Source organism: Micromonospora sp. WMMC273 (assembly GCF_027460285.1).
GTDB classification, from domain to species: domain Bacteria; phylum Actinomycetota; class Actinomycetes; order Mycobacteriales; family Micromonosporaceae; genus Micromonospora; species Micromonospora aurantiaca.
Map to the genome: position 1 here is coordinate 3926600 of NZ_JAPZBE010000001.1, position 56578 is coordinate 3983177.

The 56578-nt window shown below is 73.0% G+C and carries 51 protein-coding genes (2 of these 51 cut by a window edge); 24 read left to right on the top strand and 27 right to left on the bottom strand.

Features of this window, described 5'->3' with window-relative positions:
• On the bottom strand, nucleotides 1-400 hold the 5' portion of the coding sequence (locus O7611_RS18035; RefSeq protein WP_269697278.1) for a sensor histidine kinase. The gene continues 2171 nt to the left of window position 1, outside the view; only the first 400 of its 2571 coding nucleotides appear in the window; it begins with the start codon at nucleotides 398-400; its stop codon lies beyond the left edge, outside the window.
• A gap of 121 nt (nucleotides 401-521) precedes the next feature.
• A complete protein-coding gene (locus O7611_RS18040) occupies nucleotides 522-1892 on the bottom strand; it encodes an FGGY family carbohydrate kinase (RefSeq protein ID WP_194803106.1) in 1371 nt (456 codons plus the stop codon).
• A 259-nt stretch (nucleotides 1893-2151) separates the two neighbouring features.
• Between O7611_RS18040 and O7611_RS18045 the strand changes: the two genes are divergently transcribed.
• The gene (locus O7611_RS18045; protein WP_269697279.1) at nucleotides 2152-4071 is read left to right on the top strand and encodes a chorismate-binding protein; all 1920 of its coding nucleotides are present in this window, start codon (nucleotides 2152-2154) and stop codon (nucleotides 4069-4071) included.
• Between the two features lie 66 nt (nucleotides 4072-4137).
• Here the strand turns inward: O7611_RS18045 and wrbA are convergent, their stop codons facing one another.
• Nucleotides 4138-4755: an NAD(P)H:quinone oxidoreductase gene (gene wrbA / locus O7611_RS18050; RefSeq protein WP_120569050.1), complete on the bottom strand. Its 618-nt coding sequence runs from the start codon at nucleotides 4753-4755 to the stop codon at nucleotides 4138-4140.
• Between the two features lie 85 nt (nucleotides 4756-4840).
• Here wrbA and O7611_RS18055 point away from each other — a divergent pair, with 85 nt between their 5' ends.
• Nucleotides 4841-5332: a GNAT family N-acetyltransferase gene (locus O7611_RS18055; RefSeq protein ID WP_194803104.1), complete on the top strand. Its 492-nt coding sequence runs from the start codon at nucleotides 4841-4843 to the stop codon at nucleotides 5330-5332.
• A 203-nt stretch (nucleotides 5333-5535) separates the two neighbouring features.
• Nucleotides 5536-6639, top strand: coding sequence for a winged helix DNA-binding domain-containing protein (locus O7611_RS18060; RefSeq protein ID WP_269697280.1), 1104 nt, complete (start codon nucleotides 5536-5538; stop codon nucleotides 6637-6639).
• An 80-nt stretch (nucleotides 6640-6719) separates the two neighbouring features.
• Here O7611_RS18060 and O7611_RS18065 read toward each other — a convergent pair whose 3' ends face one another.
• Genes O7611_RS18065 through O7611_RS18080 form a run of 4 tightly spaced genes read right to left on the bottom strand, consistent with a single transcriptional unit; the run spans nucleotide 6720 to nucleotide 11057 of the window.
• Complete coding sequence (locus tag O7611_RS18065) at nucleotides 6720-7928, bottom strand: ABC transporter ATP-binding protein (RefSeq protein ID WP_194803102.1); 1209 nt, start codon at nucleotides 7926-7928, stop codon at nucleotides 6720-6722.
• A gap of 9 nt (nucleotides 7929-7937) precedes the next feature.
• A complete protein-coding gene (locus O7611_RS18070) occupies nucleotides 7938-8774 on the bottom strand; it encodes a carbohydrate ABC transporter permease (protein WP_135241062.1) in 837 nt (278 codons plus the stop codon).
• 1 nt (nucleotide 8775) lies between these two features.
• Nucleotides 8776-9777, bottom strand: coding sequence for a carbohydrate ABC transporter permease (locus tag O7611_RS18075; RefSeq protein WP_269697281.1), 1002 nt, complete (start codon nucleotides 9775-9777; stop codon nucleotides 8776-8778).
• Complete coding sequence (locus O7611_RS18080; RefSeq protein ID WP_194803101.1) at nucleotides 9774-11057, bottom strand: ABC transporter substrate-binding protein; 1284 nt, start codon at nucleotides 11055-11057, stop codon at nucleotides 9774-9776. The genes O7611_RS18075 and O7611_RS18080 overlap by 4 nt, the downstream gene beginning before the upstream one ends.
• Before the next feature lie 396 nt (nucleotides 11058-11453).
• Here O7611_RS18080 and O7611_RS18085 point away from each other — a divergent pair, with 396 nt between their 5' ends.
• From O7611_RS18085 to O7611_RS18095, 3 genes are all read left to right on the top strand, one after another.
• Nucleotides 11454-11885, top strand: coding sequence for a hypothetical protein (locus tag O7611_RS18085; protein WP_135241065.1), 432 nt, complete (start codon nucleotides 11454-11456; stop codon nucleotides 11883-11885).
• A 47-nt stretch (nucleotides 11886-11932) separates the two neighbouring features.
• Entirely contained in the window at nucleotides 11933-12208 is a 276-nt protein-coding gene (locus tag O7611_RS18090) for a hypothetical protein (RefSeq protein WP_013287312.1), read from the top strand.
• Nucleotides 12209-12279: 71 nt separating this feature from the next.
• Nucleotides 12280-12561, top strand: coding sequence for an SCO0607 family lipoprotein (locus O7611_RS18095; RefSeq protein WP_269697282.1), 282 nt, complete (start codon nucleotides 12280-12282; stop codon nucleotides 12559-12561).
• 12 nt (nucleotides 12562-12573) lie between these two features.
• Here O7611_RS18095 and O7611_RS18100 read toward each other — a convergent pair whose 3' ends face one another.
• From O7611_RS18100 to O7611_RS18110, 3 genes are all read right to left on the bottom strand, one after another.
• Entirely contained in the window at nucleotides 12574-13275 is a 702-nt protein-coding gene (locus tag O7611_RS18100) for an AMIN-like domain-containing (lipo)protein (protein ID WP_194803099.1), read from the bottom strand.
• A gap of 388 nt (nucleotides 13276-13663) precedes the next feature.
• Nucleotides 13664-14449 (bottom strand): DUF4184 family protein, encoded by a 786-nt coding sequence (locus tag O7611_RS18105; protein WP_194803098.1) that lies wholly within the window; start codon nucleotides 14447-14449, stop codon nucleotides 13664-13666.
• Nucleotides 14450-14471: 22 nt separating this feature from the next.
• Nucleotides 14472-15170 (bottom strand): HAD family hydrolase, encoded by a 699-nt coding sequence (locus O7611_RS18110; protein ID WP_194803097.1) that lies wholly within the window; start codon nucleotides 15168-15170, stop codon nucleotides 14472-14474.
• Between the two features lie 138 nt (nucleotides 15171-15308).
• Between O7611_RS18110 and O7611_RS18115 the strand changes: the two genes are divergently transcribed.
• A complete protein-coding gene (locus O7611_RS18115) occupies nucleotides 15309-16634 on the top strand; it encodes a hypothetical protein (protein ID WP_228532929.1) in 1326 nt (441 codons plus the stop codon).
• 69 nt (nucleotides 16635-16703) lie between these two features.
• Here O7611_RS18115 and O7611_RS18120 read toward each other — a convergent pair whose 3' ends face one another.
• Entirely contained in the window at nucleotides 16704-19424 is a 2721-nt protein-coding gene (locus O7611_RS18120) for an MGH1-like glycoside hydrolase domain-containing protein (RefSeq protein ID WP_269697283.1), read from the bottom strand.
• 42 nt (nucleotides 19425-19466) lie between these two features.
• On the opposite strand from O7611_RS18120, the gene O7611_RS18125 reads away from it, so the two are divergent.
• The 4 genes from O7611_RS18125 (at nucleotide 19467) to O7611_RS18140 (ending at nucleotide 26383) form a co-directional block, all read left to right on the top strand.
• Nucleotides 19467-21410, top strand: a complete 1944-nt coding sequence (locus tag O7611_RS18125; protein WP_269697284.1) for an amylo-alpha-1,6-glucosidase — start codon at nucleotides 19467-19469, stop codon at nucleotides 21408-21410.
• A gap of 127 nt (nucleotides 21411-21537) precedes the next feature.
• On the top strand, nucleotides 21538-22863 hold the full coding sequence (locus O7611_RS18130; protein WP_269697285.1) for a glycosyltransferase family 4 protein: 1326 nt from the start codon (nucleotides 21538-21540) through the stop codon (nucleotides 22861-22863).
• An 80-nt stretch (nucleotides 22864-22943) separates the two neighbouring features.
• Nucleotides 22944-25454 (top strand): serine/threonine-protein kinase, encoded by a 2511-nt coding sequence (locus O7611_RS31915; RefSeq protein WP_332367423.1) that lies wholly within the window; start codon nucleotides 22944-22946, stop codon nucleotides 25452-25454.
• A 119-nt stretch (nucleotides 25455-25573) separates the two neighbouring features.
• Nucleotides 25574-26383 (top strand): metal-dependent hydrolase, encoded by an 810-nt coding sequence (locus tag O7611_RS18140; RefSeq protein ID WP_091427497.1) that lies wholly within the window; start codon nucleotides 25574-25576, stop codon nucleotides 26381-26383.
• A gap of 1 nt (nucleotide 26384) precedes the next feature.
• On the opposite strand, the gene O7611_RS18145 is transcribed toward O7611_RS18140, so the two are convergent.
• Nucleotides 26385-26870: a hypothetical protein gene (locus O7611_RS18145; protein WP_269697286.1), complete on the bottom strand. Its 486-nt coding sequence runs from the start codon at nucleotides 26868-26870 to the stop codon at nucleotides 26385-26387.
• 384 nt (nucleotides 26871-27254) lie between these two features.
• Between O7611_RS18145 and O7611_RS18150 the strand changes: the two genes are divergently transcribed.
• The 8 genes from O7611_RS18150 to O7611_RS18185 are packed head-to-tail and all read left to right on the top strand — an operon-like array spanning nucleotide 27255 to nucleotide 36300.
• Complete coding sequence (locus O7611_RS18150; RefSeq protein ID WP_194803091.1) at nucleotides 27255-28301, top strand: LacI family DNA-binding transcriptional regulator; 1047 nt, start codon at nucleotides 27255-27257, stop codon at nucleotides 28299-28301.
• Between the two features lie 40 nt (nucleotides 28302-28341).
• Complete coding sequence (locus O7611_RS18155) at nucleotides 28342-29937, top strand: FAD-dependent oxidoreductase (RefSeq protein WP_194803090.1); 1596 nt, start codon at nucleotides 28342-28344, stop codon at nucleotides 29935-29937.
• A gap of 21 nt (nucleotides 29938-29958) precedes the next feature.
• Nucleotides 29959-31242, top strand: a complete 1284-nt coding sequence (locus tag O7611_RS18160; protein WP_269697287.1) for an ABC transporter substrate-binding protein — start codon at nucleotides 29959-29961, stop codon at nucleotides 31240-31242.
• A gap of 11 nt (nucleotides 31243-31253) precedes the next feature.
• On the top strand, nucleotides 31254-32201 hold the full coding sequence (locus O7611_RS18165; RefSeq protein ID WP_194803089.1) for a carbohydrate ABC transporter permease: 948 nt from the start codon (nucleotides 31254-31256) through the stop codon (nucleotides 32199-32201).
• Nucleotides 32191-33033 carry a carbohydrate ABC transporter permease gene (locus O7611_RS18170; protein WP_013475968.1) on the top strand — a complete coding sequence of 281 codons (843 nt, stop codon included), beginning with the start codon at nucleotides 32191-32193 and terminating at the stop codon, nucleotides 33031-33033. The genes O7611_RS18165 and O7611_RS18170 overlap by 11 nt, the downstream gene beginning before the upstream one ends.
• The gene (locus O7611_RS18175; RefSeq protein ID WP_269697288.1) at nucleotides 33030-33950 is read left to right on the top strand and encodes an ROK family protein; all 921 of its coding nucleotides are present in this window, start codon (nucleotides 33030-33032) and stop codon (nucleotides 33948-33950) included. Before O7611_RS18170 ends, O7611_RS18175 begins: the two co-directional genes overlap by 4 nt.
• Nucleotides 33947-34660 (top strand): N-acetylmannosamine-6-phosphate 2-epimerase, encoded by a 714-nt coding sequence (locus O7611_RS18180; RefSeq protein ID WP_194803087.1) that lies wholly within the window; start codon nucleotides 33947-33949, stop codon nucleotides 34658-34660. The genes O7611_RS18175 and O7611_RS18180 overlap by 4 nt, the downstream gene beginning before the upstream one ends.
• On the top strand, nucleotides 34657-36300 hold the full coding sequence (locus O7611_RS18185; protein WP_269697289.1) for a DUF4127 family protein: 1644 nt from the start codon (nucleotides 34657-34659) through the stop codon (nucleotides 36298-36300). The genes O7611_RS18180 and O7611_RS18185 overlap by 4 nt, the downstream gene beginning before the upstream one ends.
• 39 nt (nucleotides 36301-36339) lie before the next feature.
• Here O7611_RS18185 and O7611_RS18190 read toward each other — a convergent pair whose 3' ends face one another.
• The 9 genes from O7611_RS18190 to O7611_RS18230 all read right to left on the bottom strand — a co-directional run bounded on the left by O7611_RS18190 (nucleotide 36340) and on the right by O7611_RS18230 (nucleotide 45078).
• Nucleotides 36340-37056, bottom strand: a complete 717-nt coding sequence (locus tag O7611_RS18190; RefSeq protein WP_269697290.1) for a VOC family protein — start codon at nucleotides 37054-37056, stop codon at nucleotides 36340-36342.
• 92 nt (nucleotides 37057-37148) lie between these two features.
• Nucleotides 37149-37481, bottom strand: coding sequence for a TfoX/Sxy family protein (locus O7611_RS18195; protein WP_194803084.1), 333 nt, complete (start codon nucleotides 37479-37481; stop codon nucleotides 37149-37151).
• Between the two features lie 40 nt (nucleotides 37482-37521).
• Nucleotides 37522-38115: a nucleotidyltransferase family protein gene (locus O7611_RS18200; RefSeq protein WP_030500339.1), complete on the bottom strand. Its 594-nt coding sequence runs from the start codon at nucleotides 38113-38115 to the stop codon at nucleotides 37522-37524.
• A 140-nt stretch (nucleotides 38116-38255) separates the two neighbouring features.
• Nucleotides 38256-39959, bottom strand: coding sequence for a bifunctional 3'-5' exonuclease/DNA polymerase (locus tag O7611_RS18205; protein ID WP_269698119.1), 1704 nt, complete (start codon nucleotides 39957-39959; stop codon nucleotides 38256-38258).
• 61 nt (nucleotides 39960-40020) lie between these two features.
• Nucleotides 40021-40971: a carbohydrate ABC transporter permease gene (locus O7611_RS18210; protein WP_194803083.1), complete on the bottom strand. Its 951-nt coding sequence runs from the start codon at nucleotides 40969-40971 to the stop codon at nucleotides 40021-40023.
• A 13-nt stretch (nucleotides 40972-40984) separates the two neighbouring features.
• Entirely contained in the window at nucleotides 40985-41926 is a 942-nt protein-coding gene (locus O7611_RS18215) for a carbohydrate ABC transporter permease (protein WP_120569017.1), read from the bottom strand.
• A 22-nt stretch (nucleotides 41927-41948) separates the two neighbouring features.
• On the bottom strand, nucleotides 41949-43361 hold the full coding sequence (gene ngcE / locus O7611_RS18220; RefSeq protein ID WP_091427483.1) for an N-acetylglucosamine/diacetylchitobiose ABC transporter substrate-binding protein: 1413 nt from the start codon (nucleotides 43359-43361) through the stop codon (nucleotides 41949-41951).
• Nucleotides 43362-43384: 23 nt separating this feature from the next.
• Nucleotides 43385-44134: an SIS domain-containing protein gene (locus O7611_RS18225; protein ID WP_269697291.1), complete on the bottom strand. Its 750-nt coding sequence runs from the start codon at nucleotides 44132-44134 to the stop codon at nucleotides 43385-43387.
• A complete protein-coding gene (locus O7611_RS18230) occupies nucleotides 44131-45078 on the bottom strand; it encodes a MurR/RpiR family transcriptional regulator (RefSeq protein WP_120569014.1) in 948 nt (315 codons plus the stop codon). Before O7611_RS18230 ends, O7611_RS18225 begins: the two co-directional genes overlap by 4 nt.
• A 157-nt stretch (nucleotides 45079-45235) precedes the next feature.
• On the opposite strand from O7611_RS18230, the gene O7611_RS18235 reads away from it, so the two are divergent.
• Complete coding sequence (locus O7611_RS18235) at nucleotides 45236-46225, top strand: N-acetylglucosamine kinase (protein ID WP_269697292.1); 990 nt, start codon at nucleotides 45236-45238, stop codon at nucleotides 46223-46225.
• Nucleotides 46226-46373: 148 nt separating this feature from the next.
• On the opposite strand, the gene O7611_RS18240 is transcribed toward O7611_RS18235, so the two are convergent.
• The 4 genes from O7611_RS18240 to ngcE (O7611_RS18255) form a co-directional block, all read right to left on the bottom strand.
• Nucleotides 46374-46988 carry a hypothetical protein gene (locus O7611_RS18240; RefSeq protein ID WP_269697293.1) on the bottom strand — a complete coding sequence of 205 codons (615 nt, stop codon included), beginning with the start codon at nucleotides 46986-46988 and terminating at the stop codon, nucleotides 46374-46376.
• A gap of 85 nt (nucleotides 46989-47073) precedes the next feature.
• Nucleotides 47074-47979 (bottom strand): carbohydrate ABC transporter permease, encoded by a 906-nt coding sequence (locus O7611_RS18245; RefSeq protein ID WP_194803079.1) that lies wholly within the window; start codon nucleotides 47977-47979, stop codon nucleotides 47074-47076.
• Complete coding sequence (locus tag O7611_RS18250; RefSeq protein ID WP_013287344.1) at nucleotides 47976-48884, bottom strand: carbohydrate ABC transporter permease; 909 nt, start codon at nucleotides 48882-48884, stop codon at nucleotides 47976-47978. The genes O7611_RS18245 and O7611_RS18250 overlap by 4 nt, the downstream gene beginning before the upstream one ends.
• Nucleotides 48884-50299: an N-acetylglucosamine/diacetylchitobiose ABC transporter substrate-binding protein gene (ngcE, locus tag O7611_RS18255; RefSeq protein ID WP_194803078.1), complete on the bottom strand. Its 1416-nt coding sequence runs from the start codon at nucleotides 50297-50299 to the stop codon at nucleotides 48884-48886. Before ngcE (O7611_RS18255) ends, O7611_RS18250 begins: the two co-directional genes overlap by 1 nt.
• A gap of 163 nt (nucleotides 50300-50462) precedes the next feature.
• Between ngcE (O7611_RS18255) and O7611_RS18260 the strand changes: the two genes are divergently transcribed.
• Nucleotides 50463-51881, top strand: a complete 1419-nt coding sequence (locus O7611_RS18260; protein ID WP_269697294.1) for an acyltransferase family protein — start codon at nucleotides 50463-50465, stop codon at nucleotides 51879-51881.
• 3 nt (nucleotides 51882-51884) lie between these two features.
• Here O7611_RS18260 and O7611_RS18265 read toward each other — a convergent pair whose 3' ends face one another.
• Nucleotides 51885-53180: an aspartate aminotransferase family protein gene (locus O7611_RS18265; RefSeq protein WP_194803076.1), complete on the bottom strand. Its 1296-nt coding sequence runs from the start codon at nucleotides 53178-53180 to the stop codon at nucleotides 51885-51887.
• 117 nt (nucleotides 53181-53297) lie between these two features.
• Here O7611_RS18265 and O7611_RS18270 point away from each other — a divergent pair, with 117 nt between their 5' ends.
• Nucleotides 53298-54260: a hypothetical protein gene (locus O7611_RS18270; protein WP_194803119.1), complete on the top strand. Its 963-nt coding sequence runs from the start codon at nucleotides 53298-53300 to the stop codon at nucleotides 54258-54260.
• 57 nt (nucleotides 54261-54317) lie between these two features.
• Here the strand turns inward: O7611_RS18270 and O7611_RS18275 are convergent, their stop codons facing one another.
• A complete protein-coding gene (locus O7611_RS18275; protein ID WP_194803075.1) occupies nucleotides 54318-55004 on the bottom strand; it encodes a Tat pathway signal sequence domain protein in 687 nt (228 codons plus the stop codon).
• Between the two features lie 349 nt (nucleotides 55005-55353).
• On the opposite strand from O7611_RS18275, the gene O7611_RS18280 reads away from it, so the two are divergent.
• Together O7611_RS18280 and O7611_RS18285 are read left to right on the top strand one after the other, a co-directional pair.
• A complete protein-coding gene (locus tag O7611_RS18280) occupies nucleotides 55354-56109 on the top strand; it encodes a TetR/AcrR family transcriptional regulator (RefSeq protein WP_269697296.1) in 756 nt (251 codons plus the stop codon).
• A 183-nt stretch (nucleotides 56110-56292) separates the two neighbouring features.
• Nucleotides 56293-56578 carry the start of a DUF6230 family protein gene (locus tag O7611_RS18285; RefSeq protein ID WP_135241096.1) on the top strand. Its footprint extends 344 nt past the window's final position, so 286 of the gene's 630 nt are visible here — the first part of the coding sequence; its start codon is at nucleotides 56293-56295; its stop codon lies off the right edge, out of view.

The window sequence follows — 56578 nt, forward strand, 5'->3', positions numbered from 1 at the left end:
CCAGCGGCGCGGCCGCGTCCCGCAGCTCGGCCACCGCGCGGTCGGTGGCCTCCTGCAGCGGTTTGAGCGCGGCCACAGCGGCGTCCCGGTCGGCGCCGGTGCCGGCCCGGCGCAACGCGGCCAGTTCACCGGCGGTTCGGTCCCGCTCGTGCTGGAGCCGGTCCACCGCGGCGGAGATCTGCCGGCCGATCCCGACCTGTTCGGCGAAGGCGCTCAGCGTGGTGGTCTGCCCGACCAGGCCCCGGGTCTGGATGCCGGCCAGGACCAGGAACGCCAGCGAGGGGATCACCAGCACCGTGGCGAGCTTGGTGCCCATCCGCCAGTCCCGCAGCCGGAACCCGGAACGCCGCCGGTGCGGCTGAGGGGCCGCGCCGCGAACCGGGTCGGGACCTGCGCCCACGGTTGCCTCCTCGTCCCGCCCCACCACGTCGGGGAGCGGAGTCCATCCAATCAGGCCGTCGGTCGGTGTCAACGGCCGCCCGGACGGCATGACCAGGACGGTCAGCGCCTCGGATGGACGGTCACGCGTGCGAGGCGGCCTCGTCCGTCCGGCCGATCCCGGCGATCTCGTCCGCCTCCGCGACCCGGCCCAGGGCGATGAGCGCGGCGCCGGTCGCGCCGATCTCCGGGTTGCGTTGCCAGCACACCCGGCGGGGCGCGAGCACGTCGAGGAACGCACCGCGCCACCACGGCGAGGCGGTCAGCGCCCCGCCGCCGAGGACCACCTCCATCGGCTCGCCGATACCGGCCTCCAGCAGCGTCAGGTCGTCGGCGACCAGCCGGCACAGGCCGCTCATCAGCCCGGCCAGGATGTCGACAGCTGTGGTGCCGAAGCTCAGGCCGTGCAGCTCCCCCGAGCCCGCCGGGGCGGTGCCCGGTGGCCGGTCGCCGCCGAAGCGGGGATTGGCGCGCACCGAGGCGGCGGACCGGTCGAGCGCCATCTCGAGCTCCCGGCCCTCCGGCAGCCGCAGCTCGCGCGCCGCCCAGGCGAACAGGTTGCCGCCGCTGGAGTACGCCGCGCCGGTGACCACGTGGTGGTGGTCGACCCGGTACCGCCAGAGCTGCTCCGGCAGCGGCGGCGGCGCCGCGTCCGCCGGCACCGCCTGGATCATGCGGACCGCCGCCGAGGTGCCGACCGTCACCGCCGCGCGGGTCGGGTCGACGCAGCCCGAGCCGACGTTCGCGGCCGCGCCGTCGCCGACCGGCGGCGCCCACCGCGCGCCGGCCAGCTGCGGCCAGCGCCGCGCGTACGCCGCGTTCAGCCGGCCGTGCCAGCCGTCCGGGGCCAGCCGCAGCATCTGATCCGGACGTACGCCGGCCAGCTCGCACGCCTCCGGATCCCAGTCCAGGCGCCGCAGGTCGAGCAGCCCGGTGCCGGAGGCCAGCGAGATGGACATCGGCGCCTCGTCGAGCAGCGTGCCGAGCGCGTACTCGGTGAGCCCGGTGAAGCGGGCGGCCCCGTCGGCGCGCTCGCGCAGCCAGGGCAGCCGCACCGACCAGTAGCAGCGGTGCCACCACGTGCCGGTACGCCGGTGGAAGTCGTCCGGGTCGGCCGGCCCGGTCGCACCGGGAAGCGGCTCCGGCCGGGTGTCCAGCCAGGTCAGCACCGGCCCCGACGGTGTGCCGTCGGCGGCCAGCGGCAGCACCGAGTGCCACTGCGCGGAGGTCGCCACCAGGTCGACGTCCCGCAGGTGCCCACCGGCGGCCAGCTCGTCCACGCACTCGATCAGGCACGCCAGGTAGGCAGCGCCGTCGAGCGTCCCGCTGCCGTCGTCGCCGGTGACCAGGGGCACCCGCCGCCGGGCCAGCGCGCCCGGGCGCGGCACCGCGTCCGCGTCGAGCACCAGGCCACGCACCGAGGAGGTGCCCAGGTCCAGAGCGAGAATGTCCATCGCCGGTCAACCTACCCGGCGGGACCGGCGGCCACGCCAAGATCCGTACCCGGTGCGGCGCGATCGGGTTCCCCGGCTCCCGCCGATCGCGTACAGTGACCGTCATGCCCGCGCACCTGTCCTGCTGGTGGCCCGCCGACCCGGCGGCCCATCCCCGCGCGTAGCTTCCCGACGCGGCCGCCCGACGAGGCGGCCGCCGGTCTCTCCCGGCATCCCGGGTCGCCTTCACCGGCGGCCACCGGCCCACCGAGGAGAACCGATGACCCGCCCGTCCGACCCGCTCGCCGCCGTCGCCGCCGGCCGCGACCCCGGCCCGTTCGCCCTCGTCCGCCGCGAGGGCACCGACCACGTCGACCTGTTCACCGGCCCGGTACGCACCGCCGGCCTGCTCGCCGACCTGCCGCTGCCCGAGCACGGCGCCGGTCCGCACACGCTGGCCCTGGTGCCGTTCCGGCAGGTCACCGAACGCGGTTTCGAGTGCGTCGACGACGGGCTGCCGCTGGAGTTCCTGGCGGTCGAGGAGCATCGGCGGATACCGCTGGCCGACCTGCTCGACGACCTGCCCGACGCCGAGGTACGCACCCGCGACGCGGGCTTCGACATCGCCGACGACGAGTACGCGGCGATCGTGGAACGGGTGCTTGCCGACGAGATCGGCCGCGGCGAGGGGGCGAACTTCGTCATCCACCGCACCATGTGCGCCACGGTGCAGGGCGACCCGCTGGCGGCGGCCCTGGCCGCGCTGCGCCGGCTGCTGCTGCGGGAGCGGGGCGCGTACTGGACGTTCCTGGTGCACACCGGCACCCGGATCCTGGTCGGCGCCAGCCCCGAGCGGCACGTCAGCGTCGCCGACGGGCTGGTCGAGATGAACCCGATCAGCGGCACGTTCCGGCACCGGGGCGGGACCGTCGACCGGACTGAGCTGCTGCGCTTCCTGCACGAGGAGAAGGAGGTGGAGGAGCTGTACATGGTGCTGGACGAGGAGCTGAAGATGATGGCCGTGGTCGCCGAGCACGGCGGTCAGGTGGTCGGGCCGTACCTGAAGGAGATGGCGCACCTGGTGCACACCGAGTACCTGCTGGCCGGGCGCTGCTCCCGGGACGTGCGCGACGTGCTGCGGGAGACCATGTTCGCGCCCACCGTCACCGGCAGCCCGATGGAGAACGCCTGCCGGGTGATCGCCCGGCACGAGCGCATCGGGCGGCGCTACTACGCCGGGGTGCTCGCGCTGCTCGGTCGCGACGACCAGGGCCGGCAGACGCTCGACGCGCCGATCCTGATCCGTACCGCCGAGATCTCGCCCGAGGGCGCGCTGCGCGTGCCGGTCGGCGCCACGCTGGTCCGGCACTCCACCACCGCCGGGGAGGTCGCCGAGACGCACGCCAAGGCCGCCGGGGTGCTGGCCGCGCTCGGCCTTGGCCCGGACGCGCCGCGTTCGGCCACCGAACCGGCCGTCCGGTACGCCGACGACCCCGAGGTACGCGCCGCGCTGGCCGCCCGCAACGCCCCGCTGGCCCGGTTCTGGCTGGAGCAGCGGGAACCGGGGGCGCTCGCGCTGCGCGGGCTGGCCGGGCGCCGGGCGCTGATCGTCGACGGCGAGGACACGTTCACCGGCATGCTCGCCCACCAGCTCGGCGCGCTGGGCCTGGCGGTGACGCGGCGGGACTGGCCGGACCCGGGCCCGCTGGACGGCTACGACCTGGTGGTGGTCGGCCCCGGCCCGGGTGACCCGCGGGACGCGACCGCGCCGAAGATGGTGGCGCTGCGGGCGCTGCTGACCGAGCTGCTCGCGTCCGGCCGGCCGACGCTCGCGGTGTGCCTGGGCCACCAGTTGCTCGCCGGGCTGCTGGGCCTGCCGCTGCACCGCCGCGACGCGCCGTACCAGGGGTTGCCACGGGACGTGCCGGTGTTCGGGACGACGCGGCGGGTCGGGTTCTACGCCAGCTTCACCGCCCGCGCCGACGCCGACCGGGTCCCCGGCCCGTACGGCCCGGTCGAGGTGTCCCGCGACCCGGCCGACGGCGCGGTGCACGCGCTGCGCGGCGCCGGCTTCGCCGGGGTGCAGTTCCACCCGGAGTCGGTGCTGAGCCAGGACGGCACGCGGGTCCTGGCGGATCTGCTCGGGCATCTGCTCGACCGGCCGGCGCTGAGCGCGCATGGAGCGGCCGATCGCGGGTAGGGCACTGGCGACCGGTGGTCCGGACGGGTTCGAGAGCCCCCGCCCGGCCACCGGTCGCCAGTCGGTTCAGCCGGCCATGCCCCGCTTCAGCGCGGCGCCCATGAGCACGGCCCGCTTGGCGGTCAGCGCGGTGGCGGCCAGTGCCACGTGGTCCGGGGCGACCTCGCCGTTGTTGCTGGTGTGCGAGGCGCCGTACGGGTTGCCGGCGACGAACTGGCTCGGGTCGGTGTAGCCGGGGGTCACCACGATGCCGCCCCAGTGGTAGAAGACCGTGTACAGCGACAGCAGCGTCGCCTCCTGGCCGCCGTGCGACGTGGCGGTCGAGGTGAACCCGCTGTAGACCTTGTCGGCGAGCGCGCCGGCCGCCCAGAGCGGGCCGGTGGTGTCGATGAACTGCTTGAGCTGGGCGGCGATCATGCCGTACCGGGTCGGCGAACCCATGATGATCACGTCGGCCCAGGACAGGTCGTCCGGCTGCGCCTCCATCACGTCCTGGGTCTCCAGCCGGTGCGCCTGCCAGCCGGAGTTGGAGCGGATCGCCTCGTCGGGCGCCAGCTCACGTACCTTGCGCAGACGCACCTCGGCGCCGGCCTCCCCCGCCGCCTCGACCGCCGCCTGCGCCATCTGGTAGGTGATGCCGGTCGCGCTGTAATAGATCACCGCGACCTTGACCTGGCCATCCATCAGACGTTCCCTCCTCGTTTCGGGTCAGCTCCGGCGACTACCCGTTACTTGTCCCGTCAAACTCCGGGCATGGCATGCTCTCCGGGTGGAGATCCGCACCGCCACGCCCGCCGACTGGCCGCTGATCTGGCCGTTCCTCCGCGAGATCGTCGCGGCCGGCGAGACGTACACCTGGCCCCGCGACGTCACGGAGGAGCAGGCCCGCGGGCTCTGGATGCCGCCGGCGCCGGCGCGGACGGTGGTCGCGGTGGCGCCGGACGGCGCGGTGCTCGGCTCGGCCAAGCTGGCGCCGAACCAGGGCGGTCCCGGCGACCACGTCGCGAACGCCTCGTTCATGGTCGCCCCGGCCGCCGCCGGGCGCGGCGTCGGCCGGGCGCTGGCGGCGTACGTGCTCGACGCGGCCCGGGCCGACGGCTACCGGGCCATGCAGTTCAACGCCGTGGTGGCGACGAACACCCGGGCCGTCGAGCTGTGGCGGTCGCTGGGCTTCGAGGTGATCGGCCGGGTGCCGGAGGGCTTCCGGCACCCCACCCGGGGGTACGTCGACCTGCTGGTCATGCACCGGCGCCTGGCCTGAGCGTGGCTCAAGATTTGCGCAAGTTCCGCCGGCAATCGCTGTCCCGGTCCAGCTCACACGGGATGCTGATCGGACCGGCGCCGGCCGCAGCGGCCGCCCCCGCGCCGGGAACCTGAACGGGGGATCGCGCTGATGTCGGCAGCGCCGCCGGCGCAGCGCGATCAGGGGCCGCGCTGTCGTACCCCGGGCCTACGCTGACGCCCGTGACCGTACGCCTCAACCGCGCCGAGGCGCTCGCGCTGCGCATGACCGGCCTGCTGTTGCGCCCGCACCCCACCGCCCGCCCGCGGGGTGTCGCCGACGTGGTCGAGTGGTTCGGCGCCATGCAGGCGCAGGACGCGGCGAGCGGGTTGTGGTCGCTCGGCGTACGCCTTCCCGGCGCCGTCCAGGACGACGTCCGCGCGGCGCTGGAGCGGCGCGAGGCCCTGCGCACCTGGCCGATGCGCGGCACCGTGCACCTGGTCCCGGCACCCGACGCGCGGTGGATGCTGGACCTGACCGGGGTGCGGACGCTGGCCGGCATCGCCGGGCGGTGGCGGCAGCTCGGGCTGACCGTCGCCGACGGCGAACGGGCCGGCGAGGTGCTGGGTGCGGCGCTGGCCGGCGGTGGCCGGCTCTCCCGCGCCGGGTGCGTGGCGGCGCTGCGCGCCGCCGGGCTGGCCACCGACGGTCAGCGCGGCTACCACCTGCTCTGGTACGCCAGCCAGCGCGGCGTCACCTGCATCGCGCCGCACGTCGGCACCGAGCAGACGTTCGTGCTGCTCGACGAGTGGGCGCCCGAGCCGCGCCGCCCGGAGCGCGACGAGGCGCTGGCGTTGCTGGCGCACCGCTACGTGCGCGGCCACGGCCCGGTGTCCCGGCACGAGCTGGCGCGGTGGACCGGCCTGACCGTCACCGACGCGACCCGGGCCATCACGCTGGCCGGTGACCTGCTCGCCCCGGTCGAGGTCGACGGCGAGCCCGCGGTGGTCGACGCCGCGCTGCTCGACGCGCCCCGCGCGCCGGTCGACGACGTGCACACGCTGCCCGGCTTCGACGAATACCTGCTCGGCTTCAAGGACCGCTCGCTGATGCTCGACCCGGCGCACGCCGCCGCTGTGGTCCCCGGCAACAACGGGGTGTTCCGGTCGACTGTGGTGCGGGGCGGGCGCGTGGCCGGCACCTGGACGCGGACGGTCGGCGCGAAGGCGGTCACGGTGACGGTCCAGCAGCTCGTACCCTTCGACGCCGCGCTGCGCGAGCAGGTGGGGGCCGCCCTGACCGGCTATGCCAGCTTCCTCGGGCTGGAGTTGCGCCACTCCTGGTGACAGCGTGGGCACCCGGGACGCGAGCAGACCGAAGGGCCGGCGGCGTGCACCGCCACCGGCCCTTCGCACGCATCCAGGGATCAGTCGGCGAGCGCTCCGGCCGACCGGCCCTCGTGCAGCGTCAGGTTGCGGCCGCTGCCCGGGTCGAACAGGTGGATCTTCTCCAGGTTGAACCAGACCCGGCGGGACTCGCCCTCGCGTACCGGCGACTCCGCCGACAGCCGGGTGACCAGGTTCGACCCGGCGCCGGCGAAGTCCGCGGCACCCGTGTCGGCGGCCAGCTCCTCCAGCTCGGCGGCGGTGGCCCGCTCCCCCTCGACCGTGAAGTAGACGTACTTGTCCGAGCCCATCGACTCGACGATGTCCACAGGCGCCTCGAACTCCATGCCCCGGCGGCGGGTCTCGTCGTCGATCAGCGCCGCGTCCTCGAAGTGCTCCGGGCGGATGCCCAGGATCAGCTCCTTGGGCGCGTCACCGGCCTCCAGCTCGCGGCGGATCCGGTCGCCGACCGGCACGTCACCGAGCGCGGTCCGCAGCCGGCCGTCCTCCACGACGGCGTGCACGAAGTTCATCGAGGGCGAGCCGATGAACCCGGCGACGAACAGGTTGCGCGGGTGGTCGTACAGCTCCTGCGGCGGCCCGACCTGCTGCACCGCGCCGCCCCGCATGATGACCACCCGGTCGCCGAGCGTCATCGCCTCGGTCTGGTCGTGGGTGACGTAGACGGTGGTGGTGCCGAGCTGCTTCTGCAGCCGCGACACCACGGTGCGCATCTGCACCCGCAGCTTGGCGTCCAGGTTCGACAGCGGCTCGTCCATCAGGAACGCCTTGGGCTGTCGCACGATCGCCCGGCCCATCGCCACCCGCTGCCGCTGGCCGCCGGACAGGTTGGCCGGCTTGCGGTCCAGCAGCGCGGTCAGCTCCAGCACCTTCGCCGCCTCGTCGACCTTCTGGTTGATGGTCTCCTTGTCCACCTTCGCCAGCCGCAGCGGGAACGCCATGTTCTCCCGCACCGTCATGTTCGGGTAGAGCGCGTACGACTGGAAGACCATCGCGATGTCGCGGTCCCGGGGCGCCTTGTCGTTGACCCGCTCGCCGCCGATGCGCAGCTCACCGGAGCTGATGTCCTCCAGCCCGGCGATCATGTTGAGCGTGGTGGACTTCCCGCAGCCGGACGGGCCGACCAGGATGACGAACTCGCCGTCGGCGATCTCCAGGTCGACGTCCTGTACGGCGGTGGTCCCGTCCGGGAACCGCTTGCTCACCTTGTCCAGCACGATGTCGGCCATTGCTACCACCTATCCCTTGACTGCGCCGGAGGTCAGACCGGAGACGATGCGGCGCTGGAAGAAGAGCACGAACAGGATGATCGGCACGGTGATCACCACGGCGGCGGCGCAGATCGCCCCGGTGGGGTCCTCGAACTGCGACTCGCCGGTGAAGAACTGCAGCGCCACCGGGACCGTGCGGGACCGCTCGGTCGAGGTGAGCGTGATCGCGAACAGGAAATCGTTCCAGCAGAAGATGAAGACCAGGATGGCCGTGGTGAACACGCCGGGCGCGGCCAGCGGCGCGATCACCCGCCGGAACGCCTGCCCCTGGGTGGCGCCGTCCATCTTCGCCGCCTTCTCCAGGTCCCACGGGATCTGCTTGAAGAACGCCGACAGCGTGTAGATCGCCAGCGGCAACGCGAACGTGATGTACGGCAGGATCAGTCCGGGCCAGGTGTCGAACAGCCCGAGCTGCCGCTCGATCTCGAAAAGCGGCGACACCAGCGACACCTGCGGGAACATCGCGATCAGCAGGGATACGCCGACCAGCAGCTTCTTGCCCGGGAAGTCGAGCCGGGAGATCGCGTACGCGGCCATCGTCCCGAGCACCACGGCGATCGCGGTGGCGATCAGCGCGATGCCGATGGAGTTGACCAGTGCGCGGACGAACTGGTCGGTGTCGAAGATGGTCCGGTAGTTGTCCAGCGTCCACTCGCGCGGCCAGAACTTGCCGTCGGTGAGCGTCGCCGGGGTCTTGAACGACAGCGAGGCGATCCAGAGCACGGGGACCAGCGCGAAGACGACGACCACGACGTCCAGCAGGCCCCAGCGCACCTTCGCCCGCGTGGTGGTTTCCACTGCCATGTCAGCGCCTCTCCCCATCGTCGCTGCCCGGGGCAGCGGTGCCGAACAGCTTCACGAACACGAAGGCGATGATCGCCACGGTGATGAAGATCAGCACCGACATCGTGGAGCCGATGCCGAGGTTCAGGCCCCGGATCAGGTTGTTGTAGGCGAGCATCGACACCGACGACGTCTCGTTGCCGCCGTTGGTGAGCACGAAGATGTTGTCGAAGACCCGGAACGCGTCGAGCGTGCGGAACAGCAGCGCGACCAGGATGGCCGGCTTCATCACCGGCAGCATCACCTTGGTGAACCGCTGCCAGGCCGTCGCGCCGTCGGTGGAGGCCGCCTTGAGCAGGTCCTCCGGCACCAGCGCAAGCCCGGCCATCAGCAGCAGCGCCATGAACGGGGTGGTCTTCCAGATCTCCGCCAGCATGATGATCGCCAGCGAGCTGGCCCGCTCGGTCAGCGGGGCGCTGCCGTCGAACAGGTTCGCCAGGTAGCCGGTGCCGGGCGTCCAGGCGTACCGCCAGGAGAACGCGGCGACCACCGTGACGATGCCGTACGGGATCAGCGCGGCGGTGCGGACGATGCCGCGGCCGACGAGCGTCCGGTGCATGATCAGCGCCAGGCCCATGCCGAGCACCAGCTCGACCGCGACGGTGACCACGGTGATCAGCGCGGTCACCCCGAACGCGGTCCACCAGAAGTCGTTCGTCAGCACCGTGACGTAGTTCTCCAGCCCGACGAACTGCCGCTCGCCGGGGAAGCGCAGGTCGAAGCGCTGCAGTGACAGCCAGACCGAGTACAGGATCGGGTACGCGGTGACCAGCACCATGACCAGCGCGGCCGGCGCGCACAGCAGCAGGCCGAGGCGCCGCTCGGCACGCTTGTTGTCACTCAGCGGGGCGCGGGAGCCGCGCCGGGACCGCTGCTCCGGTACGGCGGCGTGCCGTCCGCCGGGCTGCTCGGCCTCGGCCTCGGCGGCGGCCTGCGCGCCGGCCGGGGTGGCGTTCACGCTCATGGCAGAACCCCCTTGGACTCCAGCGCGTCGGAGATCGCCTTGCGCAGCTCGTCGGCGGTCTGCTCGGGCCGGATCGCCGACGGCGGCGACAGGATCGCCGACATCACCGTGGAGATGCTCTGGTAGGCAGGGGTCAGCGGCCGCACCGCCGGCTCCTTCAGCTCCTCCAGGATGGTCTCCTTCATCGGGTACGCCTCGGTCATCTCCGGGTCGTCGTAGACGGCCTCGATGGTGGGCGGTACGCCGTCGTTGACGGCGGAGAACTTCTGGTTCTCGGCATTACGCAGGCAGCGGGCCGCCTCGAACGACTCCTCCGGGTGCTTCGAGTAGGTGCTGACCGCCAGGTTGACCCCGCCGATGGTGACCTTGCTGGGGGTGCCCGGGTCGATGCCCGGCACCCGGGCCCACTTCACGTTCTTCGCCAGATCGGGGTTGGCCTCCTGGAGCGCCGGATAGACGAACGGCCAGTTCACCTGGAACGCGCCCTTGCCGGACTGGAACTCCAGCCGCACCGGGTCCTCCAGCGCGTTGCTGAACGACGGCGAGGTCACGCCCGACGTGGCGAACTTCTGGAGCTGGTCGAGCGCGCGGACCGCGCCGGCGTCCATCTCCGCCTTCTTGCCGTCGTCGCTGAGGATCTTGCCGCCGGCGCTCTCGGCGAGCGTGTTGTAGAGCACCACCAGGCCCTCGTACTGGGCGCCCATGGTCAGCACCTGGTACGGCTTGCCCTGCTCCTTGAGCTGCTGGGCGGCCGAGATCATCTCGTCCCAGGTCTTCGGCGGCTGCGACACCAGGTCGGACCGGTACCAGAGCAGCTGCACGTTGGTGTTCTTGGGCGCGGCGTAGAGCTCGTCCTCGTACCGGGCGGTGTCCAGCGGGCCGGCCAGCGTGCCCTGCTCGACCTCGGCCTTGTCCTGGCCGGTCCACTCCCGGATCCACTTCGCGCTGGCGAACTCCTGCGTCCACGTGACGTCCAGGCCGAGCACGTCCATCCCGCTGTCCTGCGCGGCGAGGCGGCGCACCATCTGCACCCGCTGCTCGTCGGCCTCGCGCGGCAGCACCCGGTAGTCGATCCGGTACCGCCCCTGCGCCTGCGTGTTGCAGGTGTCGACGACCTTCTGCAGGTTCTGCTCCGGCGGGTAGTACAGGTTGATCGTGGGGACGCCGCCGTCGCCGCCGGATCCGCAGGCGGCCAGCGGGGCCACCAACGCCAGCGCGGCGGCTGCCGCCGCCGCGCGTCCGGCCGGCCGCCGTGCGGCCGTGTCGGGGACTGTCGTCATCACCCTCCCCCTCTCTTCGGCGAAGAACCGGGGGGTGACCCGTGCCCCGGTGCACGGCGATACGACCGGGGCATCGGCCCGATCGCCCGACGCCCCGGGCGTGTCGTGCGGCTGAACGTGCCCGACCTGCGACGGAGCGAAACATCACGGACATGTGACGGCGACAGCACGAACCGGCCGGGACGACCGACAGCTCGTCCCACGTAGTGAAACGGGGAGGCTACCCAGCGTCAGCGGTCTGCACTAGCGTGGGGCTGGCTCCGTAGCCGGCGCGTCGCCGTCGACGCCGATGCGCCTCCGGCCGTCCCCCATCGCCCGCCCGATCGGTTGGTTCTGACGGGAAGTGCCGTGCGCGCGTTCCCCGGTTGGGCAGGATTCCCCCGAGGAGGTGCCGTCGTGCAGGACACCCGCGCTCTCGCCCTGACGTTCGAGGTGAGCGGCCTGCCCCCGGTCAAGACCGAGGCCTTGTCCATCTTCGCCGCCGGGCACCGGCAGGCGACGAGGGTCCGCACCCTGCTCCAGGCCGCCTGCACGGCGGCCCAGCGCACCGGGTGGACCCCGCTGACCGGTCCGGTCGAGGTGGACCTGACCCTGCGCTGTCCGCCCGGGCACCGCACCTCCGACGCCAGCACGCTGCTGGGCGGCGTGTGCGCGGTGCTCCAGGACAAGAAGCGGGTCTCCTCCATCGGCCTCGCCCACCTCGGGGTGCTGGTCGACGTCGCGCTCTGGTCCGACGACCGGCAGATCCGCCGGCTGTCGTACGTCGAGGAGCCGGCGGAGGAGTTCTCGTATCTGGTCCGGGTGTCGGCCGTACCGACGATGGTTTGACCGACGTCCGCGGTGGGGTACCGCGGACGCCGACGAAGGGAGTGCCGATGTCGGAGCCACATGTCACGCTCGACCCGAGCGGGCTCGACCCGGTGCAGCAGAAGCTGCGCGGCCCGCTGGAGGATCAGCTGACGTCGGCCCTGCAGGCGGCCGCCGACCGGGTCCGCGCCGGTTACGCCGGCGAGCCGGTGGAGGACGTCTGCCGTCGGTTGCTCGACGAGACCCGCTCCGGCCTGCACCCGGACATCGCGGCCGGCTTCCAGCCGGACATGGACGAGTTCTGCCGGGTGGCGGTGGCGATCGTGCGGGGCGAGCTGACCTGAGCCCCGGGCCAACCCGGAATTGAGTACGCGTACCGATGGCGGGTCCGCCCGGGGCGGCGAGAATTCTCCCCGTGCGAACTCGAATCATGATCGTTCTTGCCGTGCTCGGACTGACCGGGCTGATGGCGACCACCGGGTGTTCCCTGCGGCAGAGCATCTGCGGCAGCGACGAGTACCCGGTGATCGCGGTCGGCCCGCAGGGCGGCAGTTCCTGCGTGCCGGACGGCCAGGAGCCGTCCCCGCCGTACGTGCGCTACCCGGACGGCAAGGTGCCGAAGTACGTCGACGACGAGTGGGACGTCTACTGGCGCACCCACGGCATCGACGAGGACAACAGGGTCATCGACCGCTGACGAAGGCCCGCGTCAGCTCCGCCGGACGTCGACCGAGACGACGTGGGTGCCGTCCGGGCGGTCGGCCTCCCCCAGCCGCACCGGGAGCCGGCCGCCGTCGGGCGGTCGCAGGCCGAGCCCGAAGCTGAGGTGTCCCTCGTAGTCACCGGCCACCGCCCATCCGCGCAGCGTCGGGAAGCGGATCGCCGCCGGTGGCAGGTCCGCCGTCCCGCCGCCGCGGGCGTCGTGCGCCTGGGCCGGGTCGAACCGCACCGACAGGTACGCGGTGCCGGGTAGCGTGACCGGCGCCCCGCGCCCCTCGGTCACCACCTGCGGCACGTAGGCGACCTCATAGGACGGTGTGGGTCCGCGGAAGGCGAACGTGATCCGGCTGAACCCCTCCACCGGGTGGTCGCCGACGTCGATCGCCACCAGGACGGGCAGCGGTTCCCCGGGCGGCGGGGCGACCGGCACCCGTACCCGATGGGCCACCCGGACCGGGCCGCCGGGCACCGCCCAGCCCCAGGTGGCGTGCCAGGACCCGGCGACCGGCTCGGCCTCGGTGGGCACCGGCGGGGTGGGCGTGGCCTCCGGCGTCCCGGTGGCGGCCGGCGCGGACGCCGCCGCGACGGTCGGGGTGGGCGCCGTGGACGCACCGTCGTGGCCGGTCGCCGTGCAGGCCGCCGCGAGCAGCACGACCAGACCGGCGAGCAGCGGTGCGCGCTGAGGAGTCATGACTCAGTGTCGCTCCGTGACCGGCTCACGCACCAGAGGCGTCCCACCCGGAATCCGCCAGGCAGTAAATGGGGCCGGACGGGTCAGGACCGGGTCCGCAACTCCCCGGTCCTGACCCCGGCCGTCCGGTTCGGTAGCGGTCTGCGCCACGGGAACCCGGCAGGCGTGGCACGACGCCTTCCGCCGGGCTCCGCGCGGCGAGCCGTATGCCCGCACTCAGCTCCACGGTGCTCTTACCACCGGACTCCGGTGCGCCCCCGTCTCACCCCGACGAGACGTGGGCGCGGGCTCAGGTTAGGCGCGTCCGCGCAGGCCGGACAAGCGATGACCGGCGACCACACTTGTGATTGATGTCTATGCCGAATTGCGGCATGTCGGCGTAACGGGGTCACCCGGTTTCGCGCTGTTCGACTTCGAGACGCGGACTGCGCCCGGCCTGCCGCGGCGGCACGGTCCGGGCCGCGACGGCACCGGCGACGAGCGCCAGCGCGGCCACGTGCAGCACCCGTACGCCCGCCGGGGCGGGGACGCCGGCGGCCGGCAGCGCGGGCATCAGCAGCGCGCCGAGCCCGGTGACCGCCAGCGCCACCCGCCAGAACACGTTCGGGTTCGCCTCCGGCGCGGATACGGGTACGCCGCCCGCCCGCAGGCCGCGGCGGGCCTCGTGCACGGCCAGGACGACCACCAGCAGTCCGCCGCCGAGGCCGGCGACCACATCCGCGAACTGGAACCAGTAGACGCCGGTCAGCGCGCGGAAGTCGGCGACGCCGAGCAGCCGGGGCAGTCGCTCGCTGTGACTGAGCCGGTCCCACGCCACGTGACTGAATGCGCCGATCAGCGCCGAGCACACGGTCACCTGCCAGGGGTGACGCACCCGGGCCAGCGTCACGTACCAGGGCCAGCCGAACAACCGCTGCCCGGGCAGGTGCACCGCGATGCCGGCGACCACGCGGCGCACCACCCAGGCGTACACGAGGGCGACCGGCAGGCACCACCAGAGCAGTCCGCCGAGCGTGTGCGTCCGCAGGTTCAGGGCCAGCGGCGTGCCGGTGACCAGGTACCCGACGTCCGGCGCCACCGCGCCGGTGCACAGCGCCACCCCGTCGAACCAGCCCGGCCGCCACCGTTTCAGCGGCAGCACCGGCGCCAGGTGCGACGGGAAGGTCAGCGGCACGTCCCGGACGTTACCGGCCCGCTCAGAAGTGATGGACCAGGTCGGGGAACGCGGCCAGCCGGATCACCCGCTGGTCGGACGGGTCCAGCTCGTCGTGTTCCAGGACCCAGGTGTTCTCGTTCGGGATGAAGACCGCGTTCATCCCGGCGGCCCGGGCGGGCAGGATGTCCGAGCGCGGCGAGTTGCCGATCATCCAGGCGGCCGCCGGGTCGAAGGCGTGCTCTCGGGCCAGCCAGCGGTAGGTGTTCGCGTCCTTCTCCGGGACGATGTGCGCGGCCCGGAAGTGGTGCAGCAGCCCGCAGGCGTCCAGCTTGCGCTGCTGCTCCTCGCGCTCACCCTTGGTCAGCAGCAGCAGCTCGTGCCGGCCTGCCAGGTCGTCGAGCGTCTCGGCCACGCCCGGCATCAGCTCCACCTGGTGCCCGACCAGCGCCGCCGCGAGCTGCTCGATCTCGGCGCGCTCCCGCGCGGTGGCCGGACGCTCGCGCAGCTTCTCCAGGCACTCGCCGAGACTGCGCAGGAAGACCTTGCTGCCGTAGCCGTGCGCGACGGCGTTGGCGCGCTCGATGTCGTCGAGCACCGCGCGGATCCGGGCCCGGTCCAGCGTGGGGTGGTCCAGCCAGGTGAGGAAGTCGTCGATGACGCGCTCGAACAGGACGTTGTTCTCCCAGAGCGTGTCGTCGGCGTCGAAGACCAGCACGGCGGCGTCCCGGCGCGACGGCATTGCGTTCCCCTCCCCCTCGCGGACCCCGCACACCGTACTGCCCGGTCGCCGGACGGGCCACGCGGATTATCCGGTCGGCCGCCGGTTACCGGCGGCTACCCGACTGCGGAATCCCTGGTCGGACGGCATGCTTCGGCCATGACGATCTCACCCGATCATCCACCTGGACGCCGGCGCCGGCGGCGCGCCGCCGTCGCGGTGGCCGCGACGCTCGCCGTCGCGGGCGCGGCGCTGCCGGGAGCCCCGGCACTTGCCGTCAACGCCGCACACACCACAGTGGTCGGCACCAACCCGGTCGACTGGACGCCGCACGCGCTGGACGGCACCGTCCACCGCATCCTCCAGATCGGCAACCGCGTGTACGTCGCCGGCACGTTCAGCAAGGTGCGCAACGCCGGCCAGACGGCCCAGCTGGCGATGCCCCGGCTGGTGGCGCTGGACGCGACCACCGGCCGGATCGACACCACGTTCCGGCCACAGGTCAACGGCGCGGTCAAGGCGCTCGCCGCCGCGCCGGACGGCCGCTCGCTCTACATCGGCGGCGCGTTCACCACTGTCAACGGCACCGCCGCGTCCCGGCTGGCCCGGATCGACGCGGCCACCGGCGCCCGGGTCGCCGGGTTCACCACGCCGGCGCTGAACAACCAGGTGAACGACATGCGCCTGGTCGGTAACCGGCTGATCGTCGGCGGCGCGTTCCAGACCGTCGGCGGGGTGACCCGGCGCGCCCTCGCGGCGGTGAACGCCACCACCGGGGCGGCCGACGCGTCGGTCAACCTGAACCTGGCCGGTCCGCGCACGACCACCTCCGGTGCCACCGCGCCGGTGAAGGTCGAGGCGCTGGACGTCTCCGCCGACGGCCGGCGGCTGGTGTTCGTGGGCGGCTTCAGCAGCGTCGCGGGCGTGGCGCGGCACCAGATCGCCGTCGCCGACCTGAGCGCGGCCGGTGCCACGCTCTCCGGCTGGGCCACCGACCGCTACCAGCCGCAGTGCGCGCGGACGATGCCGGTCTACATGCGCGGCGTCGACATCTCGCCGGACGGCACCTGGTTCGCGGCGGTCACCACCGGCGGCCCGTTCCCGGGCACGCTCTGCGACACCGCGGCGCGGTTCGAGTTCGGTACGGCCACCGGCGGCAAGCAGCCGACCTGGGCCAACTACACCGGCGGCGACACGCTGCTGTCGGTGGCGGTGACCGGCGCGGCGGTCTACGTCGGCGGCCATCAGCGCTGGCTGGACAACCCGCTGGGCCGCAACTCGGCCGGTCCGGGCGCGGTGCCGCGGCCGGGCATCGGGGCGATCCACCCGACCACCGGCAAGGCGCTGCCGTGGAATCCGACGAAGGACCGGGGCGTCGGCACCCAGGAGCTGTACGCCACCGACCGCGGCCTGTGGATCGGCAGCGACACGGTGACGGTGGCCGGGGAGTACCACGCCCGGCTGGCGTTCCTGCCGCTGCCGTGAGCGTACGGGGCGCGGCGGTACCCCCGCCGCGCCCCGCACGTCAGCGGCGCACGGTGAGGATCGGCCGCGTCAGCGGCGCAGGGTGAGGATCAGGTCGGCGACCAGCGCGGTCCAGCCCGTCTGGTGCCAGGCGCCCAGGCCGGCGCCGTTGTCGCCGTGGAAGTACTCCGGGAAGCAGATCAGGTCGCGCCAGTCCGGGTGGGTCTGGAACAGCTGCGCGGCCCCGTAGATCGGTCGCCGTCCCCACCCGTCGCGGGTGAACAGCGAGATCAGCCGCGCGGACAGGTCGTCGGCGATCTCGTCGAGGGTGCGCTTCACCCCGGACCGGGTCGGGTACTCGACCTGGAGGTCGTCGCCGAAGAACGCGGCGTAGTCGCGCAGCGCGCTGATCAGCAGGAAGTTCGTCGGCATCCAGATCGGGCCGCGCCAGTTGGAGTTGCCGCCGAACAGGCCGCTGGTCGACTCGGCCGGCTCGTAGCCGACGCTGAACTCCTGCCCGCCGAGCGTGACCGTGAACGGCTTGTCCAGGTGGGCCCGGGACAGCGTGCGCAGCCCGTACTCGGAGAGGAACTCGTCGGTGTCGAGCATCCGGGCCAGCAGCCGTACCACCTGGTCCGGGGCGACCATCGACAGCAGCCGCTGCTGGCGGCCGTCCGGACCGAGCCGGCGGGCGCCGATCACCTCGGCGTACTCCGGGCGGTTGGTGAGGAACCAGCGCAGCCGGGCGCCCAGCTCGGGCAGGCGGCGCATGGTCCGGGCGGTCAGCCGGGTGACCGCTGCCAGCGGCAGCAGCCCGACCACCGAGCGCACCTTCAGCGGCACCTTCGTGCCGTCGGCAAGCCGCAGCACGTCGTAGAAGAACGCGTCCTCGGCGTCCCAGAGCCCCTGGTGGTACGCGGCGGCGGCGATGTACGCGAAGTGCTCGAAGAACTTGGTGGCGGTGTCCACGTACGCGCGGTCGTGCTCGGCCAGCACGATCGCGATGTCGAGCAGGTTGAGCGCGTACATGGCCATCCAGCCGGTGCCGTCGGACTGCTCCAGCACCCCGGCCACTGGGAGCGCGGCCGAGCGGTCGAACGGGCCGACGTTGTCCAGCCCGAGGAAGCCGCCCTCGAAGACGTTGTTGCCGCCGGTGTCCTTGCGGTTGACCCACCAGGTGAAGTTGAGCAGCAGCTTGTGCATCACCCGGGCGAGGAACTCGTGGTCGCGCGAGCCGTCGATCTCGAAGACCTTCAGCGCCGCCCAGGCGTGCACCGGCGGGTTCACGTCCCCGAACGCCCACTCGTACGCCGGGATCTGCCCGTTGGGGTGCAGGTACCACTCGCGCAGCAGCAGGAGGATCTGCTCCTTGGCGAAGCCCGGGTCGACCCGGGCGATGGTGACGCAGTGGAAGGCGAGGTCCCAGGCCGCGTACCAGGGGTACTCCCACGGGTCCGGCATGGAGATCACGTCGAAGCTGTTCATGTGCCACCAGGCGCTGTTGCGCCCGTGCCGGCGGCCGGCCGGCGGCGGCGCGGAGCCGGGGTCGCCGGCCAGCCACCGTTCGACGTCGAAGTGGTAGAACTGCTTGCCCCACATCAGCCCGGCGATGGCCTGGCGGGCCACCAGCGCCTCGTCGGCGGTGGCGGCGGCCGGGATGACGGTGTCGAAGAACCGGTTCGCCTCGGCCCGGCGCGCCCACAGCACGGTGTCGAACCCGTCGCCCAGGTCGGCCGGGGCGGGCGGCGCGGCGGCCGGCGGCGGCGCGGTACGGGTCAGCCGCAGCCGGATCTGCCGCTGCTCGCCGGCCGGCACGTCCAGCACGTAGTGCAGCGCGCCCTTGGTGCCGGTGCGGTCGGGGTTGACGGTGGCGGCGCCGGCCACGACGTGGTCGTTGATGCCGTCCTTCGGGTACGCCGACCGCCCCGGCAGCCCCCACAGCCGCTCGGCGTTCGTCTCGTTGTCGCACAGCAGCGGCACCGGGTCGCCGTCGCCCTCCAGCAGGATCTGGCCGAGCACCCAGTGGTCACCGACGAGCCGGGCGCCGCCCTGCGCCCCGGCCTCCTCGCCGGTCAGCTTCGGCATCCGGTCGGTGCCGGGCAGGCCCCACGCCCAGGTGTTGCGGAACCACAGCGTGGGCAGCACGTGCAGTGTCGCGTCCTCGGCGCCCCGGTTCGCCACGGTGACCAGCACGCACATGTCGACCGGTGACGCCTTGGCGTAGTCGACTGTCACCGCCCAGTACCTGTCGTCGTCGAAGATGCCGGTGTCGACCAGCTCGTACTCGGTGTCGTCCCGGCCGCGCAGCGCGTTCACCGCGACCAGCTCGTCGTACGGGAAGGCGGCCTGCGGGTAGTGGTAGCGCCAGCGCATGAAGGAGTGCGTCGGGGTGCTGTCGAGGTACCACCAGTACTCCTTGACGTCCTCCCCGTGGTTGCCGCCGTCGCCGCCGAGGCCGAACATCCGCTCCTTGAGGATCGGGTCGCGCCCGTTCCACAGCGCGAGGGCGAAGCAGAACGTCTGCCGGTCGTCGCAGACGCCGGCCATGCCGTCCTCGTTCCACCGGTACGCTCGGGACCGCGCGTGGTCGTGGGGGAAGTAGTCCCACGCCGTGCCGTGTTCGCTGTAGTCCTCCCGGACGGTCCCCCACGCCCGCTCGGACAGATAGGGGCCCCATGCGCGCCAGTCCTGCTCCCCGGCGTCGGCCTGGGCGAGCCGGTGCCGCTCGGGGTCGGGGGACGCGGAGGTCGACCGGTCGGTGATCACTGGCACATCTTCGACGCCACCGGGGTACTTCTCCACAGCGGCCATTGTCGCCGTGGCATGTCACACCTCGCTGCCGGTGGAGGAAAGTTGATCGACATCCGTTTCGGGCCGCGGGTCTGCGGCGAGCTGTCCGCCGCCACCGCGCGGGAATGGCTGGTCACGGACGGGCGCGGCGGGTACGCGATGGGCACCGTTGCCGGGCTGCGTACCCGCCGGTATCACGGGCTGCTCGTGGTGGCCGATGACACGCCGGCGTCCCGCAAGGTGGGACTCGTGAGCCTCGACCCGGCGGTGACGCTGCCGTCCGGGCGGCAGGTCCGCCTCGGCGCGCACGAGTGGTCCTCGGGCGTGGTCGACCCGCGTGGCTTCGAGCTGCTGGAGCACTTCGACCTGGCCGACGGGGTGCCGCGCTGGCGGTGGCGCGTCGGCGACGTGGTGATCGAGCGGGAGATCGCCATGACGTACGGCCGCTCCTGCGTCGCTGTGGTGCACCGGCTGATCTCCGGCGGCCCGGTGCGGCTGGACCTGGCCGCGGCCTGCACCTGGCGCGACGCGCACGGCGAGCGGCGCGCCGACGGCCCCGCACCCCGCCTGGAACCGGCGGCCGGCGGCGCGGTGGTCGACGGCGCGTACCGCCTGGCCGGACCGGACTGGACCCCGGAAGGGCAGTGGTGGCACGGGGTCCGCCACCGGACCGAGGCCGAGCGCGGCCTGCACCCGGACGAGGACCTCTGGTACGCGGGCCGGTTCACCGGCGCGCTCGACGAGCCGGGCGCGACCGTGTCGGTGCTGGCCTGGGCGGACGACCTGGCCGAGGAGCCGCCGCCGGCGACCGCCGTGGTCGAGGCGGCCCGGCGGCGCAGCCGCGCGGTGGTGGCGGCGGCGAAACCCGGCGACGCGGTCGAGGCGACGCTCGCGCTCGCCGCCGACGCGTTCGTGGTACGCACCGCCACCGGCCCGGACGTGGTCGCCGGCTACCCCTGGTTCGGGGCCTGGTCGCGGGACACGATGATCTCCTACGAGGGGCTGTTCCTGTGCACGAACCGGGCCGACGAGGGCCGGGACCTGCTGCGGGCGTACGCGGCCACGCTGAACGAGGGCATGCTGGCGAACACGGCCGACACCGGCCGGGTCGAGTACAACACCGTCGACGCGACGCTGTGGTTCCTGCACGCGGTGCACCGGCACGTCACCGTCACCGGCGACACCGACCTGGGCGACGAGCTGCTGCCCGCGCTGCACGGCGTGGTCGAGGCGCACGTCGCGGGCACCCGGTACGGCATCGGCGTCGACCCGGCCGACGGGCTGCTGGCCCAGGGCGGCCCGCCGGACGTGGCGCTCACCTGGATGGACGCCCGGGTGTACGGGGTACCGGTGACCCCGCGTACCGGCAAGCCGGTCGAGGTGAACGCGCTGTGGATCAACGGGCTGGCCGGGCTCGCCGAGCTGACCGAGCTGGCCGGACGCGACGCCGCCGCGCTGCACGCCCTGCACCACCGGGCCACCGCCGCGTTCCGGGAGCGCTTCCCCGCCCCGGCCGGCTGGCTGTACGACGTGGTGGACGCGCCGGCGCCCGCGTACCCGCTGGGCGGGGCCGCACACCACGACGACGACCTGTTGCGCCCCAACCAGCTGCTCGCCTGGTCGCTGCCGCACGCGCCGCTGGAGCCGGACGAGGCCGCGCTGCGCCGGATCACCGAGGCGCTGTTCACCCCGCTCGGGCCGCGCAGCCTCGCCCCGGACTCCCCCGGCTGGACCGGCCGGCACCGGGGCGGGCCCGCCGAGCGGGACTCCGCGTACCACCAGGGCACCGTCTGGCCGTGGCTGACCGGGCCGCTGCTGGACGCGTACCGCCGGGCCGGGCTGCCCACCGACGACCTGCTCGTGGGTCTGGTGGGCCACCTCGCCGAGGACGGCCTGGGCTCGGTCAGCGAGACCGCCGACGGCGCGGCGCCGCACGCGGCCACCGGCTGCCCCTTCCAGGCGTGGTCGGTGGCCGAGCTGCTGCGCGCGCGGCGGACGCGCCGGTAACGCGTTACAGACCGGCAACCGGCGCGTCGCCGCCGGTTATCGACCCCTCGGCAGGATGGGTGCCGACCCCACCGGACACCGCGGCGACGCCGCCGGGGTGGGGACGCCACAACTCAAAGGGGGCCGCGTGTCAGCTGACGCCGAAGTGATCGACATCCAGCCCGCCCGGCGCCTGCGGGTGCTGCTGCTCTCCTGGGAGTACCCGCCGGTGCTCGTCGGTGGCCTCGGCCGCCACGTCCACGCGCTGTCAGTGGCGCTTGCCGCCGCCGGGCACGAGGTCACAGTCGTCACCCGCCACGCCGAGGGCGCTCCCCTGGAGGAGTACGCCGACGGCGTGCGCGTCGTCCGCGCCGCCGAGGATCCGGTCCGGTTCCCGCTGGCCACCGGTTCGCTGCTGGCCTGGACGATGGCGTTCAACCACACGCTGACCCGGGCCGCGCTGCGCGCCGCCGCGTCCGGCACCTACGACGTGATCCACGCCCACGACTGGCTGGTCGCGCACACCGCCGTCACGTTGGCCGAGCACCTGGACGTGCCGCTGGTGACCACCATCCACGCCACCGAGGCGGGCCGGCACCAGGGCTGGCTGCCGGAGGAGATGAACCGCACCATCCACGGTGTCGAGCACTGGCTGAGCAACGCCTCCGGCCGGGTGATCGCCTGCTCCGGGTACATGCGCGACCAGGTGGCCCGGCTGTTCGGCGTACCGTCCGGGCGCATCGACGTGGTCGCCAACGGCGTCGACGACCGGGCCTGGCGGGCGCGGCCGCACGCGGTCGCCTCCGCCCGGGCACGCTTCGCCGCGGGCGGGCCGCTCGTCGGGTACGCCGGCCGCCTGGTCTACGAGAAGGGCGTGCAGCACCTGGTGCACGCCGTGCCGCACCTGGCGAGGCGGCACCCCGGCCTGCGGGTGGTGATCGCCGGAGACGGGCCGTACCGGGACGAGCTGGTCGACCAGGCGCGGCGGCTGCACCTCGGGGACACGGTCCGGTTCGCCGGCTTCATGGACGCCACTCAACTGCCCGCGGTGCTCGCCGCCACCGACGCCACGGTGATCCCCAGCCTCTACGAGCCGTTCGGCATGATCGCGCTGGAGGCGGCGGCCGCCGGAGCGCCGCTCGCGGTCGCGCGTACCGGCGGGCTGGCGGAGATCGTCGAGCCCGGGGTCACCGGTGTGACGTTCCCGCACGGCGACCCGGACGCGCTGGCCGGTGCCGTCGACCGGCTGCTCGGCGACGAGGTGTTCGCCCGGCGGGTGGCGCGCAAGGCGCGCAGCATGGTCAGCCGGCGCTACACCTGGTCGGCGATCGCCGCCCGCACCGCCGCCGCCTATGCCACCGCCCGCCGCGACCACGACACGTTCCAGGCCCGCCGGGCCACCGCCCTGCTGGCCGGCGACCGGTCCCCGATCACCGTCCCGGAGGGGAACCTGCTCGCCGGCGCCGCAAGTTAGGGGCATGACGCACTGACATGCGATAGGTACCGTCCGATCCGTTGGCTATTGTGGACCACTGACCAGCGGTGAGGAGTGCGGTGCGGGAGGTATTGATCGCGGGGCGGTACCGCCTGCTCGAACTGGTCGGCCGCGGCGGGATGGGCCAGGTCTGGCGGGCGCGCGACGAGGAGCTGCAGCGCGAGGTCGCGGTGAAGCAGGTCGTGCCGCCGAACTGGCTCGCCGAGAACGAGCAGGACGAGCTGCGCGCCCGTACGCTGCGCGAGGCACGGACGTCCGCGCGGCTCAACCACCCCAACGTGGTGCGGGTCTACGACGTGGTCCGGGTCCAGGGCGAACCCTGGCTGATCATGGAGTACGTCCCGTCGCGCTCGCTCCAGGAGATCATCGAGACCGACGGGCCGCTGCCGCCCGGCCGGGCCGCCGAGATCGGCCTGTCGGTGCTCGCCGCGCTGCGCGCCGCGCACGACGCCGGGGTGCTGCACCGGGACGTGAAGCCCGCGAACGTGCTGCTGGCCCGGGACGGGCGGGTGCTGCTCACCGACTTCGGGCTGGCCGTGTTCCAGGGCGGCGACGGCGCGATGACCCGGCCCGGCCTGGTCCTCGGCTCCCCCCAGTACGTGGCCCCGGAGCGGGCCGCCGACGGCGTGTCGAGCGTCGAGGCGGACATGTGGTCGCTCGGCGCCACGCTGCACGCCGCGGTGGAGGGCCGCTCCCCGTACGCCCGCAGCACCGCGATGGCCACGCTCGCCGCGCTCGCCACCCGGCCGCCCGACCCGGCTCCGCACGCCGGCCCGCTGACGCCGGTGCTGACCGGGCTGCTGCGGCGCGATCCGCGTACCCGCCTGGGGCACCGCGAGACGGCCCGCCTGCTCGGCGTCGCCGCGGTGTCGGAGGCCGACGCGGAGGCCGCCGGGTCGGCGGGCCGCGCCGGCGCCGCGCCGGCCGAGCGGCCGGCCGGCGGACGCGAGGCCGACGCGGCGGGTGACGAGCCGGGGTCACCGGGGAACCCGGCGGCCCCGGGTGGCATCTACCCGGACCTGATGCCACCGGCCGCCGCCGCCCGCGCGTGGAGCCGGGCGGCGAAGCGCAGCGAGTGGGCCCCGCCCGCCGAGGGCGACCGCGCGCCACCGAGCGGCGAGGCGGCCGACGCCTCCGGTCCGGCCGGTGCGGGCGCCCGTTCGGTCCCGGCCGCCCGCGCGGACATCGGCGGTCCGGCGTCCCCGGCCGGCCGCTCGGGAGCGCTCGGGCGCACGGACGCGGCCGGTTCGTCGGCGCCGATCGGCCGTGCGGAGGGAAACCTCCGTCCGGACGCGAACGGCGGCTCGGGAGCGGTCGGCGGCTCGGGAGCGGTCGGAGGGGCTGTCGGAGGCACGGTCGTCGGCGCGGGCGCGGCCGGCCCGGGCGGCGGTTCGCAGGTGGTCGGAGGCCCGAGGACGGTCGGTGGGCCCTCCGCGGCGGGCGGTCCGCCCGCCGGTGGCCCGGCCGGGGACGGCGGCTCGGGTGCGGTCGGCCGCGCGGCCGCTGTGGGTCGCGCGGCACCACCGACGAGCGCCCGGCCCGGTGAACCGGAACGCGGCCAGGCGGCCGAACCGGAGCAGGCCGCGACCGCGGAACCGTCCCGGGGCGGGCCGGCCCGCCCGGCCCCGATCAGCCTCGGCCCCACCGTCCTCACCAGCTTCGTCGACCCGGGCAGCCCGGGCGGCCCCGAGTCGGCGCCCCGCGCCGACGCCCTCAGCCCGGTGCACATCGTCGGCCCCGGCGCCGCGCCGGTAGGCAAGCCTCCACCGGTCGCCCACAGCGGGCCGGTCGACAGCGGCGCCGTTCACCCGGCCCCGCCCCGGCCCGCCGGTGTCCCCCGCCCCGCCGATCCCCCGCTCACCTCCGGCGACGGGAACCCGCTGCACCGCTGGGGAATCGTGCTGGGCGCCGTGCTGCTGGCGGTGGCGACCGGGGTGGGCACCGCGCTGGCTATCACCGGTGGCCGCGACGATCCGCCGCAGGCGGGCAGTTCCACCGAGGCCGTCGCCCGCCCGTGGGACCGCCCGCCCGGGCCGGGCGCGCCGCCTCCGCCGTTCCCCTGCGTCCGGCCCGACGTGGCCGGTACACCGGTCCGCAAGGGACCACCACCGGACGACCCGCCGGTGACCGTTCCGGCCGGCTGGGTCTGGCCCGCCGACACCGGCGGCTTCCGGATCGCCCTGCCCGCCGGCTGGTTGCAGCTGCGCTCCGGCGACACCACCTGCTTCCAGGACCCGGAGACGCGGCGCATCCTGGGCGTCGAGCCGTACCCGGGCGGTGATCCGGTGGGCCGGCTGAAGTCGTCCGAGCGGGATCTCACCTCGGCCGGCCGGCTGCCGCACTACCAGAAGGTCCGGCTGGAGTCCGACGGCCCGGGCGCGGCGTGGGAGTGCCGCTGGACCGCGCCGTACGGGGAACGGATGCGCGCGTTGCGCGTGCTGCCAGGCGAGCGGGCCGGATGGACGCTCGGCTGGACCACCTCCGACGCCGACTGGCCCGCCGCCTCGAAGCAGTTCGCCGTCATCCGCGCGAGCCTCGGCACGGTCCGGCCCACCCGTACCGCGGGCTGATGCGGCGCGGTGGGCACCACTTCCCCAGTGGACCGTCCGGCTGATGCCCCGCTGTCGCACGGGCTGACTACAGTGGCGTAGTTTTTGTGGATCAAGATCTTCGGGAAGGGCGAGCCGAGATGATGGGACCGTCCCACGCGCTCTCGGGCGCGGCGGTGTGGCTGACCGGCTCCTGGGCGATGGCCCAGTTCGCGGACTACCACCAGACACCGCTGGCCCTGGCGGTGGGCACCGCGGTCTGCGCCGGCGGGGCGCTCTTCCCAGACCTGGACCTGTCCGGGAAGGTCACCCGCAACCAGGGCGGCGCCACCGTGGCCCGCACCTTCGGCGTGGTCAGCCTCTTCGTCGCCGAGGTGATGGAGAAGATCTCGCTCGGCGTCTACTACGCCACCAAGCTGAGCAAGGACCCGCGCCGCAACAACGGGCACCGCACGCTGACCCACACCATCCCGTTCACCGTGCTCGTCGGCTGGGGCACCACCGCACTGTGCGCCCACTACGGCAAGTGGGCGGTGGTCGGCATCCTCTTCTTCATGATCGGCCTGGCGCTGCGCGGGCTGTTCGACAAGTGGGCCGAGCGTGCCGGCTGGGTGGTGGTCACGCTGGTGTCCGCCGCCGCGGCCTGGTTCACGTTCGCCAACCTGCCCGGCGACCGGGGCTATCCGATGATCGGGCTCGCGGTCGGGGTGGGCTGTTTCGTGCACATCCTCGGCGACATGATCACCCGGGCCGGGGTGCCGATCCTGTGGCCCATCCCGATCAAACGCCGGATGTGGACGATGGTCGGCCTGCCCAACAAGATCGCCCTGCGTACCGGCAGCAAGGCCGAGACGGTGGTGCTGCGCACCGCGATGACAATCCTGTCCGTCCTGGCCGCGGTGGGGCTGGTCGCCCCGTCGGTGCTGCAGCGCTTCGACATCCAGGTGTAGGTCAGCGCGCCTCGGCGCGTACCGGTCGGGCGGTGGCCGCCCGGGCCCGGATCAGCCGGGCGGTCCAGCCCACGCCGCGGGCGGTGAGCGCGTACGCCGCCGTCGGCGGGAGGGCCAGCAGCGCGGCGATCCCGGCCACCAGCGGCACCCGAGGGCCGGGCACGTCCGTGGCGACCGCCGTCGCGGCGGTGTAGCCGGCGGCCAGCACGACTGCGACGAGCCCGGCGTACGCGAGCGCCGGACCGGCCCGCCGCCGTCCCGCCGCCGCACCGAGCGCGACGGCCGGCGCGAACAGCAGCGGCAGCGCCGCCACACCGAGCAGCGCCGCGATCAGCACCAGCAGCGGTCCGGCCAGCGGGCCGCCCGGGTCGGCGCCGGTGACCAGCGCGTACGCCAGCAGGCCGAGGTAGCCGGCGACCGCCTCCGCGACGACGACGAGCCACGCCGCGACTGCTCCGGCGAGATGACGAGCGACAGTGGTGCCCACGTTGTCCCCCTCCCCCGTGCGGACGGCGCCACGACCGTCCGATGAGAACGGTAGTGCCCGGGACGGCGGCGGACAGAGGCCGCACCCGGCATCACTCTGAGTAGGGAAGCAGTAGTCGTCGATCGTCCGCGCGGACGATCGACGACACGCTAATGCGCATTAGCGCCGAGGTTCGCCTACTGTCGCGCGCTCGGTCGACCCTTGTCAAGATCTCCGCCCGAACAACCGCCGGACGGCGGCGGAAACGGTTGCTAATCCGCATTACATCAGGGAGTTCATCGAACGGAAATCTTCCGGCCACCCCTTGACAGGACGCCGGGAGAGCAGAGAGGCTCCATCCCGACCCGATCGCTAATACGCATTAGCGGAAGTGGAAGGACCGACGTGACCCCTCCCCCCAGGCGTGTCACCCAGCGTGACATCGCGCGCATGGCCGGCGTCAGCCAGGCGACCGTGTCGCTGGTGCTCAACAACCGCACCGACGCCGACGTCCGGATCGCGCCGGAGACACGGGACCGGGTGTTGCAGGTCATCGCCGAGACGGGATACGCCGCCGATCCGGCCGCCCGCCGCCTCGCCTCCGGGTTCAACCGGATCATCGGCGTCTTCACCTACGAGCCGGCCTTCCCCAGCGGCAGCCGGGACTTCTTCCACCCGTTCCTGCTCGGCATCGAGGAGTACGCCGAACGGGTCGGCTGCGACCTGCTGCTGTTCACCAGCGCCCCGGTGGTGGACGGCCGGCGGCGCATCTTCCACCAGGACAACCGGCTGCGGCTGGCCGACGGCTGCATCCTGCTCGGCCGGGAGATCGACGGCGCGGAGCTGCTCCGGCTCAACCGCGACGGGTTCCCCTACGTCGCCGTCGGACGCCGCGACGACGCCGGCGGCCCGGTGCCCTACGTCGGCGCCGACTACGCCAGCGCGGTCCACCGGCTGGCCGAGCGGGCGGTGGAACTGGGACACCGGCGTCTGACGTACGTGGGCATGGGCACCTCGGCCGAGTCCTCGCACGACCGGCGCAGCGGTTTCCACGCCGGCGCGACCGGCGCGGACGGCGCCCGCCAGATCACCGCGACGGCGGAGACCGCCGACGCCACAGTGGACGACCTGCGGGCCGACGGCAGCACCGTCGCCTTCGTGGAGGACTTCGCCACCGCCGTGGCGCTGGAGGCGGCCGCCCGCCGCAAGGGGCTGACGGTGCCCGGTGACCTGTCCGTCGTGACCCTCGGCGACCCGACCGTCCCGGTGCCCACCGACATCACGTTCACCGGGTTCCGCATCCCGCGCGAGGAGATGGGCCGCCAGGCCGTCGAGGTGCTGACCGGCGTCATCGACGGCAGCGCCGGCGGCCTCCAGCAACGGCTCCTGCCCTGCGAACTCGTCGAGGGCGACACCCTCGGCGTCCCTGGATCGGCGGCCGACCGGCGCTGACACGCCCGGCCGCGCAACTGGAAGGAAGCAAGTGGTACTAATGCGTGCGGACGTCCTCGTCGTCGGGGGCGGACTGGGCGGTGTCGCCGCGGCGCTGGCCGCGGCCCGTGCCGGCCGGTCCGTCATCCTGACCGAGGAGTTCGACTGGCTCGGCGGGCAGCTCACCAGCCAGGCGGTCCCGCCGGACGAGCACTCCTGGATCGAGCAGTTCGGCGCCACCGCGAGCTACCGGGAGTTGCGCGACGGCATCCGCGACTACTACCGCCGCCACTACCCGCTGACCGAGCGGTCCCGGGCGTGGACCGACCTGAACCCGGGTGCCGGCTGGGTGAGCCGGCTCTGCCACGAGCCCCGCGTCGCGGTCGCGGTCCTGGAGCAGATGCTCGCGCCGTACCGGGGGTCCGGGCGGCTGACGGTGCTGCAGCCCTACCGGCCGGTCGCGGCCGAGACCGACGGCGACCGGGTCACCGGCGTCACGCTCGCCCATCGGGACCGCGACGAGCGGATCGAGGTGGAGGCGCCGTACGTCCTGGACGCCACCGAGACCGGTGAGCTGCTGCCGCTGACCGGCACCGAGTACGTGACCGGGTTCGAGTCGCAGGCGCAGACCGGTGAGCCGAGCGCGCCCGCCGAGGCTCAGCCGCTGAACATGCAGGCGGTGTCCGTCTGCTTCGCGCTGGACCACGTCGACGGCGACCACACCATCGACCGGCCCGCCGGCTACGACTTCTGGCGCGACTACAAGCCGGACTTCTGGGGCGACCGGCTGCTGTCCTGGCGGTCGCCGCACCCGCGCACGCTGGAGATCGTCGAGCGCAGCTTCACGCCGAACCCGGACGACGACCCGCTGGGCGTCAACGCCGACCAGCGGCTCAACCCGGGCGACGGCAACCTGTGGACGTTCCGGCGCATCGCGGCGCGGCGCAACTTCGTCGACGGCGCGTACGGCAGCGACATCACGCTCGTCAACTGGCCGATGATCGACTACTTCGAGGGCCCGGTCATCGACGTGCCGAACGCGTCCTGGCACCTGTCCCAGGCGCGCGAGCTGTCGTACTCCGTCCTGTACTGGCTGCAGACCGAGGCGCCCCGCGCCGACGGCGGCACCGGCTACCCGGGGCTGCGGCTGCGCGGCGACGTGACCGGCAGCCCCGACGGGCTGGCGCAGGCGCCCTACATCCGGGAGTCGCGCCGCATCCGCGCCGAGTACACCGTGGTCGAGCAGGACCTCTCCCTGGCCGTACGCGGCGAGCACGGCGCGGTGAGCTACCCCGACTCGATCGGCGTCGGCATGTACCGCATCGACCTGCACCCGTCGACCGGCGGCGACAACTACATCGACGTCGGCTCCTGCCCGTTCGAGATCCCGCTCGGCGCGCTCATCCCGCAGCGGATGGAGAACCTGCTGCCGGCCGGCAAGAACATCGGCACCACGCACATCACCAACGGCAGCTACCGACTGCACCCGGTCGAGTGGAACGTCGGTGAGGTCGCCGGCCTGCTGGCCGACTTCTGCCTTGCGCGGGGCGAGTCCCCGCGCGCGGTCCGCGGCACCCCCCGCCTGCTGGCCGAATTCACGGACCGCATCTCGGCCGCCGGCGTGGAATGCCGCTGGCCGCAGATCGCGGGCTACTGAACCCCCGGTGAGGAGAAGAAAGTGAGATACGGAAGACTGTCCGGCCTGGTCGCGGCGACCATGACCGGTGTGCTCGCCCTGACCGCCTGCGGCGGTGGCGGCGACGCCAAGGACGACGGTCCGGCGAGCCTGCGGATGACCGTCTGGTCGGCGAACGAGGCGCACCTCAAGCTGTTCAACGAGATCGCCGACGAGTACCGCAAGAACAACCCGGACGTCGCGGAGATCAAGTTCGACCCGCTGCCGTTCGAGAACTACACCACGACGCTGACCACGCAGATCGCCGGCGGCAACGCGCCGGACCTCGCGTGGATCTTCGAGAACTCGGCGCCGGACTTCGTCGCCTCCGGCGCGCTGAGCCCGCTCGACGACACCTTGAAGAAGGCCGACGGCTACCAGTACGACGACCTGTCCCCCGCCACGCTGAAGCTCTGGCAGAACGACGGGAAGCTCTTCGCGTACCCGTTCTCGACCTCGCCGTTCGGCGTGTTCGTGAACAACGACATGCTCAAGAAGGCCGGGCAGAAGACCCCGGCCGAGCTGATCGCGGCCGGGCAGTGGAACTGGGACACCGCGCTCGCCGCGGCCGGCGCCACCGCCGCGAAGTCGGGCAAGGCCGGGCTCGTGGTCCGCGACTTCGACTACAAGGGCTGGGACAACCTGGCCACGTTCTGGACCGGCTGGGGCGCCCAGGCGTGGAGCGAGGACGGCCGCAGCTGCGGGTTCAACAGCCCGGAGATGGTCGAGGCGATGACCACGCTGCACAAGGCGATCTTCACCGGCAAGGCGCTGCCCGGTCCGGGCACGACCGCCGACTTCTTCGCCGGTGACGCCGCCATGACCGTCACCCAGATCTCCCGTGCCTCCCTGCTGAAGGAGAACGGCTTCGACTGGGACCTGGTCCCGCTGCCGGCCGGCCCGAAGGGCCCGTACGCGGTGGTCGGCCAGGCCGGCATCGGCGTGATGAAGAAGAGCCCGCACGCCGAGCAGGCCGCCGACTTCCTGGCCTTCTTCACCAACCCCACCAACTCGGCGAAGCTGGCCCAGTTCTTCCCGCCGCCGCGGCAGTCCCAGCTGACCGCCGAGACGCTGGCGAAGACGAACCCGAAGCTCAAGCCGGAGCAGCTGCAGAAGGTCGTCATCGACGGCATCACCAACGGCACCGTCAAGCCCAGCCACTCCGGGCAGGCCGAGCTGAGCCAGCAGGTGCGCGCCGCGCTCGACCCGCTGTGGAAGGCGGACGCGGACGTCAAGGGCGTACTCGACGGCGTCTGCTCCAAGATCCAGCCGCTGCTGGCGAAGTAGGGCCGAGGATCATGACCCAGACGGACACCAGGGTGGGCCCGGCTGCTGCCGGGCCCGCCCCGGGCCGGGCCCGGCCGTTCTGGACCACCCGCCGCCGGGACCAGCTCACCGGATACCTGTTCATCACCCCGCAGCTGCTCGGCAGCGTGGTCTTCGTGATCCTGCCGCTGGTCCTCGTGGTCTGGTACAGCCTGCACGAGTGGAACGTGCTGGCCGGCAGCTTCGACTACATCGGCACCGACAACTACGCCGCGCTGGCCGACGACCCCAACCTGGGCCCGGTGCTGCGGTCGACCGGCCTGTTCTCGGTCGGCCTGGTCGTGTTCAACCTCGGCCTGGCGTTGCTGCTGGCCGTCCTGCTCAACCAGAGGCTGCGCGGGACCATCGTGTTCCGCACCCTGTTCTTCTCCCCCGTGGTGGTCTCGCTGGTCGCGTGGACCATCGTGTGGGGCTTCCTGTTGCAGGACAACGGCGGCATCAACGGCCTGCTCGACACGATCGGCGTCGACGGCCCCAACTGGCTGCGCGGCGAGGGCACGGCGATGCTGTCGGTGATCGTCGTGCAGGTGTTCAAGAACGTCGGCCTGAACATGGTGCTGTTCCTGGCCGCCCTGCAGGGCGTGCCGGCCGAGCTGTACGAGGCCGCCGAGGTGGACGGCGCGAGCCGGATGCGCCAGTTCTGGCGGATCACGGTGCCGCTGATCAGCCCGACGATCATGCTCACGTCGATCATCACGGTGGTCGGCTCGCTGCAGGTCTTCGCGCAGATCGCGGTGCTCACCCAGGGTGGGCCCGGCACCTCGACCACGGTGCTCGTCTACTACCTCTACCAGCAGGCCTTCCAGTTCCATCACTTCGGCTACGGCGCGACGCTGTCGATCCTGCTGTTCGTCATCGTGCTCGCGCTGACGGTGCTGCAGTGGCAGATGCGCAAGAGGTGGGTCTTCCATGAATCGTGACCTGTCCCGGCGGACCAAGCTGGTGCTCTACGGCGTACTGATGGTCCTCGCCGTCCCGTTCGTGTTCCCCACCTGGTGGATGGTCACCTCGTCGCTGAAGCCGGTGGCGGACATCTTCTCCTTCCCGCCGCAGCTGCTGCCGACCGATCCGCGGCTGGACGCGTACCGGCGGGTGTTCGAGCTGCAGCCGTTCGGGCAGCAGTACCTGAACAGCCTCTACATCGCGCTGCTGGTCACCGTCGGCACGCTGGCCGTGGCGTCGCTGGCCGGGTACGCGTTCGCGCGGATCCGGTTCCGGGGGCAGAACGTGCTGTTCCTGGTCGTCCTCGCGGGCCTGCTCATCCCGAGCGAGGTGACGATCGTGCCGCTGTTCCAGATGTTCTTCAAGCTCGACCTGATCGACACCCACTGGCCGCTGATCCTGGTGCCGATCTTCGGGGCGCCGAGCGTGCTGGCGACGTTCATCATGCGGCAGTTCTTCATCAGCCTCCCCGGTGAGCTGGAGGAGGCGGCGCGGGTCGACGGGCTGGGACGCTTCGCCACGTTCTGGAAGATCGCGCTGCCGCTGTCCCGGCCCGCGCTCGGCGCGGTGGCCATCTTCACGTTCCTGCACAGCTGGAACCTGTACCTGGAACCGATCGTGTTCCTCTCCTCGCCGGACAAGTTCACCCTGCCGCAGGCGCTCACCCAGTTCGTCGACGCGTACGGCGGTCCGATGTGGGACGTGCAGCTCGCGGCGGCGTCGATGACCGCGCTGCCGGTGCTGGCGGTGTTCGTCATCGCGCAGAAGCAGTTCGTCGAGGGCCTCGCGCACACCGGTCTGAAGGGATGACCGAGCCGGTCGTCGGGATCGACATCGGCGGCACCAAGACCGCCGTCGCCCTGGTCGGTCCCGGCGCGCGGGTGCTCGACCGCCGCGAGGCGACCACCCCCGCGCGCGGCGGGCCGGCCGCGGTGCTGGACACCGCCGCCGGCCTGGCCGCGGAGCTGCTCGCCGCCGCCGGCCCCGGGCCGGTCGGGGTGGGCACCGCGGGCACCGTCGACCCGGCGACCGGCGCCATCCGGTACGCCACGGACAGCCTGCCCGGGTGGGCCGGCACCCCGGTCGCCGACGAGCTGGCAGCGCGGCTGGGCCGGTCCGTGCGCGTCACCAACGACGTCGCCGCGGCGGCGCTCGGCGAGTGCTGGGCCGGCGCCGGACGGGGCCGGGGGCACGTGTTGCTGGCCGCCGTCGGCACCGGGCTGGGCGGCGCGATCGTCAACGACGGGCGGGTCGAGGGCGGCGCCCGGGGCGCGGCCGGCCAGCTCGGGCACCTGCCGGTCCCGGGCGCGCACCGGCTGCGCTGCGGCTGCGGCCGGTACGGGCACCTGGAGGCGATCGCCTCCGGCACCGGCCTGGCCGCCGCGTACGCGCTCACCGGCGGTGACCCGGTCACCGGCCGGGAGGTGGCGCGGCGTGCGGCGGCCGGTGACGCGGCCGCCCGGCAGGTCGTCGACCGGGCCGGCGCCGCGCTCGGCGCGGCCCTGGCCGGGCTGGTCGCCCTGCTCGACCCGGACGCGGTGGTGGTCGCCGGCGGCGCCGCCGCCACAGTGCTTCCCGCCGCGACGGCCGCCTACCGGGCGGAGCTACCCGACGGCTGGGCGCACGTGCCGCTGCTTTCCGCGGCGCTGGGCGCCGACGCGGTGGTGGTCGGCGCCGCCCGGCTCGCCACCGCACCGATCCACCACGACGGAGGAACAAGCACGTGAGTGTCCTGGACGACCTGGCCGGCGGGCTGGTCGTGTCCTGCCAGCCGCTGCCCGACGACCCCGGCGACCCGATGCGCGACCCGTACGTCCAGGCCCGCGTGGCCGCCGCCGTCGTCCGCGGGGGCGCGGTGGCGGTCCGGGTCAACGGCCCCGACGACGTGCGGGCGGTACGCGCCGCCGTCGACGTGCCGGTGATCGGGTTGTACAAGCACGGCACGCAGGGCGTGTTCATCACCCCGACCGCCGGGCACGCCCTCGAAGCGGCGCGGGCCGGGTCGCACGTCGTCGCGGTGGACGCCACCGACCGCCCCCGGCCCGACGGCCGGACCTTCGCCGACACCGTCCGCGCCGTGCACGACCAGACCGGCGCGCTGGTCCTGGCCGACGTCGCCACTGTGGCCGAGGGCGTCGCCGCCGTCGAGGCCGGCGCGGACGCGGTCGCCACCACGCTGTCCGGCTACACGCCGGCCGGCCCACCGATCGACGGGCCCGACCTCGGGCTCGTGGCGCGACTCGCCGCGCTGCTGCCCGTACCGGTGATCGCCGAAGGGCGCTACCGGACCACGGAGCAGATCAGCCGGGCCTTCGAGGCGGGCGCCCACGCGGTGGTGACGGGCAACGCCGTCACCTCACCGCTGTGGATCACCCGCCGGCTGGTTCCGGCCACCCCCCGGGCGGCGAGCGCGCCGGAGAAAAGGGAGCATCGATGAAGAGAAGAACCCTTCTTGCGGCCACCGGCGCGGCCGGCCTGGCCACCGTCGCCCTCGGCGGCCCCGCCTTCGCCCGGCCCGCCGGCCGGCGACCGAGCGTGGCGCTGGTGCCGCTGGACGACCGGCCGGTCAACACGTACTGCGCGGAGATGACCGGTGCGAGCGCCGACGCCGAGGTGCTGCTGCCGCCGCGGAACCTGCTGGGCCGTTTCTTCACCCCCGGTGACGGTGCCGGCATCGCCCGCTGGCTCGACGGCACCGACGGCGTCGACGGGTACGTGATCTCGGTGAGCATGCTGGCGTACGGGGGCCTGATCGCCTCACGTACCGCCGCACCGGCCCTGGCCGACGCGTTGCGCAACCTGGAGGCGATCCGGCGGCTGCGCGCACGCCGGTCCGGCGCGGTGATCGAGGTGCACGACACGATCCAGCGGCTCGCGATCACCAGCACCGGCACCGACCTGGACAACTACCGTGACCTGCTGGTCCAGTGGGCCAAGCTGTACGACCAGGTGGTCAACCTGGGCCAGGAGTCGCTGCGCGGCCAGCTCGACGCCGTGCGGGCGCGCATCCCCGACGCCGTGGTCGAGGACTACCTGGCCGCGCGGGCACGCAACCACCAGGTCAACCGGCTGATGGTGGAGTGGGTCGCGGACGGGACGATCAGCCACCTGGTGCTCTCCGAGGACGACACCGCGCCGGTCGGCCTGGCCCGCGCCGAGCGGGTCGAGCTGGAGGCGCTGGTGGCGCGGCTCGGCGTCGGCGACCGGGTGGAGATCTTCCCCGGCGCCGACGAGGTCAACGCGCTGCTGGTCGCGCGGGTCGTCGCCGCCGGTGCCGCGCCCACCTACCGGGTGGAGTACGCCGGGGTGTCCGGCGAGGGCTGGACCGCCGCGCTGGAGGGCATCCCGTTCGCGGAGAACATCCGCCGGCACGTCACCTCGGTGGGCGGCCGGGTGGTGACCGGCGACGCGGACATCGTCCTCGCGGTGAACACCCCCTCGGCGGCGGCCGGGCAGCGGGCCGCCGACCTGGACGCGTTCGTCGGCCGCATCGGTGAGCTGCTGGCCGCCGGCACCCCGGTGATCGTGGTGGACCCGCTGATCGTCAACAAGGGCGACCACGACCTGGTGTCCCGGATGGAGGCCCGCCTGGACCTGCCGGCGCTGCTGTCGTACTCGGGGTGGAACACCGGCGGCAACGCGCTCGGGCTGGCGCTCGCGCACGGCACCGCGCGGTGGGCGTACCTGCGCTCGTCCGGCAGCGGCTTCGGCGTCCCGGAGCTGCGCGGGCCGGCCCGGGCGCACGCCGAGTACCTGCTCTACCGGTTCGTCAAGGACGACCCGTGGAAGAACGTGGTGCAGGTCGAGGCGTACGCGCACGCCCGGGCGCAGGGCTGGGACCCGCTGGCGCTGACCGCCGAGCAGAAGCGCTACTTCGACGGCTGGGTACGCGACCGGCTGGTGCCGCTGACCGAGCGGTACTTCGCCGACCACTTCGCCGGGCACGAGCTGGTGCTCGGGGTACGCGGACGCAAGACGTTCACCGCGACGCTGGACCGGGTCACCGCGGTGCGGGTCGAGCTGCCGTGGGACCGGCTGTTCGAGGTCACGCTGGAGCCGAGCCTGCGGCTGCGCTGACCGGACGACGCGGGTGCGGTCCCCCGGGCCGCACCCGCGTCACCGGGCCGTCAGCAGGCAGAACTCGGTGCCGTCCGGGTCGGCCAGCACCACGTCGCCGGCGGTGTGCCGGCCCGTACCGGCCCGGGTCGCGCCGAGCGCCAGCAGCCGGTCGACCTCCGCGTCCCGGTCACCGTCCGCGACCAGATCCAGGTGTACGCGGTCCCGCCCACCGGCGTCCATCAGCGGCGGGCCGCTCCAGGTGACCTTCGCGCCCCCGCGCGGCGACCGGATCGCTGTCTCCTCGTCCTGGTCCCAGACCAGCGGCCAGCCCAGCGCCTCGCTCCAGAAGAGGCCGGCCGCCCGGGTGCCGTCGCAGTTGACAGCGCCGACCGGGCCGCAGCCGGCGAGGAAGGTGTTGCCCGCCCCGATGACGCAGAACTCGTTGCCCTCCGGGTCGGCGAGCACCACCTGGTCGTCGTCCGGCCCCTGGCCGATGTCGATGTGCCGCCCGCCCAGCGTCAGCGCCCGGTCGACGGTGTCCCGCTGAGCCTGCGGCGACGCGCTGGTCAGGTCGAAGTGGATCCGGTTCTGCACGCTCTTCGGCGCAGCGCTGGGCAGGAACCGGATGCGGAAGTCGCTGTGGGCGTCGCCGCCCAGCGCCACGCCCTCGCGCGGGTCGTCGAGGATCTCCCGGCCGAGCACCCCGGACCAGAACCGGGCGAGCCGCAGTGGGTCGCCCGCGTCGAGGCTGACCGCGTAGAGGTGAACAGCCATCCGCCCGTCTCCGATCCGCCGCCGTCGTCGGCGGCAGGTCAGGAGCGTAGGCCGGGCGGCCCGGGCGCGCAGCCGGATTTCCCGCTGCCGCGCTACTTCGCCGGGAGGGTGCGCGCGACGCGGACGCCCCGCTCGACCCAGCGGGTCAGGTCCGGGTCGCGCTCGCAGGCATCGGGCGACACGGTGACCCAGCCCCGCATCTCCCGGCCCCGCATGACTGTCGCCTCGGCGCCGGGCTCGGCGAGCGCGCGCTCGGCCTCGGCCGGGTCGACCCGGACCATCAGGCCGCCCGCGCCGCGCACCACCACCGCCATGTTGCCGCGCAGCATCATCGCCAGGCCGCCGAACATGCGCCGCTCGGTGATGCCGGGCTCGCGCCCGAGGCGTTCCCGTACCCGGTTCGCCAGGTCCTCGTCGTAGGCCACGGTCCGATCCTGGCACCCGGGTCCGACAGCGCGGCGCGCCTCAGGCGCCGACGCGCTGTTCGGGGATGGACAGGCCGTAGAGAGCCATCAGCTCCGGACTGTCGATCCGGCTGCCGTCGGCCACCGAGTCGCACGCGATGTCGACGATCTGGTCCTTGTGCGCCAGCAGGTACGGCCGCGCCCCGACGTCGGCGCTGGCCAGGGTGGCGATGCCGGACCAGTGCCGGCGGCCGAACAGCATCGGGTAGCCGCGCAGCCCGTCGTAGGTGGCGCAGACCAGCACGTCCGGGTACGGCAGCGCGGTGACCCGGCGGACCGCCGCCGCGGTCAGTCCGGGCATGTCCACCGGCACCACGACGACGGCCTCGATGTCGTCGTCGGTGAGCGCGGCGAGCCCGGCCCGGATCGAGGAGCCCACCCCGGTGCCCCAGGCGCGGTTGACCACCACTGTGGCGCCGGTCAGGTCGGTGGTCTGCCGCACCTGCTCGGCCGCCGCGCCCAGGACGACCACGACCTGCGCGCAGCCCGCCTCGGCCATCGTGTCGATCATCTGGCTGACCAGGGGCTTCTCGCCCTGGTGCAGCAGCGCTTCGGGTCCGCCGATGCGGCGGCCGCCACCGGCGGCGATGATCATTGCAGCGATCCGGTTCAGCGGTGCCCCCTCGATCTGGGGACGGACCGGGCACAGCCGCCCGGTCCGTCCCGTCGTACGCACACCGGACCCAACGAGCACGGCCGGGGGCAAGTAGCGGGGCAAAACGGAAAATTGCGTGACTATGCCGCGTCCGCGTAGCAGTCGACAGTGGACAGGTCGAGCGGGAACCGGACCGGGGTGTCGCCGAACATCAGCCGGGTGGCCCGCGCGCCGGCGGCGGTGACCGCCTCGGCGACGACCGCCGCCTGCCCGGCCGGGCAGTGCACCACCACCTCGTCGTGCTGGAAGAAGACCAGCTCCGCCTCCGTCCCGGCCAGCTCGGTGCGCAACGTGGCCAGCAGCGTGGAGGCCCACTCGGCGGCGGTGGCCTGGACGACGAAGTTGCGGGTGAAGCGCCCCCGCGAACGGGCCGCCCGGGCCGACGGGCTGTGCGGATCGGCCCCGCCCTCCGGCAACGGCTCCTCCCCCTCGGCGAACCCCGCCGACCCGGGCGGGCAGGTACGCCCCAGCCAGGACCGGACCAGCCCGCCCGCCTCGCCGGTGCGCGCCGCCGCCTCGACGTAGCCGAACGCGGTCGGATAGTTCTTCCGCAGCACCGCCAGGGCCGGCACCGCCGCCCCGCCGGTCTGCCCGTACATCGCCCCGAGCAGGGCCACCTTGGCCTTCGCCCGGTCACCGGCGAACGCGTCCCGGGCCAGCGCGGCGTAGAGGTCACCGGCGCCGCCCGCCGCAGCGAGCCGCTCGTCGCCGGAGACCGCCGCGAGCACGCGCGGTTCGAGCTGACCCGCATCGGCCACCACGAACGTCCAGCCCGGGTCCGCCACCACTGCCTGCCGGATCACCTTCGGGATCTGCAACGCCCCGCCGCCCCGGGTCGCCCACCGGCCGGAGACCACACCGCCTGGTACGTACTCCGGGTGGAACCGGCCGCCGGAGACCCAGGCGTCGCGCCAGGCCCAGCCGTGCGCCGTCCAAATCCGGTACAGCTCCTTGTATTCCAGGACCAGCGGCGCCGCCGGGTGCTCCACCCCGCGCAGCACCCAGGCGCGCGTGTTCGGCAGGTCCACGCCCGCGCGGGCGAACGCCCGCAACAGCTCCGCGGGCGAGTCGGCGTGCACCTGGCGTACGCCGAACGCGTCAGCGATCCGGGCCTGCAACTCGGCCAGCCGGCGCGGTGGCCCGCCGACCGGTGACGGCTCGCCGAGCAGGTCGGCCAGGATCGCGTCGTGCACGTCGGCGCGCCACGGCAGCCCGGACGCGCCCATCTCGGCCGCCACCAGCGCGCCCGCCGACTCGGCGGCCACCAGCAGCCGGAACCGGCCGGGGTGGGTGGTCGTGGCGATCCGGGCGAGCTGGTCGGCGTACACCCGGGTCAACGCCGTGATGCCCGGACCGGGCGGGCCGGACGGCGGCTCGAACAACGCGGCCTGGGCGTGGCCCGGCGGCTCGGGCGGGCGGGGTGCCGGGTCCGGCGGGACCGGCGCGCCGGTGACCCGGGCCCAGGCGGCGGGCAGCGCGCGGGGCTCACCCCACCGGCCGGCGTGCCCGAGCAGGAGCGCCTCGGTCAGCTCGATGTCGTGGCAGCGGTCGAGCCGCACCCCGGCGCGCAGCAGCGCCGGGTAGACGCCCGTCCAGGCGGCCCAGATCCAGCGGGGGTGGCCGGCGGCCTCCCGGGCGGCCACGGCGGTCGCCAGGTCGGCCACCTCCTCGGGCGGGCCGGACGGGGTGCCGTCGGCGTGCAGCGGTTGCAGCACGCCGCCGCCCCGCTCGTCCGCCTCCACCGCCACCAGCACGGACGCGATTCTGCCCGGTGCCACCGACAGGCCGGGGCCCCGGCTCGTCGAGCCGGGACCCCGTGCGTTACTTGCCGACGCCGCCCGCGCGTTACTTGCCGACGCCGGCGGTGAGGCCGGACTGCACCTGGCGCTGGAAGACGATGTACACGATAAGCACCGGCAGCATCGCCATGGTCACCCCGGCGAAGAGTCCGCTCCAGTCCGACTTGTACCCCTGGTTGACCGACAACTCGATCAACCCCTGGGCGATCACCTGGTTCTTCGGCTCGCCCGAGACCGACTGCATGAGCAGCGTCGGCAGGTACCACTGGTTCCACTGGCCGAGCACGTTGAAGATGCCGATGCTGATCAGGCCCGGCTTGGCCATCGGCAGCATCACGCTGAAGAACGTACGGGTGTGCGACGCCCCGTCGACCTGGGCCGCCTCGGCGATCGAGTCGGGCAGCGTCCGGAAGAACGAGTGCATGAAGAAGATCGTGAACGACAGCGACCACGCCACGTAGACCAGGATCAGCATGAGGTGCTTGTTCGGGCCGAGCAACGGGAGGCTGACGCCGGTGTTGTAGACGCCCTTGAACAGTGGCACCGCGGCCAGGTAGATCGGCAGCGTCAGCCCGGACAGGAACATCCAGTAGATCAGCCGGTTGCCGCGGAACTCGTAGCGTGCCAGGGCGTACGCGGCCATCGAACCCAGCAGCATCGTCAGCGTCACGCTGAACACCAGCACGAGCAGCGTGTTCAGGAAGAAGCTGTCGATCCCGGCGGTCCAGGCGCGGGCGAAGTTGTCCCACTGCAGGGCGTCGGGGATCAGCGACAGGGGCTCGCGGATCACCTCGGAGTCGGTCTTGAGCGCCGACATCACCACCCACAGCAGCGGGTAGACCACCATGATCGCCCAGACCGCGAGGAACAGGTGCGAGAAGCCGTTGAAGATCCGGCCGCCGAAGCCGTTGCCGACGTTCCGCCGGTCCGCGGGCGGCCGGTCCGGCGGTGCCGTGTCGGACCGGGCCGGGCCGGAGGCGTGGGTCACAGTGCTCATCGTCCAGACCTCCTCAGTACTCGATCCGCTCACGGCGGGTGATCCTCAGCTGGAGCGCGGCCAGCAGGATGGTGAAGATGGCCAACGCGACGGCGATCGCGCAGGCGTAACCGAACTGGCCCTTCTGGAACGCGTTGAACTGGATCACCGAGGCGAAGATCTCGCTGGCGTGGTTCGGCCCGCCCTGGCTCGGCGTCATGACGAACACCAGCGCGTACATGTCCAGCGCGATGAAGCCCAGATAGACCCAGGCGACCGAGATGCTGTCCCGCAGCAGCGGCAGGGTCACCTTGAAGAACGTGTGGAACCGGCCCGCGCCGTCGAGGATCGCGGCCTCGTAGATGTCCTTCGGGATCGACTGCATCGCGGCGGAGAACAGCACCATGTAGAAGCCGGCGCCGCTCCACACCGCGATGAACAGCAGCCACCAGAGCACCGCCGGCACGCCGAGGAAAGGCTCCGGGTCGGCGGTGAAGGCGATCGGGTTGTCCGCGTCGACCAGCCCGATCTTGATGAGCAGGCCGTTGATCAGGCCCTGCCCGTCGGTGCGGTAGATCTGCTGCCACATGACAGCGATGACCACCAGCGACAGCACCTGCGGGAAGAAGAAGATGACCTTGTAGATCCCGGAGCCGAAGACTCCGCGGATGCCGGCCCTGTCCTCGCGTCCGCCCACGTTGAGCAGGAACGCGAGGAACAGGGCCAGCGCGATCGTGAACAGCGGCACGGTGACCAGGAAGAACACGTTGTGCCAGAACGCCTTCCGGATCAGCTCGTCGGAGAACAGCCGGACGTAGTTGTCCAGCCCGACGAAGCGCTGGGAATCGGAGTACCCGCCCCAGTCGGTCAGCGAGTATCCCGCCGCCTGGGCGAACGGCCACACCACGTAGAACAGGTACAGCGCGACGGGCAGGGCCAGGAAGCCCGTGACGAAACGCGCGACTCCGTGCCGCATTGGACTCACTTCCTCGCGGTGATCAGGCGGTGCGGGTCTGCTTCTTGATCGACGAGTCCTTGGCGACCTTGTCGGCGGCCGCCTGCATCTTGTCGACGAACTGCTGCGCGGTCAGGCGGCCGGCCATCAGCTCCTCGGAGAGGTTCTGGCTCTCCTTGTCCAGGTCGGCGTAGAAGTCCGGGAACTTCACCGAGATCAGGTCCGAACTGCCGCTCTTCATCAGCGAGTTCGCCGACGCCAGCGCGGTGTCCTGGACGTTGTCGCCGGAGCCCTTGGTGGAGGCCAGCGACTTGGTCAGCTCGGCGAACTTCGCCGAACCGGCCTTGGAGAGGATGGCCCGCAGGAACTCCTTCGCGGCCTCCTTGTTCGGCGCCTTGCTCGGCACCACGAAGCCCTCGCCGGACGAGGCGAAGACATCCTTGGCGGCCTTGTCCCCGCTCTTGCTCCAGTAGTCGGAGATGGTCATCTCGAAGCCCGGCGGGATGGTCGCGGCCATCTCGTTCTTCAGCCAGGTGCCGACCTGGATGAAGGCCGCCTTGCCGTCCAGGAACGCCTGCTGCGACTGGGTGTGGTCGAGCTTGCCCGGCAGCAGCAGCTTGTCCTTGACCAGCTTCTCCCACGGCTCCAGCGCCGCGACGATGCCGTCGGCCTTCCAGGCGCCGTCCTTCAGGTTGTCGATGTCGACGACCGCCTGCTTGCCGACGGCCTTCCAGATGCTGGCGAACAGCGCCCAGCGCGGGTAGTAGCCGTGCACCGCGTCGTGCACGTACGGCGCCATGCCCTTGGCCTTGATCTTCGGCGCGAGCGCGAAGAACTCGTCCCAGGTGGTCGGCGCCGTCCAGCCCTCCTTCTTGAAGAGCGCGGCGTTGTACCAGTTGCCCCACACCGTGTACGCCACGTTCACGACGTAGAACTTGCCGTTCTGCGTACCGTCGGCGACCGTGCCCGGCAGCAGGCTGTCGGCGACAGTCCCCTCGCTGTCCCAGGCCGGCGCGGTGAGCAGGTCGTCCAGCGGCTCGATCGCGCCCTCGTTGATCAGCGTGCTGCGGTCCATCATGTCGGCGCCCGAGTTCATCACCAGGTCGCTCGGCTGCGTCGCCATCTTGGGCTGCTCTTCGGTCTTGATCTTCTGGGTCGAAGACATGTTGACCGTGACGTTCGCGTGCTTGGCGTTGAAGATGACCTTGTCTTCCTTGGCCCACTGGTCGCCCAGGCCACCGTTGAAGACGACCACCTTGACCGCGCTGCCGTCCTTGACACCGAACGGGTTGTCCTTGCTCTTGGCCGCGCCGCCGCCGTCGGACTTGCTCGGCTCACTGCCGGCGCACGCGCTCAGCAGACCCGCCGCCGGTACGGCCAGCAGACCGGCCGCCGCGGCGCGCCGCAGCAGGGTCCGACGGCTGACGTCGCCGAACTTCTCGGGGGAAACCGACATCTTGTCTCTCCTTGTGGGTCGGGTCAGGCGGTCCGCCGGAGACGCCCGGCGTACCGCGACTCGAGGGCGAGGTTGTGCTCGTCCCCACCGGGGACGTTGGCGGAGAGGTAGACAGGGGGTACCTCTCCGGCCTGGTGGAACCGTCGTACGACCTCCGCGGTCAGCAGCTGCGCCAGCAGCGCCGCGGTGACCGAGGAGACCGCACAGACCGCGCCGCCGCCCTCGAGCGGCAGCAGTGCGTCGCCGTACGGCGCGCCGTTGTCCAGCACGACGTCGGCGAGGTCGGCGAGCCGGTGCCCGGAGGGGTGCCGAGGAGCTACCCGGGCGGTGTGCTCGACCGAGGTGACAGCGATCAACGGGTGGCCGCCGTGCTTGACGAGCGTCGCCAGCTCGACCACCGAGCCGTTGATGCCGGACTGCGAGGCGATCACGAACACGTCCCCCGGCTGCGGCGCCGCCAGGGCGTACAGCTGGTGCGCCACGGCCGGGTCGCGTTCCAGCTTCGGGTCGGCGAGCACGTCGCGGGGCGCGTCGCCGTGCAGCACGAGGTCGTGCAGGGAGAGCCGGTTGGCGGGGACCAGGCCGCCGGCCCGGGCGACCAGCTCGGCGGCGAACGCCTCCGAGTGGCCGGCGCCGAACGCCTGGAGGACGCCGCCGGCGCGCAGCCCGGAGGCGATCAGGTCGGCTGCCCGGTCCACCGCCACGGACTGGCTGTCCACCAGCCGGTCGAGCACCGGGCGGACCGCGTCGGCGTACCTCTGGGCACTGATCATGAGAGGGCCCCCTTCGCGGCCTTGTGCCCGTCGACGGCCTGGGCGGTACGCCGGAAGGCCGCGTGGGCGCGGTCGTGGGTGCGCTGCGCCACCGCGATGTAGAGCAGGTCGAGCACGACGAGCTGCGGGTGCCGGGCGGAGAGCGCGTCCGGCCGGAACGTGGTGGCCTGGCTGGCGGTGACCAGCACGATGTCGGCCAGCTCGGCCAGCGGCGAGCGGGGGAAGCCGGTGAGCGCGACGGTGGTGGCACCGCGGCTGCCGGCCTCGGCGAGCAGCTCGATCGTCTCCCGGGTCTGCCCGGTGTGCGAGATGCCGAGCGCGACGTCCCCGGCACCGAGCAGCGCGGCGCTGGCGAGTCCCTCGTGCACGTCGCTCCAGGCCCACGCGGCGACGCCGATGCGGTGCAGGCTGAACTGCATCTCCTCGCCGACGAGCGCGCTGCCGCTGGCCCCGAAGATGTTCACCCGGCTGGCCCCGGCGATGGCGACCGCCGCGCGTTCCACCTCGGCCAGGTCGAGCAGCGCGGCGGTGTCGTGCATGGCCCGCGTGTCGGCGGCCATGATCTGGTCGAGCACCCGGGACAGCGGGTCGCCGGGCTGGATCTCCCGTCCGATGTCGACGGTCCAGCCGGCCGAGCGGGCCCGGCCGGTCTCGGCGGCGATGCCGAGCCGCAGGTCCGCGTACCCCTCGAAGCCCATCGCCCGGCAGAACCGGGTGATGGTCGCCGGTGACGTGCCGCTGCGCTCGGCCAGTTCGACGATGGTGGCCCGGGCGGCCGCCTCCGGGTCACTGAGCACGTGCTCGGCGACCCGGCGCAGCGCCCCGGTCAGCTCCCCCGTGCCGGCCCGGACCCGGGCCAGCACCCCGTCGGCGCCCAGCCGGTCGGCCGGACCGGCATCGACCACCGCGGTCGCCGCGGAAGTCTCCACCTCGTGCTCGGCCATCGGCGGGCGCCTTTCGGAAAAGAGTGTTAACTGTTAGTGGTAAAAGTTCTTACTGAAGGCCCCTCCGTGTCAAGGGCGTGGGCGAAGTTTTCAAACTGTTACCTGCCGCACCGGCGCGATCTTGCGCCCGGAGACGCGGCCGACCAGCATGGGGACCATGTCGGACACCGTCGTGGTCGGCCTCGACGTCGGGGGCACCTCCACCCGCGCCACAGCGCTGAGCCTCGACGGCACCCGCCTGGGCGCCGGCCGCGCCGGCGGCGGCAACCCCACCAGCCACGGCGCCGACCGGGCCGCCGCCGAGCTGCTCGCCGCCCTGCGCGCGGCGCTCGCCGGCATCGACCCCCATCGGGTACGCGCCGGCGTCATCGGCCTCGCGGGGGCCGGCCGCCTCCTGGCCGACGCGCACGGCCGGGACGCGTTCGACCGGGCCTGGGCCGAGGCGGGACTACGGTGCCCGTACGCCGTGCACGGCGACGCCCTGGTCGCCTACGCCTCCGGCACCGCCGCACCGGACGGCACCGTGCTCGTCGCCGGCACCGGCGCGATCGCCGCCCAGGTACGCGACCTGCGGCTGGACCGGACCGCCGACGGCCACGGCTGGCTGCTCGGCGACGCGGGCTCCGGGTTCTGGCTCGGCCGCGAGGCGGTCCGCCGGCTGCTGACCGACCTGGACCGCGCGGAGACCCCCGGCACCCTGAACCGGCAGGTGCTGGCGGAGCTGACCGGCACGCCCGCTGTGGACGCTCAGCCGCGAGTGACGGCCGGAGCCGTGGTGCAGGCGGTCACCCGGCGGCCGCCTGTGGAACTGGCCCGGCTCGCGCCGCTCGTGGTGTCGTCGGCACGGGACGGGGAGCCGACGGCCGTCGCGCTGATCACCGAGGCCGCGGCGCTGCTGGCGGAGAGCGTCTCCCGGATCCGCCCGCCGGGTGCGGCCGATCCGGTGGTGCTCGGCGGCGGGCTGCTCACCGGCGACACCCCGCTGGCCGGCGCGGTACGCGCCGAGCTCGCCGGCCGGTGGCCGGACGCGCCGCTGCACAGCGCCGGGGACGGTGCGGCCGCCGCGGCCTGGCTCGCCGCCCGCGACCTGCCCGAGGTGACCGACCCGGCGGCACTGCACACCCGCCTGGTGCCCCCACCCACCTGACCCGCCCGCCCTGCCGCGCTGCGCTGCGCCCCGCCGCGGCGGCGGCCGTTGGGTGGAACGTCATGGGTGTCAAAACGCCCGTTTGACACCCATGACGTTCCACTCGCCGCTTCCTGCAGTTCTCGGCGTGAGCCGGCACTCGCGCCGATCAGTATCGGTCTTGCGAACCGGGCTGAGCCTGGTGCCAGCCCTGCGGAGCGGGTTGGCCCGGGTGGGCCTGCGGCATGGGGCCGTACTGCGTGGGCTGGCCCGGGTGAGCCTGCGGCGCGATGCCATGAGGTGCCGGCTGATTCGGGTGCCAGCCCTGCGGGGCGGGCTGAGCCGGGTGCCCCTGCGGCGCGGCACCATACGGTGCGGACTGACCCGGGACGGGCTGCCCCTGGGCGTGCTGGCCCTGGGCGGGCGGGAACGCCGGACCGGGCTGACCGTGCCCCGCCGCCGGGTACGGGCCCGGCTGCTGCGGCCCGCCCGGGTACTGCTGGCCGCCCGCGTACTGCTGCGCCGCGGCCTGTTCGCGGGCCTCCTTGCGTGCCTTGACCGCGCGCACGATCAGCAGGATCGGCAGCACAAAGACGTAGAAGAAGATCCGGTAGCTGTCGCCGTCGAAGAGGAACAGCAGGTAGAAGCCGTACCCGAAGAAGGCCAGGCCGATCACCACGTTGAGGATCCGGGAGCCCTTGCCCTGTTCCTTGACGGCCACGCCGACGACGATCATCGCGATGCCGCCGAGCAGCAGCAACAGTGTGTAGAGGAGGAAGAACATGAGATTCCTGTCGATAGATGAGCGTGCCGGCTCACCCTAGGTCAGCTCGATCTTCTCCACTGCCCCGTTGCCTGTGGCAACCACCTCACTTGAGCTGCCCGGCGGTCAGTCCGGACTGGACCTGGCGCTGGAACGCCACGTACACCACGAGCACCGGGAGCACCGCGATGGTCAGGCCGGCGAACAACTGGGCGTAGTCACCGGCGTAGCCCTGGCTGACCGCGAGCGAACTCAGTCCCTGAGCGAGCATCCGGTCCTGCCCGTCGCCGGGCAGCAGCACCTGGGGCAGCAGGAACTGGTTCCAGTGGCTGAGGAAGTTGAAGATCCCCACACTGATCAATCCCGGTCGCGCCATCGGCAGCATCACCCGGAAGAACAGTCGGAAGTGGCCGCATCCGTCGATCAGCGCGGCCTCCGCCACCGAGGTCGGCAGCGTCCGGAAGAACGCGGTCAGGAAGAACACGGTGAACGGCAGCGAGTACGCGGTGTAGACCAGGATCAGGCCGGGCCAGGTGCCGAGCATGCCGACGCTGCGGACCACGAAGAACAGTGGGACCAACGCCAGGAAGACCGGGAACATCATGCCGCCGACGAACAGGTAGTAGACGACCTGCCGGCCGCGGAACTCGTAGCGCGCGAAGACGTACGCGGCGGTGGCGCCGAGCAGCATGGTCAGGCTCAGCGAGCCGGTCACCACGACCAGGCTGTTGAAGAAGAAGCGGCCGATGTGGGCGGTGGTCCAGGCGCGCGTCCAGTTGTCGAAGCGCAGCGCCTCGGGCAGCCCCCAGGGCTCGGCGACGATCTCGCCGTTGGTCTTGAGCGAGCTGAGCACCATCCAGGCCAGCGGCAGGATCGTCATGGCGGCCCAGAGCAGCAGGAAGCCGTGCGAGAAGACGTTCGCCACGCCCAGCTCGCGGCGGGGCGGCCGGTCGGCAGGGGTGGCCGCACGGGTCGCGTCGGCGGCCGGGGCGCCGGTGTCCACGGTGGTCACGAGTACTCGATCCGATCACGCCGGGCGGTGCGCAGCGCCAGCACCGCCACCGAGAGGGTCAGGAAGAACATCGCCACGCCGATCGCCGAGGCGTACCCGAACTTGTTCTCGCTGCCGAACGACGTGTCGTACATCCGCAGCCCGATCACGTCGGAGGAGAAGTTCGGCCCGCCGTTCGTCATGAGCTGGACCAGGATGAAGCCGTCCAGCGCGGCGATGGCGAGGTAGATCCAGGCCACCTGGATGGTGTCCCAGAGCAGCGGAATGGTGATCTTCCGCAGCATCGTGGTGCGGGACGCGCCGTCGAGCAGCACCGCCTCGTAGATGTCACGCGGGATGGCCTGCATGGCGGCGCCGAAGAGCACCACGTAGAAGCCGACGTTGCTCCACACCATCACCGCCAGCACGCACCAGAACGCGAAGCGCGGGTCGCCGAGCCAGGCCGGGGTGGCCAGCCCGACGGCGCGCAGGGCACCGTTGAGCAGGCCACTCGTCGGACTGTAGATCTCCTTCCAGAGCAGCGCGATGATCACCACCGAGAGCACCTGGGGGAAGAAGTAGACGAGCCGGTAGACCGAGGTGCCGCGCACCCCGGTCACACCGGCCCGGCCCTTGCGGCCGCCCATCGTGAGCATGCTGGCGAAGAACAGGCCCAGCCCGATCGTCACCACCGGCACCACGGCGAGCAGGATCGCGTTGTTCTTCAACGCGTTCCACACGTACCCGTCGTGCAGCAGCGTGCGGAAGTTCGCCATGCCGACCGGGTCGGCCTGCGCGGAGTAGCCCATCCAGTCGGTGGTGGATATCTGAAAAGCCTGGAGGTACGGCGACAGCACGAAGATGCCGTACAACGCCAGTGGCGGCAGGAGGAACGTGAGGATCAGGGGGAGGCGGCCCTGTCGCATCACGCGGACCGCTTGTACTTCTTGACCGAGCTGTCTCCGGCGATCGAGTCGGCGCCCTTCTGGCACTGGTCGAGGAACTCGGCCGGGGAGATCCGGCCGCTGAAGAACTCGCCGCAGGCCGCGTCGACCAGGTTGCGCTCCAGCTTGCGGTAGTAGTTGTTGTAGACCCAGTTGAAGCCGTTGGACCCGGACGCGTCGAGCGCCTTGACCACGGTGCTGAGCCCGTACGGCAGCTCGATGCCCTCGGTCGCGCCGGCGACCACGGGCAGGCTGGCGACCTTCCGGGTGAAGTCCTGCGCGCCCTTGCGGGACAGCATCGTCCGGAAGTACTCCAGGCCACCGGCGACGTTACGCGCCTTGGCCGGCACCATGAACGGCTCGCCGGCGGTGCCGCGGATCGCCTCGTACGGCAGCTTGTCGCCGCTGCCCAGGCTCGGCGTCGGCGCGACCGTCATGTTGAACCCGGCCGGCGTGACGTCCTTCTGCTCGCTCTCCAGCCAGGAGCCGCAGGAGATGAACGCGGCCTTGCCCTGGCACCACGCGGTCTGCGACTGCTTGTGGTCCAGGCCCGGGGAACCGTCGAGGATGAACTTGTCCTTGACGATCTGGTGCCAGGCGTCGGCGGCGGTCTTCATCGCGTCCGACTTCCAGGCGTTCGGCTCCAGGTTGTCGATCGCCAGCGCCACGGACGGGCCGCCGAGCTTGATCGCGGTGGAGATCAGCGGCCAGCTCATGTAGCGGGGGTGCACACCGGCGTACGTCCAGGGGGCGATACCGGCGGCCTTGATCCGGCGGCAGAGCGCGATGTGGTCGTCCCAGGTCTTGGCGTCCTCCCAGCCGCGGTCGGCGAACAGCTTGGTGGAGTGCCAGATGCCGTACACCGTGTAGGTGTAGTTGAGCACCAGGAACCGGCCGTCGTATGAGCCGACCTCGACGGTGCCGGGCAGCAGTGTGTCCTTGACCGTCTTGCCGGGCGTGTCGAGGCTCGGCGCGGCGAGCAGCTCGCCCAGGTCGGCGAGCGCGTTCTGGGAGACCAGGCCGTTGAAGTCGATCTGGCCGGCGCCGGAGTTGTTCACCACGTCGGGCGGGCTGCCGTCGACGAAGCGGGGCTGGAGCGTCTTGCTGATCTCCGCGGTGGCCGAGTGCTTGATCTCCGCCTTCGGGTACCGCTCCTTGTACATGGCCTCGTGGGCCTTGGCGTAGTCCTCCCCGAACCCGCCGTTGAAGATCACCACCTCCAGCGGGGCGTCCTCGGCCACGCCGAGCGGATTCTGCTCGCTCTTGGTGCCCTTGTACGCGGCCTTGTCGCCCTCGTCGCCCCCACCCGACGTGGCGCAGCCGGCGAGCAGCCCGGCGGCGGGGGTGGCCAGCAGACCGGCGGCGGCGCTGCGCCGTAGGATCTCACGCCTGTTCATCGCATCTCCTCGGTCCGGGTACGCGCGGTGAGCACCCTGTCGCTTGTCTTCACAAGACGCATTTCCAATGAAGAATTTCTACGACAGTGCGACGGGGACCACAAGACCTCTCGACCGATCCGTTATCCGTACCGGTCGGGCCCGGCTGGCCTAGCCTGACCCCATGCGCCGCCTGCGGCAGCTCGCGCAACGCACGCCGCCGGGGCGGGAGCGCTACATCGACCTGCTCCGGGCGCTGGCCATCACCATGGTCGTGCTCGGCCACTGGGGCGTCACGGTCATCGGGTACGACCACGGCCGCCCCGCCGGTCACTCCGCGCTGGGGGATCTGCGCTGGGCCTGGCCGCTGACCTGGGTGGCCCAGGTGATGCCGGTGTTCTTCCTGGTCGGCGGCTACGCCAACGCCGCCTCGCTGGCCGCCCGCCGGCGCCGGGGCGGGTCGGCGGCCGGATGGCTGGTCGACCGCAGCGCCCGGCTGATCCGCCCCACCACCGTGTTGCTGCTGGTCCTGGCGGCGGGAGCGGGGATCGCCACACTGCGCGGCGCCGACCCGGCGCAGGTGCGCACAGTGGTCTGGTTCGCCACCATCCCGCTGTGGTTCCTGGTCGCCTACATCGCGGTGGTGACGCTGACCCCGCCGATGTACGCGCTGCACCGCCGGTTCGGGCTCGCCGTGCCCACGGCGCTCGTGGTCCTCGTGGCGCTCGGCGACCTCGGCCGGCTTCTCGGCCCGGCCGCGCTCGCCGACGGCAACTACCTGTTCGGCTGGCTGGCCGTCCACCAGGTCGGTTTCGCCTGGTACGACGCCGCCCAGGCGGACACCCGTCAGCCCGCCGGCGTGACCGGCGCCGGGGCGACCGCCGGCACCGGAACCCGGGGCCTGTTCCGCCGTCGGCTGCCGCTGTCCCGCCGGGCGGGCGTGCTCCTGCTCGGCGGCGGCCTGGTCGCGCTGGTGCTGCTCACGGTGGCCGGGCCCTACCCCGTGGCGATGCTCCACGTACCGGGCGAGCGGCTGGACAACGCGGCGCCGCCGAGCCTGGCGCTGATGGCCGCGGCCGTCGCCCAGCTCGGTCTGATCCTGCTGCTGCGGCGCCCGGCCGGGCGCCGGCTGCGCCGGTCCGGCCCCTGGCAGGCGGTGCTCGCCGTCAACGCGGTGGTACTCACGCTGTTCCTCTGGCACCTGACCGCCGCGGTGCTGCTCGTCGGCCTGCTGGACGCGCTCGGCGTGCTGCCCACTCCCCCGGTCGGCTCGGCGGCCTGGTGGGCGTGGCGCGTACCGTGGCTGCTCGCGCTGGCCGCGGTGCTGGCCGTACTGGTCGCCGTCTTCGGTCCGGTCGAGGCCCGCACCCGCCGCCCGGCCGCGACCGGGCCGGCCGGGGCGGGTGGCCGGCGGCTGCGCGCCGGTACGGCCGTGGCCGGGTACGCGGGCGTGCTGGTCGGCCTGCTGCTGAACAGCCTCGCGCCCAAGGCGACGTCGGAGCCGCTGGGCCTGCCCGCCCCGGCGCTGGTGGCGTACCTGGCCGGGGCGGGTCTGCTGCGGCTGCTCAGGTCCGGACGGGCGGGACGGCGCCGGCCGGGTTGACGCTCACCCCTCGATCGAGGCGCGGATCGCGTCGACGATGATCGCCAGGCCCTCCCGGGCCTCGTCCTCGGTGAGCGTCAGCGGCGGGCCCATCCGGATCACGTTGCCGTAGAGGCCGCCCTTGCCGACGAGCAGACCGCCGGCCCGGCACGCCTCGAAGACCCGCGTGGTCAGCGCCGCGTCCGGCTCCACGGCGCCCGGGTGGACGAACTCGACGGCGAGCATCAGGCCCTTGCCGCGTACCTCGGCGACCTGGTCCACCCCGGCGGTGGCCGCGCGCAGGCCGTCGCCCAGGATCGCGCCGACCCGGGCGGCGTTGGCCTGGAGGTCGTGGTCGAGCAGGTAGTCGAGCACCGCGTTGCCGGCGGCGGTGGAGACCGGGTTGCCGCCGAAGGTGGAGAAGCTGATCGCCGGCACCGACTCCAGCACCTCGGCCCGGCCGACCACGCCGGCGAGCGCGAAGCCGTTGCCGATGCCCTTGGCGAAGGTGAGCAGGTCCGGCGTCACGCCGTGCGCCTGGTAGCCCCAGAAGTGCTCGCCGGTCCGGCCCCACCCGGTCTGCACCTCGTCGCTGATCAGCAGGATGCCGTGCTCGTCGAGCACCTTCTTCCAGGCGGCGAAGAGCCCGTCCGGGCCGTGCACGAAGCCGCCGACGCCCTGGACCGGCTCGGCGATCAGGCAGGCCACGTCGCCAGCGGTCTGGGTGGCGAGCACCTCGCGCAGGTCCTCCACCGCCGCGTCGACCCGGTCGGCGGCGTCGAGCCGGGCCAGCAGCCCGCGCAGCCGTTCCCCGGAGTGCAGCCAGGCCACCTGCAACGGGTTGAGCGCGCTGGCCGACCAGCCGCGGTTACCGGTGACGCCCATCGTCGCGTACGACCGGCCGTGGTAGCTGTTGCGCACCGCAAGGATCTGGTGCGAGCGCCGGTGGTTGGTGGCGACGAGCAGCGCCGCCTCGTTCGCCTCGGTGCCGGAGTTGGTGAAGAAGACGCGGGCGTCCGGGATGCCGGAGAGCCGGGCGATCTTCTCGGCCAGCTCGACCTGCTGCCGGATCAGGTAGAGCGTCGAGGTGTGCACGAGCCCGGTCCGCAGCTGCCGTTCGACCGCCTCGCGGATCTCCGGGATGTCGTGGCCGACCATCGTGGTCAGCACCCCGCCGAAGAAGTCCAGATAGGTCCGGCCGGCCGCGTCGGTGACCCGGCGGCCGGAACCGGTCACCAGTTCCAGCGGTTCGGCGTAGTAGAGCGGCATCCAGGACGGGAGCACGGCCCGGTGCCGGGCCAGCAGGTCGTCGGAGGTCATCGGCGCACCCTTCAGCGGAGGTGGATCCCCGCACGTTCCCACCACGACCGGGGCCGGGACAACCGGCACTGTGCGAGTCGGCCCGGCGGTAGCATCCGCCGGGTGCGGACGGATCAGGTGACGTTGCCGGGCGGCGCGGCGGGGACGACGCGGGCACAACTGCTCGACGGGGTCCGGTCCTGGGTGGAGTCGGCGCCGGTGCGGCAGCTCGTGGCGCACTTCGGCGGCGACTGGCCCGACGGCGACCTCGCGGCGGTGCTGGCCGGCCTGGACGCGTTCTCCGCCCGCCGCTGGGACTTCCGGCAGGGACGGGAACGCCCGGACGCCCGGGAACCGGCGTTCGACCCGGCCACCGCCGGACTGGTGCTGAGCGCCGCCGCGTCGCTGGGCCTGGTCCGCGCGGTCGCGCCGGCCCGATCCGGGTACGCGCACCTGCTGGTGCTCGGCGGGCTGGCGCACGCCTGCCTGCGGCGCACCGCGTACGCGGCGACGCTGGCCCGGACGGTGGCCGAGGTGACCGGCGAGGTGGCCGTGCTCGGCAGCTTCCGGCCGCTGTCGGCAGCCGAGTCCCGCACGCTCGACGCCGCCGGCCTGCCCGGCTGCGCCACCGAGGTGGACGTCCTCGATGCCGGCGTACGGCTGGCCTTCGGCGTGGACGCGCCGGACGACGAGCACGGTGAGCCGGCCGGTCATCCGCACCGGGCCTGGTCCTCGCGTACGTACCGGCCGGCCGGGCTGCCCCCGGTACGGGTGCTCGCCGCGCCGTCCAGTGAACCGGACCGGCGTCGCGCGCACACCGCCGACACGCAGCGGTTCTGGGCCGAGCACGTGCGGCTGCGCGCGGACGACCCGGTGCTGATGGTGACCGCCCCGATCTACGTGCCGTTCCAGCACTGCGACGCGCTGCGGACGCTCGCCGTGCCGTACCGGTGCGGCATCGAGACGGTCGGCGTGGACCCGGCCGCGCGCGCCGCTGTCGCCGTACCGGAGCCGACCCTGACGCCGGGCCGCTACCTCCAGGAGATCCGGTCGGCGCTGCGGTCGATGCGCGCGCTGCACGCGACGCTGACGGCGGGCTGAACCGGCGTCCGGGCCGGTGCCCGGCGATTCGCCGCGCACCGGCCCGAGAGCCGGGTGTCAGTTGACGTAGACCGCCGGGCTGCCGGTCTTGCTGGTGTCCTTCACCGGCGAGTACGAGGCGGTGAAGTACGCGGTGCCGAAGCACAGCGACGGCCCGGAGAACTTGGTCAGGACCTGGTTGGTGAAGCTGATCGAGTTGGTGCCGTTGGACGCCGTACCGGTCAGCGTGTTCGTGCTGGTCCGGTAGACGCAGGTGATCGCGCCGAGCAGCGAGTTGAGCACCACGGTGCTCTGGATCGGCGCCGCCGTGGTCCCGGAGATCTTGACCACGCCGGCGCTGGTCACCGAGGTGGTGTAGGGCAGGTTGTTGACCGTCACGCTCTGCACGCCGGTGGTGCCGAAGACGTTCGTCGTGCAGCTGGAGAACGACTGCGCCGTCAGGCTCTCGGTCGCGGTGCCGGGAGCGGTCGGATTGGTCAGCACCTTGGCGCTGAAGCTGGACGCGGCGCACTTGATGCCGGTGGTGCCGCTGGTCGAGGAGTAGAACGTGGCGTTGGTGCCGCTGCGGAGGCTGGCCTGGATGACGTCGCCCACCGAAACGGCGGTGCCGGCGACGGTCGGGTAGGTCAGCACGGCGCTGGCGAGCGAGGTGGTGGGTGCGGCGGTGGCGGGGGCGGCGCCGACCAGACCGGTCAGCAGCGCCAGGGCGGCGAGGCCCGCGCCGATGCGTCCGTACCTGGGCATGGTTGTTCCTTCCGGCGGTGGGACAGGAAACGGTGCCGGCGGCGTCCGGGGTGGACGGAGCCGGTGGGTGCGGCGGCCGGAATGGGACCGCCGCAGGTGGTGGTGCGCCGTTGCGGCCTCAGCGGGCCGGGCGGCGTGGCGCAGTGCGGCGTCGCCGCGTCACCTGGGTCTCTCCGGTCTTGGGGGGACGGGTCCGCGCGGCGATAATGGCAGCCATCCGGCCCTCCTTCGACGCGTTCGGGTGACCGATCAGGAGAGATCACCAGCGGTGACGAGGCATGAACTGAGCGTGTCGAAAGTTATAAACCTCGGAGGGTCGTAAAGTCAACGCATCAAGAAAGGTCGATGAGTGACAGTCCCGAGCCCGCCGTCGCCGGCGCCCGTGCCCCTGCCGGGCGCCCGCCACGGCCGCGACCCGGACCGCGCCATCAAGCGCGGCCCGCGCCGCGTGCCGGCCGAGGAGGTGGCGGCGACCCAGCGCGACCGCCTCTTCGACGGCCTGGTCCGGGAGGTCGCCGGCCGGGGGTACGACAACGCCCGGGTCAGCGACATCTGCCACGCCGCCGGGGTCACCCGGCCCGCGTTCTACGCGCTGTTCAGCGGCAAGCAGGACGCGTTCCTGGCCGCGTACCGGCACGGTATCGCGGTGGTGTCGCACCTGATGGAGGACGCCTACCGCGACGCCGGCCCGGACTGGCCGCAGGCCGCCCGGGCGGCGCTGCGTACGCTGCTCGACGTGCTGGCGAGCGTGCCCGCCTTCGCCCGGATGGCGCTGGTCGAGGTGGACGCCGCAGGCCCGGACGCCCGCCGGGAGCGCGATGCGCTACTGAGCAGCTTCCGCCGGTTCTTCGCCGGCGCCGGGCCGGATCCGGCCGGCGTGGACCGGGACGCGCTGCTGTCCACAGTGGTCGGCGGCATCCACGCCACCATCCGTGAGCGGGTGGCGCAGGGGCGGGCCGAGGAGCTGCCGTCGCTGCTGCCGGCGCTCACGTACGCGGCGACCGCGCCGTTCCTCGGCCCACGCGAGGCGGGCCGCGTCGCGCGGGCGGCGGGGACGGAGGACGGCCCGGCCGCCACCGCGCCCTGCGCACCCGGCCAGCCCTGACCGGTCGGAAACCGCAGCGGTTTTTCACTTTGGCCGCTTTTGGCAAATGCCGCCCAACGAACTGCTACAGGCAGTTGACCGCCCCTTTACTCAGCGGTAACTTCGGCCTGCGCCCCTCGGCGCGCACATCCTGCGAAGCCAATTCACATCGTCGCAGATGAATTGATCTCGAAAGGGGCCGGCATGTCGGAGCAGATCGATCAGGTCGAGACCGATCAACCGAGAAGCGGCGTGCGCTGGCGCCGGTTCGCCGTCACGTTCGGCGCCGTGGCGGCCGGCGCGGCCGGCATGGTGGTGCTGACCGCGCAGGGTGTGCTCGGCGCGCAGTTCGCCATCTCGGGCATGCCGTTCACGGTCACCGCCGACAAGCTGGAGGGCACCGGATTCGAGCAGTTCGCCACGCTCGACCAGATGATCCCGGACAGCCCCAACCAGGGCGACACCGGCGGCCAGGTGCTCGTGATCGTCT

Bases quoted from the DNA above. Each gene is read 5' to 3' on its own strand.
- O7611_RS18080 (WP_194803101.1), bottom strand. From the start codon at position 11,057: ATGACGACAGTCCCCGACACGGCCGCACGGCGGCCGGCCGGACGCGCG.
- O7611_RS18175 (WP_269697288.1), top strand. From the start codon at position 33,030: ATGACCGAGCCGGTCGTCGGGATCGACATCGGCGGCACCAAGACCGCC.
- O7611_RS18120 (WP_269697283.1), bottom strand. From the start codon at position 19,424: ATGGCCGCTGTGGAGAAGTACCCCGGTGGCGTCGAAGATGTGCCAGTG.
- O7611_RS18230 (WP_120569014.1), bottom strand. From the start codon at position 45,078: ATGGCCGAGCACGAGGTGGAGACTTCCGCGGCGACCGCGGTGGTCGAT.
- O7611_RS18215 (WP_120569017.1), bottom strand. From the start codon at position 41,926: ATGCGGCACGGAGTCGCGCGTTTCGTCACGGGCTTCCTGGCCCTGCCC.
- O7611_RS18260 (WP_269697294.1), top strand. From the start codon at position 50,463: ATGCGCCGCCTGCGGCAGCTCGCGCAACGCACGCCGCCGGGGCGGGAG.
- O7611_RS18070 (WP_135241062.1), bottom strand. From the start codon at position 8,774: ATGGCAGTGGAAACCACCACGCGGGCGAAGGTGCGCTGGGGCCTGCTG.
- O7611_RS18065 (WP_194803102.1), bottom strand. From the start codon at position 7,928: ATGGCCGACATCGTGCTGGACAAGGTGAGCAAGCGGTTCCCGGACGGG.
- O7611_RS18090 (WP_013287312.1), top strand. From the start codon at position 11,933: ATGTCGGAGCCACATGTCACGCTCGACCCGAGCGGGCTCGACCCGGTG.
- O7611_RS18170 (WP_013475968.1), top strand. From the start codon at position 32,191: ATGAATCGTGACCTGTCCCGGCGGACCAAGCTGGTGCTCTACGGCGTA.
- O7611_RS18155 (WP_194803090.1), top strand. From the start codon at position 28,342: ATGCGTGCGGACGTCCTCGTCGTCGGGGGCGGACTGGGCGGTGTCGCC.
- ngcE (WP_091427483.1), bottom strand. From the start codon at position 43,361: ATGTCGGTTTCCCCCGAGAAGTTCGGCGACGTCAGCCGTCGGACCCTG.
- O7611_RS18265 (WP_194803076.1), bottom strand. From the start codon at position 53,180: ATGACCTCCGACGACCTGCTGGCCCGGCACCGGGCCGTGCTCCCGTCC.
- O7611_RS18250 (WP_013287344.1), bottom strand. From the start codon at position 48,884: ATGCGACAGGGCCGCCTCCCCCTGATCCTCACGTTCCTCCTGCCGCCA.
- O7611_RS18165 (WP_194803089.1), top strand. From the start codon at position 31,254: ATGACCCAGACGGACACCAGGGTGGGCCCGGCTGCTGCCGGGCCCGCC.
- O7611_RS18110 (WP_194803097.1), bottom strand. From the start codon at position 15,170: ATGCCGTCGCGCCGGGACGCCGCCGTGCTGGTCTTCGACGCCGACGAC.
- O7611_RS18075 (WP_269697281.1), bottom strand. From the start codon at position 9,777: ATGAGCGTGAACGCCACCCCGGCCGGCGCGCAGGCCGCCGCCGAGGCC.
- wrbA (WP_120569050.1), bottom strand. From the start codon at position 4,755: ATGGATGGCCAGGTCAAGGTCGCGGTGATCTATTACAGCGCGACCGGC.
- O7611_RS18240 (WP_269697293.1), bottom strand. From the start codon at position 46,988: ATGTTCTTCCTCCTCTACACACTGTTGCTGCTGCTCGGCGGCATCGCG.
- O7611_RS18115 (WP_228532929.1), top strand. From the start codon at position 15,309: ATGACGATCTCACCCGATCATCCACCTGGACGCCGGCGCCGGCGGCGC.
- ngcE (WP_194803078.1), bottom strand. From the start codon at position 50,299: ATGAACAGGCGTGAGATCCTACGGCGCAGCGCCGCCGCCGGTCTGCTG.
- O7611_RS18100 (WP_194803099.1), bottom strand. From the start codon at position 13,275: ATGACTCCTCAGCGCGCACCGCTGCTCGCCGGTCTGGTCGTGCTGCTC.
- O7611_RS18185 (WP_269697289.1), top strand. From the start codon at position 34,657: ATGAAGAGAAGAACCCTTCTTGCGGCCACCGGCGCGGCCGGCCTGGCC.
- O7611_RS18275 (WP_194803075.1), bottom strand. From the start codon at position 55,004: ATGCCCAGGTACGGACGCATCGGCGCGGGCCTCGCCGCCCTGGCGCTG.
- O7611_RS18040 (WP_194803106.1), bottom strand. From the start codon at position 1,892: ATGGACATTCTCGCTCTGGACCTGGGCACCTCCTCGGTGCGTGGCCTG.
- O7611_RS18235 (WP_269697292.1), top strand. From the start codon at position 45,236: ATGTCGGACACCGTCGTGGTCGGCCTCGACGTCGGGGGCACCTCCACC.
- O7611_RS18190 (WP_269697290.1), bottom strand. From the start codon at position 37,056: ATGGCTGTTCACCTCTACGCGGTCAGCCTCGACGCGGGCGACCCACTG.
- O7611_RS18140 (WP_091427497.1), top strand. From the start codon at position 25,574: ATGATGGGACCGTCCCACGCGCTCTCGGGCGCGGCGGTGTGGCTGACC.
- O7611_RS18200 (WP_030500339.1), bottom strand. From the start codon at position 38,115: ATGATCATCGCCGCCGGTGGCGGCCGCCGCATCGGCGGACCCGAAGCG.
- O7611_RS18045 (WP_269697279.1), top strand. From the start codon at position 2,152: ATGACCCGCCCGTCCGACCCGCTCGCCGCCGTCGCCGCCGGCCGCGAC.
- O7611_RS18210 (WP_194803083.1), bottom strand. From the start codon at position 40,971: ATGAGCACTGTGACCCACGCCTCCGGCCCGGCCCGGTCCGACACGGCA.
- O7611_RS18225 (WP_269697291.1), bottom strand. From the start codon at position 44,134: ATGATCAGTGCCCAGAGGTACGCCGACGCGGTCCGCCCGGTGCTCGAC.